The organism is Streptomyces purpureus (assembly GCF_014648195.1).
GTDB lineage: Bacteria > Actinomycetota > Actinomycetes > Streptomycetales > Streptomycetaceae > Streptomyces > Streptomyces purpureus.
In genome coordinates, this window is sequence record NZ_BMQQ01000013.1 from 1,454 (window position 1) to 57,335 (window position 55,882).

Below are 55,882 nucleotides of genomic sequence, written 5' to 3' on the forward strand. Positions count from 1 at the left end.
GGAGCCGAGCGAGTGCCGTGCAGGACCACGGCCGCGGCGGTGCCATCGAGGTCGTCGGCGTCGCGGACGGCGGGGTCGAGGTCCTCCATGAGCATGCCGAGCCAGCCGTCCAGGACCGCGGAGGCGTAGACCTGCGGGACGGGAACACCGAGCGTGCGCGCCAGACGGAGAGCTTGATCCTCGCTGTCGAAGGGCCGCTTCGCGTACTTGAAGATCGCGGTAGTGGCGTCGGGGAAGGCCAGGCGCTCGACACCGGACATGGACCACACGCGCACCTCCTCGCGCACAGCGGTGGTGCGGCCGGCCATGGTGAGCAGGTTGTCGAGGAGTTCGGCGCTGAGGTTCGCGGTCACGTGGGGGCTCCAAGGAGGTTGACGGCCTCCGGGGCGGGCGAGGGGTGACGGCCCGCCCCGGAGCCTGGTGTGCGGTGTTACGCGGCAGGGCTCACGCGGTGGGCGTAGACCTGCTCGATCCATCCGGCCTTGAAGGCCGCAAGGTCGTTGCGGAAGGCGGCCATCGAGGCACCGTAGGGGGCGACGACGCCGCCGGTCTGGTCCGGCACGGATTGGCAGCCGTGCACGAGTCGGCCACCGAGGGCGGCGTGGGCCTTGATGGACTCGATCCGGCGGTGCTCGTTGAACCAGCCGCCGTGGTAGACCTCGTCGAGCATCCCGCCCATCTCGTCGCTCAGGTCGAAGACGACGGAGGTGGCGGCCGGGAAGAACCAACACGGGCCGACGTTGGAGATGTGTCCGTCCAGTTCCACCTTGTTCAGCGCCATCAGCGTGGCTGCCTCGCGCAGCATCCGCAGGTGCTCGGCGGTGATCTGCGGCAGACCGAGGCCGGCGAGGTGCTCGTCGCGGAACAGGTACGTGTACACCTCGTAGGCGGTGGACAGCACCCGGGCGGAGTCCGAGGTGGACTCGGCGTGAGTCTTGATGAAGTCCAGCGCGAGCTGCTCGACCGCGCTCTCGGTGGTCTCCTGCACCTCCAGGAGCTGGGACTTGACCAGCTTCCAGTCGGCGACGAGCCAGGAGCTGGACTCGAAGCGGAAGAAGTACTCGGCCGGGTCGATGGTGATGCGCCAGCCGTCGACCCGGATGCCGGGCAGGCGGCTCCAGCGCTCGTCGAACGCCTCGGGCAGCTCGACCGTGATGGCCGCGGTGTTGATGGTGGTCACCGTGTCTCCGTCTCTGATCGGCCGGGTTCGGGCACAGGAATGCCCGAACCCGGTGTAGGCGTACGGAACTTCGGGGGCCGCCCGGCCGAAGCGGGGAGCCTGGTCGCGGTGTCGGACCAGGGCCGGGCGGCTGATGATTAGTGAACCCTCGGTCACGCACAGTGGGTACGGTGAGAGGCAGTTGAAGCGGTATACGCGGTTTACAGCTCCGGAGCGGAGGCGATCGTGGCAGCAGCGCCGAGAGGCCCCAACTCCCGCCTGCGTGACGTCATCGAGGCAATCGGCTGCACCTACGAGGCTCTGGCGAAGGACATCCGGCGTATCGCGGCCGAGAACGGCGAGGTCCTCCAGACCAACAAGTCGGCCGTCTCGCACTGGGCGAACGGCACACGCCAGCCGGCCGGGCGGACCGGCCAGTACCTCGCTGAGGCGCTGTCCCGCCGAGCAGGCCGCACCATCACCTTGGTCGAGATTGGCCTGCGAGCACCCGAAGCTGCGGTGTCGGAAGAGCCTGATCCTGTTGTGGCCGCCACCGATCTGGGCCGTGCCGACGTCGAGCGCCGCAGTTTCCTTGCCGTGGCTGCTTTCACCACGGCCGGCGTGGCCATGCCGCTTGTGTACGACCACGAGGCCACAGCACGCATGCTGCAGGCCCGCACCGGCAGCTCCCTGGTCGGGATCGAGGACGTGGATGTCGTACGGCAGATCACCGCAGCCTTCAGCGCGGCCGACGAACGCCTCGGCGGCGGCCATGGCCTGACCACCGTCACCGCCTACCTCGCCGACACCGCTGCCCCCATGCTCCGCGGACGCTTCCCGAACGAAGCTTTACGGCAGGCCGCCTTCGGCGCCGTTGCCGAACTCGCTTACCTCGCTGGATGGAAGCACCACGACCTCGGCCAAGAAGGCGCCGCCCAGCGTTACTACCAGGTCGGCTACCAACTCGCCTGCGAGGCCGACCCGCGCGGTCACGCCGCCTGGATGATGCGCGCCCTCGCCCACCAAGCCCTCAGCCTCAAACAGCCCCACCACTGCGTCGACCTCGTCGAAGGCGCTCTCACCCGCGGCCTGGGCCACGTCGACGGCCAGACCGAGGCGCTACTGCACATCACCCACGCCCGCGCCTACGCCGCGGTCGGCGAGAAGCCCGCGGCGGCCCGCGCCCTGCTCGCCGCCGAAGACGCCCTCCTGCGCGACGACGACCCCCAGCCCGGCTACTCCCGCGTCAGCGGCCCAGCCGCCGGCACCGTCGCCAGCCACACCGCCCGCACCCTGACCGACCTCGCCGACCACGTCGGCACCGAACAACAACACCGCGACGCCCTGATGCGCTGGGACCCCGAGAAGTACAAGCGCGTCCACGCCCTCACCTACGCCGACCTCGGCGACAGCCTCGCCGCCCAGGCCCGCGCCGACGAGGCCGTCGCCGCCTGGTCCCAGGCCCTGACCCTCATGGAAGGCATGACCTCCGACCGCACCCGAAAGGCCATCACCTCGCTCCGCTCCACCCTCGCTGTCTACCAGCGCCGCAAAGTGCCCGGAGCCGCCGAACTCGCCCGCCGCGCACGCGAAGCACTGGCCTAAGCTGCCACCATCCGGCCGACGAAGGGACACAAGCCGTGGCTCAGCGGACTACCGACGACCAGCCCAAAGCTCTGCCGCCCGCCCTCGAATCCATGACCCTGCTGGTCGCCGCCGTCATCGTCCACGACAAGGCCACCAATCGCGTCGTCCTCCTCCAGCGCAGCCAGCACGCCAAGTTCGCCCAGGGCATGTGGGATCTCCCTGTCGGTAAGAGCGAACCCGGCGAGCCCATCACAGAGACGGCTGTGCGGGAGCTGTACGAGGAGACCGGTCTGACCGTGAAGCCGGAAGCCCTGAAGGTCGCCCACATCATCCACGGCGCCTGGGGCGTTGAGGCCCCCAACGGCTTCCTCACCGTCGTCTTCACCACCCACGAATGGACTGGCGAACCCGAAAACCGCGAACCGCGCAAACACTCCCAGGTCTGCTGGGTCGATGCCGACGCCATTCCCGCGGAGTTCGTGGACAGCACCGCCAGCGCCCTCCACCGCTACCTCGCGGGCGGTCCGGAAGTCTCCCTCGACGGCTGGCAGTAGAAACGCCGATGCCCCTCATAGACTAAAGGGGCCGGTGTTATCGAGGTGCGGGTGGGATACCCGCACCTCGCCGACCTCGTAGCCGGCGACACACATACGGCCGACCATCACTCACACCCAAAGACTCCAGCGCAAACCCGTGCAGCGACACGGCATTCACCTCTCCCAATCCTTCACGATGGGCTCGAAGTGAACGTGATGCCACGGACGGGCCCACTCTCGCAGGTACATTACATCGCTGGATGATGGGGGCGGATAAGCATCTTCCAGTCGCACACGCGAAGGCATTACAGCCGCATCTCCGATAAGGAGGGCCTCCCCGGCAGAAAGCATCGGAAGGGACTCAGTAAGCGGCCCCAGGGAATCTGGAATGAGCCGCTTAACGTAGTTCTGATCCTCTGGGTTCGTGAGACGCATCGCCAGAAAGTTGTTGCACTGCGAGAAGATGGTCTCAGAAATTTCCGCTGGCCTCTGACTTACGATAGCCGCCGTGATGCCATACTTACGCCCCTCCTTCGCAATGCGCTCAATTGCATTACGAGAAGCGCTGTACTTTGCCAGACCGCTCTTTGGGACATATTTATGCGCTTCCTCATAGACGACCAGCAGGGGAGTCTCGCTGCGGCCGTCGGCGCTCTGCTTCTTAAAATAGTAGGAATAGTCAAAGAGGAGCCTAGAGACCAACGAAACCGTAAGGCTTAGAACCTCGAAGGGAACACCACTGAGGTCAATGACCGTGACATTCGCCTGGGCGCCTTCGACATATCCAGTAAACTGGCGAAGCACGTCCTCCAATCGGACCCTTTTCACGCGGTCACCAAGAAGGAAGTCAAGGCGACGGTCGTTGCGGCGATTCTCTAGGCGGGTAATGAAATTATCCAACTTGCCAAACAGAGGGCCCGCCTTATCGGATTTCTTGGTAGCAGTGGAGGTGTCGATCCTCTCTTCATTCTTTGCTTTGATTTCCGCAAGGACCGCGTCGATATCGAAAAGCAGGGGCGAGTCGTAGTGAATCAATTCGCGCTGACTATCGGGGCCAGTAAAGTTTAACCTCTTCCCCTCGGTGATACTCCTCTTCAAGATCGCGATTTGATTGTGCGACTGCTCTTCATTGCTTTCAATGAAGAGGTCTTGGAGTTCCTCCGAGTTGAGTAGCCAATACGGCAGCACGAGAGATTCAACACCTAGGTGATTGGCGCGAGGAAAGGCAGCCCGATATTCCGCGTGCAGATCAAAAACGATCACATGGGTGTTGTTGAGTGAATACTCTTCACTCTTATGGTCGCCGCCTAGTTCCGTCGCCCTCTGAATAATTCTCGCCATGGCATGAGACTTACCGGAGCCAGTAGACCCTACGACGGCGATGTGACGGCTGAAAAATTTGTTCCCGTCTACAGGGACGTCCACTTCTTCATCTTGGGCCAACTGCGCAAAGTGAAATCTATTGCGAGGATCCACCGTATTGTAGATCTTTTGCACTTCGCCCTTGACGGCCACCGATACGGCCTTGGGAGGGATGGCAATTCCGCCGCCGCCTCGCTCAAAGTGGCCCTCGCGATCGACAATTCCCAGAGGCACAGCCTCGATCATGTAGACGCGTTCAAGACCACCGTCCTTGGAAGGGCGCAGCTCGATCGAGTAATTCTCGATAATTGCAATTATTGCACTCTCGGTAGTGTCGGACACCTTCAGGTAGGAGCCGACCTCAACTGGTTCGTTTCCAGCCAACTCTGCGATGTCGTTAACCGCGATCCTGACTCGGTTTGGATAGACAGCCACAACCTCGGCACTCGACATTCCGAGCCAACCTCTCTACAGTACTTGCAATAGGTCTTCGAAGGAGCGCACAAAAACGTGAGACGCGTTGGCTGCTTTATGCGGAGTGTCGAAGATTTCGGAGACATAGAAGTCATGAAATTCCTTGATTCGCACAGCCTCCATCAATGAGGCGAGATTCGCACCATCGACAATCTTGATTGTCAGGTCGCTTGCCGGCGGGCTAACCAGTTCATCCATGCGGAAAATGCCACCGTGATATCCGGTGCCATCGTTGAAGCGTGCGCCAGCATCCCAGAAAGACTTCTTGATCTCCAGCATGTCGAACTCTCCCCTGAACGTGAGATACGGAGGAGGGTCTCCCGGCCTGGCGCAGTATTTCTCCCGCAGAGTCAGAGCCACTTCGGCCAATATATCTAGATCCATTGCGGCATCGCATTCAAAGCAAAATACACGCTCTGCAGCCAAATTTACATTGCGCAGAGTGTAACGTTTCCTTACCGCTCGAAGATACCTCTCATATCCGCATTGCTCGGCATAAGCAGATTCGAAAATTGCAGTGCGCGCAGACGAAACTGCCGCGCGCAGCTTTCGGAAAGCCACCCCTCGACTCCCGATTGGGTTCGTGAGGATGGCATCCTTGAGATACCCATGGAGGATCGCGTGATAATAGGTCGCCTCCACGTCATCTCGCGCATTCAGCCGCTCCCTGATGAGCCGAACTACCTGGCCGAATTGCTCTTGATAGTTTTCATGAAAGCTGATTTTGAAGGCGCTCAGGAACTTACTGCATGTCGACTGATCGAAGTCTTCAGGGAAGTCCGACAATGCCCTATCGAGTTCCTGCTGCGTGAGCTCCCTCTCAATCCCTGGCTCTTGATCCGAGAAATGGCAATGTAGAATATACTGCGCACTGCTGTCGCGCTGAAACTGGCGAAACATTTGCTGAATTGGTGACGCGATAGCCGAAATCGAGAATTTGCCAGACCGATGCTTTACTTGAATGTGGTAGTTATTGACGCTTAGATCCTGCTTGCCTTCGAGTTCCACCATTGTGCTGGGGTTATCAAATATACGCAGTAGCGATGCATCGAACTGGTAAGCGAAGCCTTTGATGGCGTGATAGCCGCCATCTTTCTCGTTCTTGCTGGGGCTACTCACAGATCTGGCTCCGACAACGAATCGATCATGCACGGCACGCGTCACCCATGAGGCCAGAAATGCCGAAGTGACAGGTGACGACTAATGCTAGGCGTCTTCGTCCTCCTTTGGAGGAGGTTCCACAGATGTGAGCCAAGAAGCAGGGCCCGTCCGGCCTCAGTGGTCCGCATAGCCGGTGTCGGAGGTCCTGGTCTATCTGTTTGCCGGCCAGGGGGCAGGCCGCGCTGCAGTCCAAGGGCCTGGCGAAGCTGTCCAGCTCCTTGAAGATGCCGCTGGACCATCTGTCATCTGGGCGGGAGCCCAGGGAAGCGGTCGTAGTCGGCGTCGCCGGGAGACACGATGGACTCAATTCGGTGGGCCGGGATGGACGCCCGGTAAAAGACGTCGGCATCCGCCGGCCCGTACCCCAGGGCCTTGCCGACGAGGACATGAACCATCGAAGGGAAGATCAGGTGGCGGCTTGCGGCGGGGGTGGCGAGGTCAAGTAGAGCGGTCACGATCACCGGAGTGCCGAGGCTCTGGAGCTTCGGGGCTAGGTCGCGGTCGTTGTCGCAGTGGTTCCAGTAGATTGCCTCGCCACCCCAGTAAGACAACAGCCGATAGCCACCGTGGCTGTTGTGAGCCATGGCAGCCGTGGACAGGGTCAAGCACACCTGGTCCTCGCGTCTCCCCATACCTCGGTGTCCGGGCACTGTGCAGTTGTTGACGCGTAGGCTCTCGTGTTCCGCATCCGACAGATAGCCGAGCCGATGGGCTTGGTCCAGACGGTCGTTCACGAGGTCAGCCGTCAGCAGACGCAGCCCTTGGGCACGGATCGCCCCTTCTTCGTGGTCTAGGAGCCGAGTGGCGTGCCGGGCGCGCACAAGCCTCCCGTCGAGACACCGAAGCACGGTCTCCTCATGCTCGTGGAGAGGGAGATCCTGATAGACCTCGGGATCGTGACCAGCCTCGCGCGCGTCATCGGCGAGGCCCTGAACGAGGTCGCCGAGCAGTTGCGGCCAGGTGCTGGAGTCGTCGACATCGACGACGGGCGGGGCACCGAGATCCAAAGTCATGCCAGACAGTCTCAGCCGAGCACCGTGTCAAGACCAAGTCGCAGGCAGGGCACCCGCTCGCTCCCTCCGCCTGTTCTGCTGCTTCGAGTCGGGGGGTACGGGTCACCGGGCGATGGCGTCGATGAGTTTGGCGAGGTTTCGCACGGCCCGGTCGGAGGCACCACGAGCGGCCATAGCGCCGAGGATGATGTCGCCGTCCAGCGCTCCGACGTCACGTAGATTCCTCAGGATGTTCTGGGCCTGCTGCTTGCCGAAACGATCCCCGAAGCCGTTGTTCCCGTAAAAGTCCAGCCGGTCAATGGCCTCAGCCAGCCGGGGCGGAATTTGTGCTGGCTCATCGTCGGGACGTGTCAGGTCGACGGCGCCTAGCTGTTGTGCCCAGCCCCGCAGCGGGAACTGGGAGCCTTCGACGACCGCGATGGAGGAGCCGCGAGCCAGGCTCATCGCAAAGTCCAAGGTCTTCTCGGTGGGGACGTAGGCGAGAACCGAACCGATACCCCGGCCAACACGGCTTCGGTCGGCACGTGGCGTTGTGCAGGAATGCCGGGCACGAAAGCGCCGCAGTGCAGGGCTGTGGTCTTCGACGCCGAAAGCGTTAAGTACCAGTACGCCAGCGGCGCCCTGCTCATCGCACTCCCGCTGGGTCCAGGCCACCGCCAGCTCCGAAGCCAACTCCCAGTCCCGCTCAGGGTCGTCGTCCGGCACCCACGCGGCTCGATCTACGTTGCCCACTCCTGCCATGAAACACCCCACCGCTCAGGGCCCAGCCGCACTCTCGCGGCAGGCCGCTTCCAACAGCCACGCTAGTCCCAGGGCCTGACATCGCTAGATCCGGCGAGTGTCGACGGTGACGCCATTTCCGCGAGCCCGGCACCACGCGTCCTGCAACAAGGTCTGGACACGGCAGCCTGGGCACAGGCTGGTGATCGAGCCGTCGATGTCGTCCTCGACAGGCGACTGCGGCAGACGCGGGCTCACTCGTACCCCGCCACGCAGCCAGTCCGCACACAGTCCGCAAGACACCCGCTCAAGACCGTCGCACCCCATCGCCACCAATCGCCAAAAGACCAGGTCAGTGACCCGTAGGAATGATCCCCGCAGGTCACCGACCCGGGCCATTACTAGGAGACCAAGAAGGCCTGACCTTCGACGAAAGGGCGGCGCGCCCCGGCCTCCACGCCGGCCGCGCCGCCCTTTGTCGTACCCCGCCCGCCCGCTCACCCCACCCGCAGCGTGTAGCGGAGCTTCTCCTTCGGTTCGGCGCCCAGGCGGGCGTAGAAGCGGATCGCGCCCTCGTTCCAGGACGGGGTCTGCCACTGGATTTCCTTGAGGCCCAGCGTCCTGGCCTCCGACTCGACCGCGGTCATCAGGAGTGGGCCGAGGCCCAGGCCCCGGTGGGCGGCGGAGAGGTAGAGGCAGTCCATGTGGAGGTACTCGCCCTCCCAGGTGGAGATCTCCGGGGCGCAGGTGGCGTAGCCGGCCAGGGTGCCGTCGGGGAGTTCGGCGACCAGGCAGCGCAGGCGCGGGGTTGGCGTGGTGAAGAGGAGGGCGTCAAGGCGGTCGGGGAGGCCGGGGCTCGGGGGTGCGGCCTTTTCGTAGGCGGCGTGTTCGGCGGCCAGTTCGGCGACGCGGGGCAGGTCCTCGGGGCGGGCGTGGCGGACCCTGGGCGCGGTCAGGGGGGCCTCGTGGGACCAGGTGGCCAGGGTGTAGACGCGGCCCTTGTTCTCGACCGGCACCGGGGCCGTGTCGGTGCGGCGGAAGCCGGCGGCGGTCGCGACGGCCACGCTGGCCGTGTTGTCCGGGTCTATCTCCAGGATGACGTAGGGCAGTCCGAGGGTGGTGTGCGCGTACGCGGTGAGGAGGCGGGTCGCCCGGGCGGCCAGGCCCTGGCCGCGGTGGGCGGCGCCCACGCCGTAGCCGATGGCGCGGCTCGCGATGCTGATGAGGACCTCGCCGAGCGGCTCCCCGCCGTCCTCGGTGATCGCGAGATGCAGCCGGGTGTTCCCCTCCCTCGCTCGCTGGACGGCGTCGAGGTACGTCTCGGCGGCGGCCCGGTCGAAGGGTGAGGCGAGCGGGGTGCGGTAGGCGATCTCCGGGTCGTCGAAGAGCCGGACCATGGCCGGGAGATCCGCCTCGGTCCACTCCCGCAGGACGATCCCCTCCCCCGCGATGCGCGTCGTCACTGTGCGCCCCTCCCTTTCGCCGTCGGCAGCAGGGCGGACCGGTCACGCCGCCCTGAGCAGCGGACTCCCGTTCCGCAGCAGCCACTGACGGTACGCGGCCGCGCGCAGCGCCGCCTCCCGGTATGCCGAGGCCAGTTCGGTGTAGAGCTCGTCGATGGGAGTGCCGGGGCGGGCGTGCAGCAGGAGCCGTACGGCCAGGGGGTCGTCGCGCAGGGGACGGATCGCCATGTCCTCGCGCGGGCCCGAGGTCGGCTGGCAGGGTGCGACGGCCTCGCCGAGGACGATCAGGGAGGCCGCTGTGTGGTAGTCGGCGTGCAGGACGGGCGGGTCGATGCCGGCCTCGGCGAGGACACGCCGTAAGCCGTCCCATTCGCCGTCGACGGTCGGATCGACCATCCAGCGGTCGGCGGCCAGGTCCGTGAGGTCCACCACCGGTTCCGCGGCGGCCGGATGGTCCCGGGCCATGGAGATGAACTGCGGTTCGCGGTCGACCAGAACCCGGCGTACGAGCCCGTCCGGGACGCGCAGCGGACACCCCTCGACCTCGTGGACGAAGGCCACGTCGAGCTGGCCGGCGGCGACCATCCGCAGCAGCGCGTTGGCGGAGACGTCCATGTGGAGGGCGAGGTCGGTGCCGGGGAGCCGGTGGCGCAGCCGGCGCAGCCAGCCCGGCAGGGCCCGGCTGGCGGTGGAGCCGACCCGCAGCCGGGGGCCGTCGGCGCGGGCGGCGGCGGCCCGGGTCTCGGTGACGAGGGTGGCCATCTGGGAGACGAGGGGCCGGGCCCGGCTCAGTACGGAGCGGCCCAGCGGCGTCGGGCGGCAGCCGGTGCGTTCGCGGGCGAAGAGTTCCGCGCCGAGCGCGTTCTCGATCCGACGCAGCTGGGTCGTCAGCGAGGGCTGACTCATGCCCAGCTGGCGTGCCGCCTTGTGCAGACTGCCCGTGTCCGCGATGGCGCAGAGCACGCGCAGATGTCTCACCTCCAGCTCCATGTCCTGAGCGTAGGCGGGGCCCCCAGCTCGCACCAGATGTTCAATCCGGTCCAATTACCTGCGAATCCCTGGCCAGTTGGGGCGGGTGATGCCGTGGTGTTATCGCCGTTTGGCATCATCCGCCCGGCCCCGGCGCTCGTCGACACTCTGACCGACCGATTCAACCGGACGCGCCCACCCAGCGCGTGACGGACGAGCAGGAGCCCCCCATGAGACACCGTATGTCCGCCGTGGCCACCGCACTCGGGCTGGCCATGGCCGCCCTCGGAGCCGTACCCGCCACCGCCGCCCCCGCGCCGGCCCCGGCCGCCACCACCGTGGCCGCGTACGCCGGTTCGGCCGAGAACGCGCAGGCGAACAAGGCCTTCTTCGAGGCCGTGATGAAGTCCGTCGCCGAGAAGCGCGCCGCCAACCCGCGCGCCCTCGCGGTGACCGTCGTCTACTCGGCGGCGAACGCGCCCAGCTTCCGTACGCAGATAGCCCGCAGCACCCAGATCTGGAACAGCTCCGTGTCCAACGTGAAGCTCCAGGAAGGCAGCAACCCCGACTTCCGGTACTACGAGGGCAACGACTCCCGCGGCTCGTACGCGAGCACCGACGGGCACGGCCGTGGCTACATCTTCCTCGACTACCGGCAGAACCAGCAGTACAACTCGACCCGGGTGACCGCCCACGAGACGGGCCATGTGCTCGGCCTGCCGGACCACTACAGCGGTCCGTGCAGCGAGCTGATGTCGGGCGGCGGCCCTGGCACCTCCTGCCAGAACGCCCAGCCCAACGCGGCCGAGCGGTCCCGCGTCGACTACCTGTGGCGCAACGGTCTGGCGGCAGCGGCGGCGAAGGTCTCCTGACCCGCTGACACCCGGGGCGCCCCGCCAGAGCCGGCGGGGCGCCCTCCCGTGTCTTGCGCCGACAGCGGAAGCCCCTGGCGGAGGTGCTCTCGGGCCCTGCCGGTTTCACCGCCGAACTGGGCGGCCATCAGGCCCTGATCCGCGCCCACTTGGGACGGCGAGCCGGGACCGACCCCTCGGTGGGGTGGCAGGGGCTGGCCTGAGGTCCCCGGGGGGCGTGCCGTCAGGCGTTCTCCAGGAGGCGGCGGCCGAACTCCGCTCCCGGGGGCAGCTGGCGGGCGATCCGGGCGAGGGCCTCGTCGAAGCCGCCCCCGGCGATGCCCGATTCGTACGCCGTTCCGCCGCAGTGCAGAGTCAGGTTCAGGTCCACCCGGTCACTCACCGTCAGCAGGCAGCTGAGAGTGGCTGGTTGGGCCGTCCCGCCGGTCACGACGGGCAGCGGAAGGTCCCATTCGAGGACGCATCCGTTCAGGGCCGTGCCGTCGGCGGCCCTCAGTGCGGCGAAATCCGCGCCCTCATATTCGATCCCCCTGATGCGGGTGGCCACCCGCCGCCCGCCCGCCGTGATGACGATCGCTTCCGCACCCCGGCGGTCCCGGTACCAGCCGGTCCACACTTCCGTCGACTCCGATGACATGCGCGGACTGTAGCGGTATGACTGGTCCGGCCGCGCGGCCGGTCACCCCGGAGCCTGACTTCTGCCGGTCTCGACGTCCTTGCCGGTCTCGTCCTGGCCCCCGGGCTCCTCGGGACGGACCTCGGCCTCCTCCGGCCGGTCGCCGCCGGGCTGTTCCGTCGCCGCACCGTGGGGCTTGTGGCCGAACAGCTTGCAGTCGGGATTGTGGCAAGGCTGGGGCTCCCAGACGGGAACCCACGCCCCCAGACTCTTGTGTCGCTTGATGACCGTGCCGACAGGCTGCCCGCAGGCCGGGCACACCGGCTCGCTCTGCGGCCCTCGGACGGTCCCTCGCCCTTCGCTGCCCATACCCCCCAGGGTAGACAGTCGTACGAGTCACCGCTTCCTGGTGTACGACCGTACGAGAACGCCGTTGTCGAAGGCGCGCACGGAGCCCAGCTCGAAGTCCCGGGCGGCGAAGTCGGTGCCGAACATCGGCATTCCGGCGCCGAAGACCTGCGGATAGGTCTTGATGACCAGCTCGTCGATCTCGTCGATGAGCTCGCCGGCGATCGTGGAGCCGCCGCAGAGCCAGATGTCCAGGGGGCTGTCCTCGGCCTTGAGCGCGCGGACCCGGCCGACCAGGTCGTCGGCGATGAGCTCGACGTTCGGGTCCGGGGACTTCGCGAGCGAGCGGGTGGCGACGTACTCCCGCATCTGGGCGTACGGGCTGGTCACGCCGATGTCGAGACCCAGCTGGTACGAGTGCATGCCCTGGATCACGGTGTCGAAGTGACGGTTCTTCGTCCCCGGCTCAAGGCCCAGCACCGGCCAGGCGTGGGCCGCGACGGTCTCGGGGTACTCGGCCTTGAGGTACTCCAGGAACTCGCCGGCCACGTAGCTGTAGGTGGAGCTGCCGTCGCCGGTGGGGTCGCCGATGAAGCCGTCGATGGAGCATGCGATGAAGTAGGTGAGCTTGCGCAAACCGATCCTTTGGTCAGTGGAGTGGCCGCCATTGCGACCACGACGGATATAGTGCTTCACCTGTAGTGGTTGCGCAAGATCTTTTCGAGAGAAGAAACGGAGACCGAGCCTCCGCATGGCGAAGAACCCAGAACGCAGGACGGCCCTGCTCAACGCCGCCATCGAGGTGCTGGCGGCGGAAGGCGCCCGCGGGCTCACCTTCCGGGCCGTGGACTCCCGGGCCGGTGTGCCCACGGGCACCTCGTCCAACTACTTCACCGACCGCGACCAGCTGCTCTCCCAGGTCGGCGATCAGGTGTTCGTACGCTTCGTCCCGGACCAGGAGACGTTCGACGCGGCGCTGCGGCCCGAGCCCGACCGGAGACTCGTCGTCGAGCTGATGCACGACCTGGTCCGGCGCATGACCGAGGAGCGCACCACCTACCTGGCGCTCCTCGAACTCCGCCTCGAAGCCACCCGCCGCCCCGAGCTGCGCGACCGCCTCACCCAGGTGCTCCGCGCCGACCTCGCCCACAACATCGGCTTCCACCTGGCCGCGGGCCTGCCCGGCGACGCCGACACCGTACGGCTGCTGTACTTCGCGCTCACCGGTCTGCTGATGGACCACTTCACCGTGCCAGGGCTCCTCGCCGACCTGGACCTGGACGCGCTGGTGGAGACGGTCGTGACCCGGATCGTGCCGGAGTCCTGACCCCGGTCAGCGGCTGCGGCGGGTGACGAACTCCGCCAGAGCGAGCAGGTCCCCGGCCGCCGACAGATCCGGCACCGCCCGCGACAGCTGCTGCACCGCCCGGGCCATCCGGTCGGCCGCCTGGGTCTGCGCCCAGTCCCGGCCGCCGGCGCGCTCGACGGCGTCCGTGGCCCGCTGTACCGCCTCCTCGTCCAGGACGGGCCGCCGGTACAGCTCGGCCAGCTCGGCGCCGGCCGCCGTGTCCGAGCCCAGCGCGGCCACCACCGGCAGCGACTTCTTGTGCGCGGCGAGATCGGCGCCGGCCGGCTTGCCCGTACGCCCCGGGTCCCCCCAGATCCCGATCAGGTCGTCGATCAGCTGGAAGGCGAGCCCCGCCTCCCGGCCGAACGCGTCCATCGCCGCGACCTCCTCCTCGCCCGCGCCCGCGTACAGCGCGCCGAGCGCGCAGGCGCAGCCGAGCAGGGCCCCGGTCTTCGCCGTCGCCATGGCCACGCACTCGTCCAGCGAGACCTCGTACGGATCGCGCCGCTCGAAGGCGCAGTCCGCCTGCTGGCCCGCGCAGAGCTCGATCACGCAGGCCGCCAGGCGCGCGGAGGCGGCCGAGGAGGCTCGGTGGTCGTCCTCGGCGAGCAGCCGCAGCGCGAGCGCCAGCATGGCGTCGCCCGCGACCAGCGCGTCCGGGATGCCGAAGACGGTCCAGGCGGTGGGGCGGTGCCGCCGGGTGGGGTCCTCGTCGACGATGTCGTCGTGGAGCAAGGTGAAGTTGTGCGCCAGCTCCACGGCCGCCGCGGCCCGGACGGCCTGCGCCGGGTCTCCGCCCAGGGCCTCGGCCGCCGCGAGCACCAGCGCCGGCCGGATGGCCTTGCCGGCCTGGCCGGTGTCCGGGGTGCCGTCGGCCCGCTCCCAGCCGAGGTGGTACATCGCCACGCGCCTTATTGAGCCGGGCAGCGACTCGACGGTGGAGCGCAGGTGGGGGTTGACGACGGTACGGGTGTGGTCGAGGAGCGCCACGGCGCCCCGTCCGTCGGTGCCGGTCATGGTCACGGTCACGTCCTTCGCGCGCGGTGGGTGGGTACGGGCGGGGTGCCGACCGCGGCACCCCGCCGTCACCGGGGCGGTCAGCGCCAGCGGCTGACCTCCACGTTCTCCAGCACCCCCAGCGCGTCCGGGACGAGCACCGCGGCCGAGTAGTACGCCGTGACCAGGTAGGAGATGATCGCCTGCTCGTCGATGCCCATGAAGCGGACCGAGAGGCTGGGCTCGATCTCGTCCGGGATGCCGGTCTGGTGCAGACCGATCACGCCCTGGTCGGCCTCGCCCGTACGCATGCAGATGATCGAGGTGGTCCGGTCGTCGGAGACCGGGATCTTGTTGCACGGGAAGATCGGCACGCCGCGCCAGGTCGGGATGCGGTTGCCGTTGATCTCGATGGACTCCGGGACCAGTCCGCGCTTGTTGCACTCACGGCCGAAGGCGGCGATGGCGCGCGGGTGGGCGAGGAAGAGCTTGGAGCCCCGGCGGCGGGAGAGCAGCTCGTCCATGTCGTCCGGGCTGGGCACACCGTCGTGCGGCTGGAGCCGCTGCCCGTAGTCGCAGTTGGAGAGCAGCCCGAACTCCTTGTTGTTGACGAGTTCGTGCTCCTGGCGCTCGCGCAGCGCCTCGACCGTGAGCCGCAACTGCTGCTCGGTCTGGTTCATGGGCTGGTTGTAGAGGTCGGCGACCCGGCTGTGGACCTTCAGCACGGTCTGGGCGACGCTCAGTTCGTACTCGCGCGGTGAGGCGTCGTAGTCGACGTACGTGTGCGGGACGACGGCTTCGCCGACGTGGCCGGCGGACAGGTCGATGGCCGCCTCGCCGTACTTGTTGGTGCGCTGGTGGGGCAGGGAGGCCAGGCCCGCCAGATGCGTGGCCAGGGACGTGGCCCGGTCCGCGAGGTTGCGTACGTCGGCGCGGGTGAGCTCCAGGACGGTGCAGGCGGTCGCGGCGCGGGCCGTGTGGTCCCAGGTGGCCTCGCCGTCGGTGAGCGCGCCGTCGCCGAAGTAGGCGCCGTCGGCGAGCACGTCGAGGACCGCCTCGTCGCCGTACGGCCCCTCGCCGACCTGCTCGACGCGGCCGTGCGCGAGCAGGAAGACCCGGTCCTTGGCCTCGCCGCGGGTGGCGATGACGTCGCCGGGGGCGAACTCCCGCTGGGTGCAGCGCTGCGCCAGCTCGTTGAGCGCGCCGTCGTCCGAGTAGCCGCGCAGGGCGGGCAGCTCCCCGAGCTCGGCGGGGATGACCGCCACCCGCTCCCCGGTCTGTACGAAGGACACCCTTCCGTCGCCGACGGCGTAGCTGAGCCTGCGGTTCACGCGATACGTACCGCCCTGCACCTGCACCCACGGCAGCATCCGCAGCAGCCACCGTGAGGTGATCTCCTGCATCTGCGGGGCCGACTTGGTGGTGGTCGCCAGGTTACGCGCGGCGGCCGTACCGAGACTCTGCTGCGCGGCCACCTGCTCCGCGCTCGTCTCGTCGCCGACCGTGCCAACCGAACCAACCGACATGGATCTCCCTCTCGCTGATGGCTGTGCTGCCCATCGAGCCTTTCAGCACGGAGAGTTGGTCCGCCATTACACAAATGAGTGGGACTGAATGTTCGCCGGCCGGGCAGGAAACACGTTTTTCCTGCGCCCTGGCACGGCTTTCCGGCCCTGGTGGCGAGTGTCCTGATCGGCTCGCACACCGTCCGAACAGGATGGCCGTCGCCCTCTCGGCTCCGGTACAAGCGGTACGAGCGAAAGGAGGCGGTCATGGCCCCACCCATGTCCGCGAGCAGGTTCATCCGCGTACTGCGCGACGAAGGCCTCAGAGTCGTCGAGGTCGGAGACTGGCAGCACCACAACCGCAACCACAAGGGCCCCTGGGGCCCCTGTCCACGGCGTCATGATCCACCACACGGTCACCCGGGGCACCGCCGAGACCGTCCGTATCTGCCGCGACGGCGACGCGAACCTGCCCGGTCCGCTCTGCCACGGTGTCATCGCCAAGGACGGCACCGTCCATCTGGTCGGCTACGGGCGCGCCAACCACGCCGGGGCCGGTGACGACGACGTCCTGAGGGCGGTGATCCAGGAGAAGGGCCTGCCCCCGGACAACGAGCGCAACACGGACGGCAACCGCCACTTCTACGGCTTCGAGTGCGAGAACCTCGGTGACGGCAAGGATCCATGGCCGCCGGCCCAGCTGGAGGCGATCGAGAAGGCGGCGGCCGTGTGCCGCGCGCACGGCTGGTCCGCCCGGTCGGTCATCGGGCACCTGGAGTGGCAGCCCGGCAAGGTCGACCCGAAGGGCTTCACGATGGCGTCGATGCGGGAGCGGATCGCGGCCCGTCTGAAGGGCGCCGAGGCCGCAGACCCCGCCTCCGACGGGTCCTGAGAGGCTGACCCCCGCAGCCCTTCCGGCGGCCCGCCTGAAGGGCTGACCTGGAAGAGCCGACAATGGACGGGTGAACGCGCCCGACCTCTCCCGCCTGCGGCCCCGGCTCCCGTCCCCTCTGGAGCCGCTGGAGGACGAGCGCTTCACCCGTCACGGGGTGCGCCTGCTGCTCAAGCGCGACGATCTGATCCACACCGACCTGCCCGGCAACAAGTGGCGCAAGCTCGCGCCGAACCTGCGCGCCGCCGCCGGCCGGCCGGTCCTCACCTTCGGCGGCGCCTTCTCCAACCATCTGCGCGCCACGGCCGCCGCCGGGCGCCTCCTCGGCTTCCCCACGGTCGGGATCGTCCGCGGCGACGAGCTGGCCGGCCGCCCCCTCAACCCCTCGCTCGCGCGGTGCTCGGCGGACGGGATGCGGCTGGTGTTCGTGGACCGGACCACCTACCGCGCCAAGCGGGACCCGGAGGTGCTGGCCCGGATCCTGCGCGAGGCCGGGGCGGAGGAGGACGTCCATGTCGTGCCCGAGGGCGGCAGCAACGCCCTGGCCGCACAGGGGTGCGCCGATCTCGGCCGGGAGCTGGCCGGGGCCGCCGACGTCGTCGCCGTGGCCGTCGGGACCGGCGGCACCCTCGCCGGGCTCGCGGCCGGGCTCGCCAGGACGGGAGCGAGAGCGCTCGGCATACCGGTCCTCAAGGGCGGTTTCCTCGGCGAGGAGATAAGGACCCTCCAGGAGCTGGCCTTCGGCGGCCCGGCCGGTGACTGGAGCCTGGACGAGCGCTTCCACGCCGGGGGCTACGCCCGTACGACCCCCGAGCTCGATGCGTTCGCTCAGGATTTCGAGGACCGGCACGGATTGGCCGTGGAGCGTCACTATGTCGCCAAGTTGCTCCATGGACTCGTCCGTCTGACCGCCGAGGGTGCGTTCGAGCCGGGCTCTACGGTCGCCGCCGTGATCACCGGTCAGCCGGCGTCCTTCTCGCGGTAGGCCGCCGCCTCCTCCAGGTCCAGCCGCCGCAGCAGCGTCCGCATCATCTCGTCGTCGATGCGCCGCTCGTCCCGCAGCTGGACGAAGACCTGCCGCTCGACCGCGATGACCTCCCGGGACAGCCGCCGGTAGGTGTCGTCCGCCGTCTCGCCGGTGATCTCGTTCACCGCGCCGAGCCGCTCCCACACCGCGTTGCGCCGCCGCTCCAGGACGGTGCGCAGCCGGTCCGCGAGCGGCTGCGGCAGGGTGTTGCGCTCGTCGGCGAGCAGCTCGTCGAGGCGCTGTTCGGCCGCCCGGGATGCCTCGCTCTGCGCCTGGGCCTCGGCGAGGGTCTCGGCATGGGCGTCGCGGCCGGGAAGTTTCAGGGCGCGGATCAGCGGCGGCAGCGTGAGCCCCTGGACGACGAGGGTGCCGATCACGGTGGTGAAGGTGAGGAAGAGGACGAGATTGCGGGCCGGGAACGGCTCGCCGTCGGTGACATGCGGGATGGAGAAGGCGATGGCGAGGGAGACCACCCCGCGCATCCCGGCCCAGCCGACGATCAGCGGCGCCGTCCAGTTCACCCCCGGCTCGCGCTCCCGGATCCGTACGGACAGGGCCCGTGGCAGGAAGGTCGCCGGGTAGACCCAGACGAACCGGACCACGACGACGGCGGCGAAGACCCCGGCCGCGTACCAGGCCGCCTCCCCGATGCCGTACTGGCCGAGGCCCTGCACGACGTACGGCAACTGGAGCCCGATCAGGGCGAAGACGGCCGATTCCAGGACGAAGGCGACCATCTTCCACACGGCCGCCTCCTGGAGACGGGTGGCGAAGTCCACCTGCCAGTTGCGGTGGCCGAGATAGAGGGCGACCACGACGACCGCGAGCACACCCGACGCCCCGACCTCCTCGGCCGCCGCGTAGGCGACGAAGGGGATGAGAAGGGAGAGGGTGTTCTGCAACAGCGCCTCGCGCAGGCGGGTGCGCAGCCAGTGGAGGGGGGCCATCAGTACGAGGCCCACGCCGATGCCACCGAGCGCGGCCAGGGCGAACTCGCCGATGCCGCCGGCCCAGCTCACGCCCTCGCCGACGGCCGCGGCGAGGGCGACCTTGTAGGCGGTGATCGCGGTGGCGTCGTTCACCAGGGACTCGCCCTGCAGGATCGTGGTGATCCGGTTCGGCAGCCCCAGTTTGCGGGCGATGGCCGTGGCCGCGACCGCGTCCGGCGGGGCCACCACCGCGCCGAGCACCAGCGCGGCGGTCAGCGGCAGGTCCGGCACGAGGAGGTAGGCGAGCCAGCCGACGGCGAGGGTCGCGAAGAGGACGTAGCCGACCGAGAGCAGGGCGACGGGCCTGATGTTGGCCCGCAGGTCGAGATAGGAGGAGTCGACCGCGGCGGTGTAGAGGAGCGGCGGCAGGATCAGCGGGAGCACGATGTGCGGGTCGAGGGTGTAGTCGGGGATTCCCGGGAGGTACGAGGCGGCGAGCCCGGCCGCCACCAGCAGCAGGGGCGCCGGTACGCGCGTCCTGCGGGCCGCCCCGGCGATCGCGGCACTCGCCGCGACCAGCGCCACCAACGGCAAAGCTTCCATCTCGTTCCCCGTCCCGCGCTCAACGTAACCTGGCAATCATGAGCGAGTGTGTCCACGTTGCCGAACTGCCGCGCCCCGAGCCCGATCCGCTGAGCGAGACCTGCCGGGAGTGCGCCGCGGACGGGACGCACCCCGTGCAACTGCGGCTCTGCCTGGCCTGTGGGCACGTCGGCTGCTGCGACTCCTCGGTGGGCCGGCACGCCACGGGGCACTTCCGCAGCACCGGACACGCGGTGATGCGGAGTTTCGAGCGGGGGGAGAGCTGGCGCTGGTGCTTCGCTGACGGTTCGATCGTCTGACGGCTGGGTACGGTCTGACGGCTGGGTGCGGCAGCCCCGGTCAAATGACAGCCGGTTCCTCTCAATTGGGCGGCGCAGACCTCTAGCCACTGTCCGTACTCATGGCCTTACCATGAGTGACAGTCGCTGTTCCGCTCACCGCGGACCCCCGGCGACACGGCACCATGGATCGCGATAGCGTCACGGCGGACTACGCGCCACTGCGTACCCGCCCGGCTCGGGGAGACCATCTCTCCCCCGGGCCCCAATGAGAGCTTGTGCAAAGAGCTTGTGCCACCTTGGAGGTGAGGGTGTCCCAGATCGCAGGCGAGCCCGGGACCCAGGACTTCGTGGAAGTCCGGCTGCCCGCTGCGGGTGCCTACCTGTCCGTGCTGCGTACGGCCACGGCCGGCCTGGCAGCACGATTGGACTTCACCCTCGACGAGATCGAGGACCTGCGCATCGCCGTCGACGAGGCCTGCGCGATCCTGCTCCAGCAGGCCGTGCCGGGCTCCGTCCTCAGCTGCGTCTTCCGGCTGGTCGACGACTCGCTCGACGTGACCGTGTCGGCCCCCACGACCGACGGCCGGGCGCCGGAGCGTGACACCTTCGCCTGGACGGTGCTCTCCGCACTGGCCGGCAAGGTCGAGTCCTCCGTCGCCGACGACCGTACGGTCTCGATCAGCCTGTACAAACAGCGCGGCGCGGGACCAGGGCCGGCGTGAGGGACGGGGACGGTCCGGTGCGTGACGAGGTGCAGAACGCGGCGGCTGGCATCCCGGAGCAGCAGGCGCGACCGCATCCGGCGGACGTGTTCGAGGGACCCAACGGGCTTGACGGCCTTTCGGCCGCGACGGAGCAGGCGCAGGCAGAGCGGGCGGCCCATATGAGCGAGCAGCAGCAAGAGCGGGAACACGACCACGATCACCACGATCCACACGACCGCAGCGGGGCGCGGGCGATGTTCATCGAGCTGCGGAAGCTGCCCGACGGCTCGCCGGAGAAGGCCGAGCTGCGCAATCAGCTGGTACGGATGCACCTGCCGCTCGTCGAGCACCTGGCCCGGCGGTTCCGCAACCGCGGCGAGCCGCTGGACGATCTGACCCAGGTGGCGACGATCGGCCTGATCAAGTCGGTGGACCGGTTCGACCCGGAGCGCGGCGTGGAGTTCTCCACGTACGCGACCCCGACCGTGGTCGGCGAGATCAAGCGCCACTTCCGGGACAAGGGCTGGGCGGTGCGGGTGCCACGGCGCCTGCAGGAGCTGCGGCTGTCGCTGACCACGGCGACGGCGGAACTGTCCCAGCAGCACGGCCGCTCCCCCACGGTCCACGAGCTGGCCGAGCGGCTGGGCATCTCGGAGGAGGAGGTCCTGGAGGGGCTCGAGTCGGCCAACGCCTACTCGACACTGTCCCTGGACGTCCCCGACACCGACGACGAGTCCCCGGCGGTCGCCGACACCCTGGGCGCCGAGGACGAGGCGCTGGAGGGGGTCGAGTACCGGGAGTCGCTCAAGCCGCTGCTGGAGGACCTGCCGCCCCGGGAGAAGCGGATCCTGCTGCTGCGCTTCTTCGGCAACATGACCCAGTCGCAGATCGCGCAGGAGGTCGGCATCTCCCAGATGCACGTCTCGCGTCTGCTGGCCAGGACCCTGGCGCAGCTGCGGGAGAAGCTCCTGGTCGAGGAGTAGGGGCCAGGAGCGGGAAGCGAGGGGAGAGGGTCTAGGCGTCCGCGCCCGGACCCTTGATCCCCAGCGCCTGGGTGGTGGCCGGGTTCACCAGCAGCACCAGACCGGTCACCGCGATCACGGCGAGGGCGATGCCCGCCGGGATCATCACGCTGGTGGCCTGGAGGAGCTGCCAGGCCACGGGCAGCGCGAGGATCTGGGTGATGATCGCCGGGCCGCGCGCCCAGCTGCGGGCCTTCAGCAGCCCGCGGGCGGCGGCGAGCGGGATCAGGCCGAGCGCGATCAGGGTCGCGCCGCCGGTCACCGCCTGCGTCAGGCCGTCGGGAGTGCCCGTGAGCGCGGTCACCAGGATGTAGACGCCACCGGCGAACAGGGCCAGCGCCTCCAGGCCCGTCACGGCCGCCGCGGCGGTCAGCCGGGCGGGGCGGGGGGCGGTTTCGGGGGTGTTCTGCTGCGTGCTGCTCACCCCAGCAGGGTAGCCGCCGTGGGCCGCCCACGTTCCGGACCGGGCTGGGCTCGGGTACCGCTCGGTAGGTACCCTGGCCGCCATGCGCGCACTTCTTGTGGTCAATCCGGCAGCAACCACCACCAGTGCCCGCACTCGTGACGTACTGATCCACGCGCTCGCCAGCGAGATGAAGCTGGAGGCCGTGACGACGGAGTACCGCGGCCATGCCCGGGACCTCGCCCGGCGGGCCGTCGAGGCCAAGGACGTGGAGATGGTCGTCGCCCTCGGCGGCGACGGCACGGTCAACGAGGTCGTGAACGGTCTGCTGCACCACGGGCCGGATCCCGAGCGGCTGCCGCTGCTCGCGGTGGTCCCCGGCGGTTCGACCAATGTGTTCGCCCGCGCGCTGGGGCTGCCCAACGACGCGGTGGAGGCGACCGGCGCGATCCTGGACGCGCTGCGTGAGCGGCGCGAGCGGACCGTGGGCCTCGGGCTCGCGGCCGGCACGCCGGGCACCGAGGACGAGGGCGTCCCGTCCCGGTGGTTCACGTTCTGTGCCGGGCTCGGTTTCGACGCGGGCGTCATCGGCCGGGTCGAACAGCAGCGGGAACGCGGCAAGAGATCGACGCACGCGCTGTACGTCCGGCAGATGCTCCGCCATTTCCTTGAGGAGCCGCACCGCCGGCACGGCACGATCACGCTGAAGCGCCCGGAAGAGGACCCGGTCGAGGATCTTGTGGTGTCCATAGTCTGCAACACCGCCCCCTGGACCTACCTGGGCAATCGTCCGGTGTACGCCTCACCGGAGGCGTCCTTCGACACGGCCCTGGACGTGCTCGGACTGAAGCGGCTGTCGACCCCCGCGGTGGCCCGTTACGCCACCCAGCTGCTCACCTCGACGCCGGAGCGCGGACCGCACGGGAAGCATGCGGTCACTCTGCACGATCTGACGGACTTCACCTTGCATTCGAAGGTGCCCCTCCCGTTCCAGATGGACGGAGACCACCTCGGGCTGCGTACCAGCGTGACGTTCACAGGCGTTCGCCGTGCACTGCGTGTGATTGTGTGAGTGGAAGGGCCGAAAGTCCTTCCACTCGAACGTTTAGGCTGCCATCCACCCCATAGAAGTACGGCTGTGACCTAGCCGACACCGAGGAATCAAAAAAAACTTCTCGGAAGGGGTTGTATCCGCAGCCGAGGTTTGCGAATCTCTACATGGCGATCGGGACGGCCCGCAAGACCGGCCTCCACTGAGAGCCAGAACCCCTCCTCTTCAAGGACCACACCAGTCCAACTGGCAGTCGGCCCTTCCCTTGCGGGGGGATTCGTGAAAGCGTTCACATTCACAAGCAACCTGCACGTAATACCAAGGAGAGGTAGCAGCCATGGACTGGCGTCACAACGCCGTTTGTCGTGAGGAAGACCCCGAGCTGTTCTTCCCCATCGGCAACACCGGTCCTGCGCTGCTGCAGATCGAGGAAGCCAAGGCCGTCTGCCGCCGCTGCCCCGTCATGGAGCAGTGCCTGCAGTGGGCGCTCGAGTCCGGCCAGGACTCCGGCGTCTGGGGTGGCCTCAGCGAGGACGAGCGCCGTGCCATGAAGCGCCGCGCCGCTCGCAACCGGGCGCGCAACGCCAGCGCCTGACGCCCCCCGTTACGAGCCTGAGCCCGCGGCGCCGCGTACACAGCGTACGCATTCACCGCCCCCCGAGCCGCAGCGCGCAGTAGTAACCCAAAGCGTTCGAGCCCCGGACCGTGATCTCACGGTCCGGGGCTCGCTGCTGTTCAGCTGCTACTTCTGGGGCAGGACGGGGATGTCGAGGACGACCCGGGTGCCCCGCTCCGGGCCAGGCTGCATGTCGAACGCGCCGCCCAACTCCCCTTCCACCAGCGTCCGTACGATCTGCAGACCGAGGTTCCCGGCGCGCTGCGGGTCGAAGCCCTCGGGCAGGCCGCGGCCGTCGTCCTGGACGGTGATGAGCAGCCGGGCGTCGGTGCGGAGTTCGCCGCGGACCGCCGTGACCTCGACCGTGCCCTCGTCGCCGGGGGCGAAGGCGTGCTCCAGGGCGTTCTGCAGGATCTCGGTGAGGACCATCGAGAGCGGGGTGGCGACCTCGGCGTCGAGGATGCCGAAGCGGCCGTTGCGCCGGCAGGCCACCTTCCCCGGCGAGATCTCGGCGACCATCGAGATGACGCGGTCCGCGATCTCGTCGAACTCGACCCGCTCGTCGAGGTTCTGGGAGAGCGTCTCGTGCACGATCGCGATCGAACCCACGCGCCTGACCGCCTCGTTGAGCGCCTCGCGGCCGCGGTCGGAGTCCATCCGGCGGGCCTGCAGGCGCAGCAGCGCGGCCACCGTCTGGAGGTTGTTCTTGACCCGGTGGTGGATCTCCCGGATGGTGGCGTCCTTGGTGATCAACTCCCGCTCGCGCCGCCGGAGTTCCGTGACGTCCCGGAGCAGCACGAGCGATCCGATGCGGGTGCCCTTGGGCTTGAGCGGGATGGCGCGCAGCTGGATGACCCCGCCGTTGCCCTCGACTTCGGTCTCCCGGGGGGCGTAACCGCTGGCCAGCTTGACCAGGGCCTCGTCGACCGGGCCGCGGGAGGGGGCCAGTTCGGCCGTGATCTGGCCGAGGTGCTGGCCGACGAGATCGGCGGCGAGGCCGAGGCGGTGGTACGCGGAGAGCGCGTTGGGCGAGGCGTACTGCACGACCCCGTCGGCGTCCAGCCGGATCAGGCCGTCGCCGGCGCGCGGGGACGCGTCCATGTCGACCTGCTGGCCGGGGAAGGGGAAGGCGCCGGCCGCGATCATCTGGGCGAGGTCGGAGGCGGACTGGAGATAGGTGAGCTCCAGGCGCGAGGGTGTACGGACAGTGAGCAGGTTGGTGTTGCGCGCGATCACGCCCAGTACCCGGCCCTCGCGGCGTACGGGGATGGACTCGACCCGTACGGGCACCTCCTCGCGCCACTCCGGGTCGCCCTCGCGCACGATCCGGCCCTCGTCGAGCGCGGCGTCGAGCAACGGACGGCGGCCGCGTGGAACGAGATGGCCCACCATGTCGTCCTGATAGGAGGTGGGGCCGGTGTTGGGCCGCATCTGCGCGACCGAGACGTAGCGGGTGCCGTCGAGGGTGGGCACCCACAGGACCAGGTCGGCGAAGGAGAGGTCGGAGAGCAGCTGCCACTCCGAGACCAGCAGATGGAGCCACTCGAGGTCGGACTCACTCAGAGCGGTGTGCTGGCGGACGAGGTCGTTCATGGAGGGCACGTGTGCGAGCGTACCTCCAGGAATTCAGGGTCGGTGAACCTGGATCTCAGGCCCTTCGTGTTGGAGGATGGGCCGGGAACCACCGTGTTCCGATGGATGGACAGACAAGAATGGTCTAGTCCACAATGAAATAGTCAAGCTTCCACCCTCCCCGCACAGGAGGGTGGAACGAGGTACCCGGCGCTCTCTGCCCTGACTGCGTCGAGACCTCCCACACGGCCGAGGGACCGCACACCCCCGGCCTGCTGCTCCGGGCTGCGGTGCCGGACGGGTTGAGGGTCCCGTCCTGGCGCCGCGGCCCGCGGGTGTTTCAGGGGGCCGTGTCAGCTGCCGGCCGGGGTGCTCTCCGGCCAGGCCCGCATCGCGGTCTCCGCGAGCATCTCCAGCTCCTCCCTGGTGGCGCCGTCCCGCGCCTGCTGGGACATGCCCTGCATCACACCGCCGCTGAAGCGGGCGAGCGCGCGGGCGTCGGTGGACGGCGGCAGGAGGCCCGCCGCGATGTCGGCACGGATACGGGACTCGAAGGCGTCGAGCGTGGCCTGGCGCCGCTCGCGCAGCGCCTGCTCGACCTCGGGGGTGCCGCAGTTGATCGCCGCGGCGATCATGAGGCAGCCGAAGGGGTGTGCGGGGTCGGTGAACTCGGCGGCGGACTCGCGCAGCAGCCGGGCCATGCCGGCACGGGCGGTGGGCTCCTCGGCCAGGGCGCGGGCGCCGAAGGATCCGTACCGCTCGGCGTAGGCCTCGACCACCTCGCCGAACAGCGCCTTCTTGTCGCCGAAGGCGGCATAGAGGCTGGGCGCGCCGATGCCGATCGCGCGGGTGAGGTCGGCGACGGAGGTGGTCTCGTAGCCGTGTTCCCAGAAGACCAGCGTCGCCTTTTCGAGGGCCGCGTCGCGGTCGAAGGAGCGGGGCCGGCCGCGCTGTCTGGTCGCCATGCCCGCCATTTTATAGCGCCCGCTAGAGAAAATCGGGCGGCGCGGGCTCCCGGTGGCTGGGCCCGTCCGCACGGCCGACCATGGAGGTGCGCGCACCCGTCGGCGGAGCCCCGCGGCGCCGGTCCGGGGTTCGAACGAGCACCCGCCCGGCGGGCCCCATTCTGCTAGATTGGTCTATACCACCGAGACCCCTTTCAGATCGGCAGGCCCAGCGTGGAAGTTGTCATCGTTCCGGACGCCAAGGCAGGCGGCGAGCTCATCGCTGAGGGCATCGCCGGCCTTCTGCGCCGCAAGCCCGACGCCCTGCTCGGCGTGGCCACCGGCTCGACTCCGCTGCCCATCTACGACGCCCTGATCTCCCAGGTCCGCTCCGGCGCGGTGGACGCCTCCCGTGCCCGGATCGCCCAGCTCGACGAGTACGTGGGGCTGCCGGCCGGCCACCCAGAGTCCTACCGCTCGACCGTGCTGCGCCAGGTCGTCCAGCCCCTCGGGCTGCCCGAGTCCTCCTTCATGGGCCCGGACGGCTCCGCCGAGGACGTCCAGGCCGCCTGCGAGGCGTACGACCGTCAGCTGGCCGAGGCCGGCGGCGTGGACCTGCAGATCCTGGGCATCGGCACCGACGGGCACATCGGTTTCAACGAGCCGTACTCCTCGCTCGCCTCGCGCACCCGGATCAAGACGCTGACCGAGCAGACCCGGATCGACAACGCGCGCTTCTTCGACAACGACATCGAGCAGGTGCCGCACCACGTCATCACCCAGGGCATCGGCACCATCCTGGAGGCCCGCCACCTGGTGCTGCTTGCCACCGGCGAGGGCAAGGCGGAGGCCGTGGCGCAGACCGTCGAGGGCCCGGTCGCCGCGATCGTGCCGGCCTCCGCGCTCCAGCTGCACCCGCACGCCACGGTCGTGGTGGACGAGGCCGCGGCCGCCAAGCTCAAGCACGCCGACTACTTCCGGCACACCTACGCGAACAAGCCCGCCTGGCAGGGCATCTAGCACCCGGCGAGGACGAACGTACGGCGAAGGGCCGGCACCCCTGGGGGGTGCCGGCCCTTCGCCGTGGCGGGCGGATGCCGTCAGGCGCCCGCGATGACCTCGGCGGCGGCGATCCCGCAGACGCGGGCCGCGCCCCGGGTGGCGATGTGCAGGGCGCCGCGGGGCGCGGCCCGGTCGATGCCCATCTCGACGACGACGGTGCCGGGGCGGGCGGCGATCAGGGCGTCCAGGGCGCGCTCCATCCAGGGGTGGCGGTGGGCGTCCCGGACGACGGCCACGATCCGGCGCTCCCCCGCCGCCGCGAGCACATCCTCGGCCGTGGCGTCCTCGCCGTACGTGCCGCCGGCCGTGCCGGGCAGCAGCCTTGCCAGCTCGGCCGCGACGCCCCAGGGGGTCTCGTCGCCGACGGCGATGTTGGGGACGGGCGTGAAGGAGGCCACGTACGGGGCCGAGGTGAGGGGCTCGTACGGCAGGGTCGCGGCCGTCACCTTCACCGCGCGGCGGGCGGCCACCAGACCGATGTCGGTGCCGGGCGCGGTCCCCTCCTGCGTTGCCGCGCCCGGCTCCGGAACAGCCCCCCTGGCCCGGTGCGCCTGGGTCCAGGACGCGAGGGCGCGTACCCGCGCCGCCGCGTCGGCCAGCCGCTCCTCGGACAGTTCGCCGGTCCTCACCGCCTGGACCAGCGCGTCGCGCAGCCGCAGAACGATGTCCTCGTCGGCCAGGCCGCCGCCGACGCAGATGGCGTCGGCACCCGCGGCGATCGCGAGGACGGAGCCGCGCTCGATGCCGTACACCGCCGAGATGGCCTGCATCTCCATGCCGTCGGTGACGATGAGTCCGTCGAAGCCCAGTTCCTGGCGGAGCAGACCGGTGAGGATCTGCGGGCTCAGGGTGGCCGGGCGGTCGGGGTCGAGCGCGGGGAGCAGGATATGCGCGCTCATCACCGCTTTGGAACCCGCCGCGACAGCCGCGCGGAAAGGCACCAGCTCACGGGCGTGCAGTGTGTCGAGGTCCACATCGATCCGGGGCATCGCGAGGTGCGAGTCGACATTGGTGTCGCCATGCCCGGGGAAGTGCTTGGTGCAGGCGGCGACACCGGCGGCCTGGAGTCCTTCGACGTACGCGACCGTGTGACGGGCCGCCAGATCGGTGCCGGGGCCGAAGGATCGCACCCCGATGACCGGATTGTCAGGGTTCGAGTTGACATCGGCGGAAGGTGCCCAGTTGAGGTCGACCCCGCAGGCGGCGAGGCGGCGGCCCATCTCATGGGCGACGGCCCGGGTCAGCTCCACGTCGTCGACCGAGCCGAGCGCGTAGTTGCCCGGGAAGGAGGAGCCGTCCCGCACCTCCAGGCGGGTGACGTCACCGCCCTCCTCGTCGATGGCGACCAGGACGTCGTCCCGCTCCGACCGCAGCCGGGCGGTGAGCGCGGCGAGCTGCTCGGGCGTGGCGATGTTGCGGCCGAAGAGTCCGACCGAGGAGAGGCCTTCACCGATGCGGCGCAGCAGCCAGTCCGGCGCGGTGGTGCCGACGAAACCGGGCTGCAGGACGGTCAGGGCGTCCCGGGTGAGGGTGCTGGTGCCGGATACGAGCGTCGTCATGGGGCGCGTTATCCCTTCACGGCGCCGGCGGTCATACCGCCGACGGCCCGGCGCTGGAGGAAGACGAAGACGATGAGCACGGGGAGGGCGAAGAGGGTGGAGGCGGCCATGGTGGCGCCCCAGTCGCTGCCGAAGGCGGTCTGGAACTGGGTGAGCCAGAGCGTCAGGGTCTGCGCCTCCTTGTCCTTGTTCAGGACCAGGACCATCGCGAACTCGTTCCAGGCGGTGATGAAGCCGAAGAGCGAGGTGGACATCAGACCGGGCGCGAGCAGCGGGAAGATCACCTTGCGGAAGGCCTGGCCGCGGGTGCAACCGTCGATCTGCGCGGCCTCCTCCAGCTCGACCGGCACGGCGGCGATGAAGCCGCGCAGGGTCCAGATGGTGAAGGGCAGCACCATCACGAAGTAGATGAGGGTGAGCAGCGGGATGCTGTTCAGCATGTCGCCGTCGCGGGCGATCATGTACATCGCGATGACCATGACCTCCCAGGGGGCCATCTGCGCCATCATCACGGTCAGTACGAGGCCCTTGCGGCCCTTGAACCTCATCCGGGCGATGGCGAAGCTGGCGGCCAGGGCGACGACCAGGGCGAGGAGCACCGCGCCGACGGTGACCAGCAGGCTGTTGGTCACATAGGTCCAGAAGAGGTCGACGCCGGTCGCCGTGGTGTAGTTCTCCGTCGTCGGGGAGAAGAGGAAGACCGGGTCCTTGGTCAGGATCTCGCTCTGCGGCTTCAGCGAGGACGAGAACATCCAGTAGACCGGGAAGACGAAGACCAGGGCGAGGACGATGGCCGTGACGTTCTTGGCGACGGCTCCGACGCGCAGGGGCTTCTTCGTACGCAGCGTCTGGGCGGGCCGCGGCGTGCGGGTGAGGGTGCTCAACTCTCATCCTCCTGCTTCAGGATCAGACGGAAGTAGAAGGACATGGCCGCGATCAGCATCAGGATGGTGAGGATGGAGATCGCCGCGGCGAGGCCGTAGTGCTGCTGCCCGAGGCCCTCGATGTAGGCGTAGACGGGGAGCGTCTCGGAGCCGCGGTCGGGGCCGCCGAGGTTCATGGCGTACACCTGCGCGAACGCCTTGAAGATCCAGATGACTTCGAGGAACGTGGTGATCATGAAGAACGGCTTGAGGTTGGGGAAGACCACGGACCAGAAGGTCCGCCAGCCGCTCGCGCCGTCCATCCGGGCGGCCTCGTAGAGCTCGGTGCCGACCGTGGTCAGGCCCGCGTACATGTTCAGGGCGACGAACGGGATGGAGCCCCAGACGAGCAGGATCATCACGATGACCAGCGTGGAGAAGCCGGTCTCGAACCAGTTGTGCTGCTCGTAGCCGGCGAAGCCGAGCGTGCGCATCAGCCAGTTGACGACACCGAACTGCTCGTCGAAGAGCCACCTGAAGACGGTGACGGAGGCGACGATCGGCATCGCCCAGGCGAACATCAGCGCCAGGGACAGGACCAGCCGCATCTTCTTGCCGAGCCGGTTGAGGAGCAGGCCGATCAGGGTGCCGAGAAGCATGATGAGGGCGACGTTCGCGGCCGTGAAGCCGACGCTGCGGACGACCACGCCCCAGAAGTCGGCGTCACCCAGCAGCTTGGTGTAGTTCTCGAAGCCGATCCAGACGGTCTCGCGCGTGATCATCTCGCGCTTGTTGACCTGCTGGAAGGAGAGGACCACATTGCGGATCAGCGGGTAGAGCAGCAGCACCGCCATGGAGAGCAGGGCGGGCGCGACGAGCAGGTACGGCAGCAGCCCGCCGGGCAGGGAGCGTCTGCCGCGCGGGGGCTGAAGGACTTCCTTCGGGCCGGAAGGGGGTGGCGGAGTCTTCGACTTCCCTGCCGCCCTCCCGGGCGCGTCCACAGGAGCGGCCGTCGCCGTTCCCTGGGAGTCCACGGTCATGGTCTTATTCCTCGCGGTTCTGGGGCTCCCGCGCCCACCGGGGCGCGGCCCGCGGGGGAGCGGGCCGCTGTTCACTGCGGTGGCCCGGGGGCGCGGCCGGAACTCCGGCCGCGCCCCCGGGCGTCTCCTGCTACTGCTGGTTGACGCGCTCGGTGATGACCTTGTCGGCGGCCTCGCCGGCCTTCTTCGGGTCCTCCCCCTTCAGGACCTTGGTCATGTAGTCCTTGATCGGGTTGGGGGCGGTCTCGACGTTCGCCCAGCCCGGGGTGACCGGAGTGATCTTGCCGACGGAGGAGGCCTTGGCCATTGCCTCGGCGAAGGAGCCCGCGGCGGGCTTGAACTGCGCGGCGTCGGTGTTCGGGAGCAGACCGCCCTCGGTGGCCTTGGCGTACGCCGTCATCTGCTGCTTGCCGGCGGCAAGGGCCAGCCACTCCTTGGCGAGGTCCTTGTTCTTGGAGCGCTCGGCGATGGCGAGGTTGGAGCCGCCGAAGAAGACGGAGCCGGGCTTGTCGGCGGTCTTGCCCGGGATCGGGAAGTAGCCGAAGTCGGCGGTCTTGCCTGCCTTCTTCATGGCGTCGATCGCGCCGCCGGCCTCCCAGCCGAGACCGACCCAGGACGCCACGCCGCCCTTGGGGACGATGTCGGTGGACTGCTGCGGGGTGGCCTCGTCCTTGTCCTTCGGAGCGGTCGAGTAGGACTGCAGCTCCTTGTAGAAGTTCATCGCGGCCGCGGCCTGGGGGGAGGACAGGTTGCCCTTCCACTTGTCGCCGTCCTTGACGGCGAGGTCGCTGCCCTCGTCCCAGACGAAGCCGGCGTAGACGTACCAGCTCTGACCGGGCAGGTAGATCGGCTGGGTCTTCGGGTCCGAGGCCTTGAGCTTCTTGAGGCCGTCGATCCACTCCTGGCGGGTCTTGGGCGGCGTGACACCGGCCTTCTTGAAGGCGGTCTTGTCGTAGACGACGACACGGCTGGCGGCGTACCAGGGGGCGGAGTAGAGCTTGCCGTCCAGCTCGTTGGAGGCGAGCATGCCCTTGTTCCAGCCGTCGTGGCCGAGCTTGGCCTTGTCGCCGGTGAGGTCGGCGAGGCCGCCGGTGGCGGCGTAGCCCGCGGTCTGGGTGTTGCCGAGCTCAAGGACGTCCGGCGGGGTGTCCTCGGAGAGGGCCGTGGTGACCCGCTCCTGGATGCCGTTCCACTGCTGCTTCTCGACCTTGACCTTGACGCCCTTGTGCTTGGCCTCGAACTCCTTGTTGACCTCGGCCATCCACGCGTCCGGGGCCGAGCCGTCCATGACCCAGACGGTCAGGGTCTTGTTGCCCGACGCGTCCGTCCCGCCCTTGCCGTCCTCGGAGCCGCACGCGGCAATGCCGACCATCATGCCCGCGACGCCGATCGCCGCGATGAGCTTGCGCTTCACGCCACCCTCCTCAGGGATGCCTGCAACCCCTGCCCACCGCGCGAAGTCATACGCCTCGTCATGCTCGTTGGGGCTGGGACCTGGTCTTTAATGGTTTAGACCAGTACCGGGAGCTTGGCCTAGACCTTTAGGGGTGTCAAGGGTGTATAAGAAGGGCAGTCGCGTCCGTTATCGGACCGACACCTGAGGAGGGGCGACGACCTGTGACCGGTCCGTGCCACCATGTGAGCCGCAGCAGACGGAGGAGCCGGTGACGGCAACAGCACAGGAGTCGGGAAGGCAGGCCATGGCCACGGACGGGGGCAGTACGGACAACGAGGGCGGGGCCACCACCCGTACCGCGCGCGTGCCGAAGTACTACCGGCTCAAGAGGCATTTGCTCGACATGACGGAGACGCTCCCGCCCGGCACCCCGGTGCCACCGGAGCGCACCCTCGCGGCCGAGTTCGACACCTCGCGCACCACCGTGCGCCAGGCCCTCCAGGAGCTGGTCGTCGAGGGCCGCCTGGAGCGCATCCAGGGCAAGGGCACGTTCGTCGCCAAGCCGAAGGTCTCCCAGGCGCTCCAGCTCACCTCGTACACCGAGGACATGCGGGCCCAGGGCCTGGAACCGACCTCCCAGCTGCTGGACATCGGGTACGTCACGGCCGACGACACGCTCGCCGGGCTGCTCGACATCAGCGCGGGCGGGCGGGTGCTGCGCATCGAGCGGCTGCGGCTCGCCAGCGGCGAACCGATGGCGATCGAGACGACCCATCTGTCCGCCAAGCGCTTCCCGGCCCTGCGCCGGTCGCTGGTGAAGTACACCTCTCTCTACACCGCGCTGGCGGAGGTGTACGACGTCCGCCTCGCCGAGGCCGAGGAGACGATCGAGACCTCGCTCGCCACCCCGCGCGAGGCGGGTCTGCTCGGCACGGACGTCGGCCTGCCGATGCTGATGCTCTCCCGCCATTCGCGGGACGAGAACGGCGAGCCGGTGGAGTGGGTGCGCTCGGTCTACCGCGGCGACCGCTACAAGTTCGTGGCCCGCCTGCAGCGGCCGAACGGCTGACCCGAACGGCTGAGAAAAGCCTGGTAATTCGGTGAACCGGTGCCCCGGCACATCCGTGAGGATGGCCGGGGCACCGGCATGTCCAGGCGTCGGCGGCCGATCGACACCCGTCCGTTATTCGGACGGGGGTTCCATAGACCGAAACAGTCCCCTAGATTTCCTGCGCATTACGCAGGTGATCAGTGGAGGGGACGGTATCGCCGTATGTCGGAAGAGACGCAAGCAAAACCGCCGACCATCACGCCTTTGCGCGTCGTGGTGGCGCTCTGCCTCATCGCACCGTTCGTGGCCATGCTCTGGGTGAGCTCCTACGCGAAGACCGAGCCGGCCTTCATCGGCATGCCGTTCTTCTACTGGTACCAGATGGCCTGGGTCCTGATCTCGACCGCGCTGACGATGGTCGCGTACAAGCTGTGGCAGCGTGACCAGCGCGCCCGCAAGGAAGGTGCGTCGAAGTGAAGGACGGCGTGAACGGCGTCGCACTCGCCGTCTTCATCTTCTTCTTCCTGGCCGTCACGGTCATGGGATTCCTCGCCTCGCGCTGGCGCCGGGCGGAGAACGAGAACAGCCTCGACGAATGGGGCCTCGGCGGCCGCTCGTTCGGCACCTGGGTGACCTGGTTCCTGCTCGGCGGCGACCTCTACACCGCGTACACCTTCGTCGCCGTCCCGGCGGCGATCTACGCGGCGGGCGCGGCGGGCTTCTTCGCCGTCCCGTACACGATCCTGGTGTACCCGCTGATCTTCACCTTCCTGCCCCGGCTCTGGTCGGTGTCGCACAAGCACGGGTACGTCACCACCTCCGACTTCGTCCGCGGCCGCTTCGGCTCCAAGGGCCTGTCGCTGGCGGTCGCCCTCACCGGCCTCCTCGCCACCATGCCGTACATCGCCCTCCAGCTCGTCGGCATCCAGGCCGTCCTGGACGTGATGGGCGTGGGCGGCGGCGAGACCACGCACTGGTTCATCAAGGACCTGCCGCTGCTGATCGCCTTCGGTGTGCTCGCGGCCTACACCTACTCCTCCGGCCTGCGGGCCCCCGCGCTGATCGCCTTCGTCAAGGACACGCTGATCTACATCGTCATCGCGGTGGCGATCATCTACATCCCGATCAAGCTCGGCGGCTTCGACGAGATCTTCGCCAAGGCAGGTGAGGCGTACGCGCAGATCAACCCGGCGACCGACAAGCCGCGCGGGTCGCTCGTGCCCGGGGAGATGGGCCAGTGGGGCTACGCCACCCTGGCGCTGGGCTCCGCGCTCGCCCTCTTCATGTACCCGCACTCGATCACGGCGACGCTCTCCTCGCGCAGCCGTGACGTCATCCGCCGCAACACCACGATCCTGCCGCTCTACTCGCTGATGCTGGGGCTGCTGGCGCTGCTCGGCTTCATGGCGATCGCCGCGGGTGTGAAGGTGAAGAACGGTCAGCTGGCCATCCCGCAGCTCTTCGAGAACATGTTCCCGGACTGGTTCGCGGGTGTCGCCTTCGCCGCCATCGGCATCGGCGCGCTGGTCCCGGCGGCGATCATGTCGATCGCGGCCGCGAACCTCTTCACCCGCAACATCTACAAGGACTTCATCAAGCCGGACGCGACGCCCGAGCAGGAGACCCGGGTCTCCAAGCTGGTGTCGCTGCTGGTGAAGGTGGGCGCGCTGGCCTTCGTCCTCACCATGGACAAGACCGTCGCCATCAACTTCCAGCTCCTCGGCGGCATCTGGATCCTGCAGACCTTCCCCGCGCTGGTGGGCGGCCTGTTCACCCGCTGGTGCCACCGCTGGGCGCTGCTGGCCGGCTGGGCGGTCGGCATGGTCTACGGCACCGCGGCGGCGTACGGGGTCGCGAGCCCGACGCAGAAGCACTTCGGCGGCTCGTCGGCCGAGATCCCCGGCATCGGCGAGATCGGCTACATCGGTCTGACCGCCTTCGTCCTGAACGTCATCGTGACGGTCGTGCTCACCTTCGTGCTGCGGGCGGCCAAGGCGCCCGAGGGCGTCGACGAGACCTCCCCGTCCGACTACACGGCGGACGCGGGCGACCCGGGCGTGAAGACGGAGCTGCCGCCGGCGACGGCCGGCTCGGCGCACTGACGTCCCGGCCTTCCGAGGGCCGCCGGGTGTTCCTCACGGAACGCCCGGCGGCCCTCGTCGCGTGTGCGCGGCAATTCGGTGGGCGCCGGCGGCCCCGCCGGGTCACACTCACGCCATGGACATAGCCATTCGTACGGCACTGCCGGCCGAGTACGAGGCGCTCGGCGAACTCACCGCCCAGGCCTACCTGGACGACGGCCACCTCGATCTCAACGAGGACGACGACTACCTGAACGTCCTGCGGGACGTGGCGCGCCGGGCCGCCGAGGCGGAGGTGCTGGTCGCCGTGGACCCCCGGGGACACCTCCTCGGCGGCGTGACCTTCGTCGCTTCAGGGGCGCGGCCGTGGGCCGATGTCGCCCGGGCGGACGAGGCCGAGTTCCGGATGCTGGCGGTCTCCAGGGAGGCGCGGGGACGGGGAGCGGGCGAGGCGCTCGTACGGGCCTGTGTGGAGCGGGCGCGGGCCACGGAGGGGTGCGTACGGATGATGCTGTCGACCCAGCCGTCGATGCGGTCGGCGCACCGGATCTACGAGCGGATGGGGTTCGTACGGACCCCGGAGCGGGACTGGGAGCCTTTTCCCGGTCTCAGGCTGCTCACCTACGGGTTGGAGCTCTGACGAGGAGTCCGGACACTCGACACACAACATGTGGGGGGTGCCGCATCCGGCGCCCCCCACATGTATGCTCATCCTCGCTGTCGTCGCAGGGGAATCCGGTGGAAATCCGGAACTGTCCCGCAACGGTGTGTTTGGTGTACTTGTGCACCCGATGAGTCCGAGGACCTGCCGACAGCGCGCCCGGTCCGTCCGTTCCGGGTGATGACGTCCGGGCCTCGCGGAATGGGCCGGTGGACGCCGCGCATCCGCCGTCACCGGTGTCTGCCCGCGCGCCCCGACTCCTGCCGCCGGCCCCGAGCCGAGCGAGGGAGAGCCCCCACGTGACCATCGCGCCCGCCGATCCGGCCTCAGCGATTGAGAACGACGGACCCGGGACCGTACTCCTGCGGACCCTGACCGACCTCACCGCCGATCTGCCCGACACCGACCCGGGACGGGTGGCGGCCGCCGCACTGCGCGGCCGGCACGCCGGTTCGGACGAGGCGGAGCTGCGGGAGCTGGCCACCGAGGCGGCCGCCGGGCTGATCTCCGAGGACCCCGCCTACTCCCGGCTCGCCGCCCGGCTGCTCACCCGCACCATCGCCGACGAGGCGGCCGGCCAGGGCGCCGTGTCGTTCTCGGCGTCGGTCGCGGTCGGCCACCGGGAGGGCCTGATCGCGGACCGTACGGCCGACTTCGTGGCGCTGCACGCGGCCCGGATGGACGCGCTGATCGACCTCGACGCCGACGACCGCTTCGGCTACTTCGGCCTGCGCACGCTCTACTCGCGCTATCTGCTGCGCCACCCCCTGACCCGCAAGGTGATCGAGACCCCGCAGCACTTCATGCTGCGCGTGGCCGCCGGTCTCGCCGAGGACGACTCCGAGCGCGCCCTGGACGAGGTCGCCGCGCTTTACCGGCTGATGAGCCGGCTGGACTACCTGCCCTCCTCCCCCACGCTCTTCAACTCCGGCACCCGCCACCCGCAGATGTCCTCCTGCTATCTGCTGGACTCGCCGCTGGACGAGCTGGACTCGATCTACGACCGCTACCACCAGGTCGCGCGTCTTTCGAAGCACGCGGGCGGCATCGGCCTGTCGTACTCCCGTATCCGCGCCCGCGGTTCGCTGATCCGCGGCACCAACGGCCACTCCAACGGCATCGTGCCGTTCCTGAAGACGCTGGACGCCTCCGTCGCCGCGGTGAACCAGGGCGGCCGCCGCAAGGGCGCGGCCGCGGTCTACCTGGAGACCTGGCACGCGGACATCGAGGAGTTCCTGGAGCTGCGCGACAACACCGGTGAGGACGCCCGGCGTACGCACAACCTGAACCTCGCGCACTGGGTCCCGGACGAGTTCATGCGCCGGGTCGGCGCGGACGGCGAGTGGTCGCTGTTCTCCCCGGCGGACGTGCCGGAGCTGGTGGACCTGTACGGCGAGGAGTTCGACGAGGCCTACCGCAAGGCCGAGGCGGCGGGCCTGGCCAAGAAGACCATGCCGGCCCGCGACCTGTACGGCCGCATGATGCGTACGCTCGCGCAGACCGGCCAGGGCTGGATGACGTTCAAGGACGCCTCCAACCGGACCGCGAACCAGACGGCCCTGCCGGGCACGGTGGTGCACTCCTCGAACCTCTGCACCGAGATCATCGAGGTCACCAACGACGACGAGACCGCGGTCTGCAACCTCGGCTCGGTCAACCTGGGCGCGTTCGTGCTGCCCGGGACGGGCGAGCTGGACTGGGAGCGCCTGGACGAGACGGTCCGTACGGCCGTGACGTTCCTCGACCGGGTCGTGGACATCAACTTCTACCCGACCGAGCAGGCGGGCCGGTCCAACGCCAAGTGGCGCCCGGTGGGCCTGGGCGCGATGGGCCTCCAGGACGTCTTCTTCAAGCTGCGGATGCCCTTCGACTCCGCCGAGGCGAAGGCGCTGTCCACGAAGATCGCCGAGCGGATCATGCTGGCGGCGTACGAGGCCTCGGCCGACCTCGCCGAGCGCAACGGCCCGGTCCCGGCCTGGGCCGAGACCCGTACCGCCCAGGGCGTGCTCCACCCCGACCACTACGGCGTGGAGAAGGCCTGGCCGGAGCGGTGGGAGGCGCTGCGGGCGCGGATCGCGAAGACCGGTATGCGCAACTCGCTGCTGCTCGCCATCGCGCCGACGGCGACGATCGCCTCGATCGCCGGTGTGTACGAGTGCATCGAGCCGCAGGTCTCCAACCTGTTCAAGCGCGAGACGCTCTCGGGCGAGTTCCTCCAGGTCAACTCCTACCTGGTGGAGGAGCTGAAGGAGCTCGGCGTGTGGGACGCGCAGACCCGTGAGGCGCTGCGCGAGGCCAACGGCTCGGTGGCGGGCTTCACCTGGGTGCCGGCCGAGGTGCGCGAGCTGTACCGCACGGCGTGGGAGATCCCGCAGCGCGGTCTGATCGACATGGCGGCGGCCCGTACCCCGTTCCTGGACCAGTCGCAGTCGCTGAACCTGTTCATGGAGACGCCGACGATCGGCAAACTGTCGTCGATGTACGCGTACGCCTGGAAGCAGGGACTGAAGACCACGTACTACCTGCGCTCCCGCCCGGCGACGAAGATCGCCCGCGCGGCCCGGGCCGCCACCACCGTCCCCGCCCAGCAGACGGCCGCCGACGCCGACGCGATCGCCTGCTCCCTTGAGAACCCCGAGTCCTGCGAAGCCTGCCAGTAATTCCCTCCCGCCACCCGACCACCACCCCTGGAGGACGGCGCTTCGCGCCGGCTGTTATGACTGACAAGAACCTGCTCGATCCGGGCTTCGAGCTGACTCTCCGTCCGATGCGCTACCCGGACTTCTACGAGCGCTACCGGGACGCCATCAAGAACACGTGGACCGTGGAGGAGGTCGACCTCCACTCCGACGTGGCCGACCTCGCCAAGCTCAGCCCGGGTGAGCAGCACATGATCGGCCGTCTGGTGGCGTTCTTCGCGACCGGCGACTCGATCGTGGCGAACAACCTCGTGCTGACGCTGTACAAGCACATCAACTCCCCGGAGGCGCGGCTGTATCTGTCGCGTCAGCTCTTCGAGGAGGCCGTGCACGTCCAGTTCTATCTGACGCTGCTCGACACCTACCTGCCCGACCCGGACGACCGCGCCGCCGCGTTCGCCGCCGTCGAGAACATCCCCTCGATCCGCGAGAAGGCGCAGTTCTGCTTCAAGTGGATGGACTCGGTCGAGAAGATCGACCGCCTGGAGACCCAGGCCGACCGCCGCCGCTTCCTGCTGAACCTGATCTGCTTCGCGGCGTGCATCGAGGGCCTGTTCTTCTACGGCGCGTTCGCCTACGTGTACTGGTTCCGGTCCCGGGGCCTGCTGCACGGTCTGGCGACCGGCACCAACTGGGTGTTCAGGGACGAGACGATGCACATGAACTTCGCGTTCGAGGTCGTCGACACCGTCCGCAAGGAGGAGCCGGAGCTCTTCGACGACACGCTCCAGCAGCAGGTCACGGACATGCTGAAGGAGGCCGTGGAGGCGGAGCTGCAGTTCGGCCGCGACCTGTGCGGCGACGGTCTGCCGGGCATGAACACCGAGTCGATGCGTGAGTACCTCCAGTGCGTCGCCGACCAGCGGCTCCAGCGGCTGGGCTTCGCGCCGGTGTACGGCTCGGAGAACCCGTTCGCGTTCATGGAGCTCCAGGGCGTCCAGGAGCTGACGAACTTCTTCGAGCGCCGGCCGTCGGCCTACCAGGTCGCGGTCGAGGGCACCGTGGATCTGGACGAGGACTTCTAGGTCCAACGCCGTTCAGTTAGGCGTGGAGGCTGTTCGTCAAGACCGGTGAACGAGGCAGCGGAGCTGCTGTAGAAGAGGGTTGTCCTCCAAGACATCCTCACCACAGGAGCTCCGCTGTTGGAACAGGCTGCCATATCGAGGTCGGGTGGGGTAGCGGCCGGGGTGTTCGCGCCGGGTCATATCGGTGAGCTGACCCGGATCGTGCCGTTCGAGATGGTCGACGAGGTGCTGGCTCGGACTGGTGCGGTGCAGCGCAGGGTTCGGCTGGTGCCGGCACGGGTGACGGTCTACCTGCTGCTGGCCGGAGCGCTGTTCACCGGGCTGGGCTACCGGCAGATCTTCGACCGGCTGTGTGCGGGGTTGGCGGGCCTTGCGCTGGCCCGGCCCAGCGGCAGCGCGTTACGACAGGCCCGCCAGCGGCTGGGACCGGCACCGATGAAAGCCCTGTTCGACCTGGTCAGGGGCCCTGCGGCCACGGCCGCGACGGCCGGGTGGTGGCGGGGTTTGCGGGTCGTGGCGGTCGACGGCACCTTGCTGTCGGTCCCGGACTGTGAGGCCAATCTCGCGGTGTTCACCCGGCAGCGGCTCGGCAACGGGATCTCGGGCTACCCGCAACTGCGGCTGGCCGCTCTGGTGGCCTGCGGGACCCGGTCGGTGATCGGTGCCGTGTTCGGTCCGGCTGCCACCGGTGAGCTGGAGTACGCCCGCCGCCTGGCGGTGGATCTACGGGCCGGGATGCTGCTGCTGGCCGACCGGAACTTCGCTGCCGCCGCACTGCTGAACCACTTCGCCGCCACCGGCGCGGACCTGCTGGTGCGCTGCAAGTCCGGCCGGAACCTGCCACCGGTGGCCCGCTGCCGGGACGGCTCGACACTGGCCCGCCTCGGAGCGCTGACCGTACGCGTGATCGACGCCGAGATCAGCATCCGCACCGCCCAGGGCACCCGCACCGGCCACTACCGGCTGCTGACCACCCTCACCGACCCGTCCACGCACCCGGCCGGCGAACTCCTCCGGCTCTACCACGAGCGCTGGGAGATCGAGACGGCCTACGCGGAGCTGAAGTCCACGATCCTGGGCGGACACGTCCTGCGGGCCCGCACCCCGGCCGGCATCGAGCAGGAGGTCTGGGCCCTGCTGACCGCCTACCAGGCCCTACGCACCGCAATGACGGATGCCACCGACAGCGTCCTGGGCACCGACCCGGACCGGGCCGGCTTCACCACCGCCCTCGCCGCCGCACGCGACCAGCTCGTCCTAGCCGCCGGCATCACCGCCGACACCGAGATCGACCTCGTCGGAGCCATCGGCCGCAACGTGCTGGCCCACCTCCTGCCCACCCGGCGGATCCGCACCAAAGACCGCATCGTCAAACGCGCGATCTCCAAATACAACGCACGCGGACCCGCCATCGACCGCACCACCTACAAAGCCACCATCAGCATCACCATGCTCACAAGCAGCCCTTGACGCCCCACACCCGCCCTTAACTGAACGGCGTTGCTTCTAGGTCCCGCCAAGAAGTGCACGAAGGGGCCCCGCTCGCACTGCGAGCGGGGCCCCTTTTCGTACGTACGTCAGTCGTTGGGGACGGTCTCGTACCGCGGGGTCCCCTCGGCCATCTGCTTCAGCGCGTCCTTGCGGTCGCGCTTGGAGAGCCGGTCGATGTACAGGTAGCCGTACAGGTGGTCCGTCTCGTGCTGGAGGCAGCGGGCGAAGTAGCCCGTGCCGCGCACCTTGATCGGGTTGCCCTGGGCGTCCTGGCCGTGGACCTCGGCGTAGTCCGGGCGGGCCAGCGAGGCGTACGCCGTCGGGACCGAGAGGCAGCCCTCGTTGGAGTCGTCCAGGATCCGGCGCTCGGCCGGCAGCTCCTGGAGCACGGGGTTGACCACGACACCGGTGTGCCGCACGCCCTCGTCGTCGGGGCAGTCGTAGACGAAGACCTTGAGGTCCACGCCGATCTGGTTGGCGGCAAGCCCCACACCCTCCGCCGCCTTCTGGCTGGCGAACATGTCGTCGATCAGCGCCGCGAGCTTGTCGTCGAACTCCGTGACGTCCTTGCACTCCTTGTGCAGGACCGGGTTGCCCACGACCGTGATCGGCCGCGCCGTACCGCGCTCGCGGTACGCGAGCTCACGCGCCTCGCAGTCCTCCGTGTCGACGACGAAGCCGTCGTTCACCTGCTCGTCCGTCTCCTGCTGCGCCATTGGGCCGCACGCCTTCCTCAAACACCCCAGTCAGTGGTCCCGTACAGCCTACGGCCAGCGGTCAGCAGACTTCTTCGAGATCCCGCCACTCACGACTGTCGGGGCTGTCCGCGACCCATCCGTCGAGCAGCCCGCGCACCAGACCGGCCGGCGCCGCGATGCCGCACTCGCGCTCGGGCACCCACAGCTCGCCCGGGGAGCGGTGGCCGAGCGGCCCCGGGTGGCCCGGTTCGCTGTGGTCGTGCGGGTCGAGGTGCTCGCCCTCGCCTTCGGCACTGGGCATGGTCGACTCCGAGCAGGCCCGGCACAGCAGCCGCACCGAGGAGGACCAGTCCTCCGCGGCGAACCCGGCGTCCGCGGCCAGCTGCTCAAGGGCGTCCCGGTCGGCCTCGGTCGCGGCCTCCAGGAGGACCACCCAGGTCGGCACGGGCGAGGGCGCCCACAGCTCGATCTCGTCGAAGACGGGGTACGAAGGCCCGGCGGAGGTGGTGCGCTCGCCGTGCGGGACACCGTCGTGCAGCACGACCTCGCCCCAGCGGCGGCCCGAGGACGGCAGCGGGATGGAGAGGACCTCCATCCGGGCCGGGTCGAGACGGCGGCCCCACACGACCTCGGCCTCACCCTCCGGGGAGAGCCGCACGGCCGCGCTGCCCAGGTCCATCCCGGCCGGCTCACCGGTGCCGGCGGAGGCTCCGGGGACCTTCAGGCCGTACGCCTGCCAGGCGCGGCGGGCCAGCGGCCAGTCCTGCAGGGCGGTGGCGGCGATCCCCACGTTCCACCAGTCGGGGGCGCCGGTCTCCTTGTCGAGCAGGGCGACCGCGCGCAGCCCCGCCGCGCGGGCCTGCTCCCAGTCGTGCCGGAACTTGTGCAGCAGCGCCAGGTTGAACCAGGACTCGGAGAGCCAGGGCTCCAGGTCCGCCGCACGCGTCAGCAGCGCGCCCGCGTCCTCGTACCGGCCGTCGCCGATCAGCGTGAACGCGCGGTCGGTGGCCTGCCGCCACGAGGCGGAGGGCCGATGCCGTACCTTCCCGAAGATCCTCACGATTCCCGCCTGCCGGTCGCTCGGGTTCAGGCCCGAGGGAACCCTCGACAACTCTGTCACCCTCTTGTTCGCATCCAACCATGCCCGGTCGGACGCCCGCTCATTACCCATGGGTTACCCAGGTCGACCGGGGGCGACGCCGCCCCGGGCCAGCACTCTGGCGAGGGACTCGACGACCTCGGGCTGGTAGTCCCGGGCGGTGCCGAGCCTGAGCCGTTCGAGTGCCTTCAGAGCGCCCGCCGCGGTGTCCCCCGCAAGATCGTCGTACGCGTTGACGGCGCGGACGATCCGGGCGGGCAGGGGCTGTTCTCGGTACGGGTCGGCCTGGCGTTCCACGACGACGGCGACGGCCGCGGGCACGCCGGTCTGGCGGACGACGGCCCCGCCCAGCAGCGCTATCCGCCGCTGCTCGGGGACCGGCAGGAGGGCGGTGGCACCCTCCGGAACGGGGTCGACGAGCGAGAGCTGACCGATGTCGTGCATCAGGGCCGCGTACTCCAGCACGGTCAGCTCGGCTCCGGACAGGCCCATCTCCCGGCCGACCGCCCCGCTGAGAGCCGCCACACGCCGGGCATGCCCCGCCGGGGTGTACCCGGCGATCTCGGTGGCGCGGGCGAGCGAGGCGATGGTCTGGCCGTTGACCTCGCGGACGGCGGCGTACCGGCGGAAGGCGAGCTGGGTGAGGAGGAGCGGTACGCAGAAGACGGGCAGCGCCCACAGTCCGGCGGCGGCGACCCCGAGGGCCATCACCGCGCCGGTGGCGCAGACCGCGGAGCCGATGCCGAGGAGGGCGCGCAGCTGGTCGCGGAGGAGCGGGCCGTAGGGGTAGCCGGTGCGGGCGCGCTGGATCACGGCGGCGAGGACGGCGTCGCACAGGGCGGTCAGCACCAGCAGGACCAGCAGGAAGAGGGCGTAGAGGGGGCCGTGGCCGATGTGCTGGGTGACGAGGCCGGTGTTGTAGAGCGGCTGGAAGCAGACGGCGGCGAAGCCGACGGTCAGCACCCGGCGGGCGACATGGTCGAGGGCGGGTTCGCGGCCCCGTGCGACATGGAGGACGTTCCCCGCGAGGGCCCCGGCCACGACCACCGAGACGACCTGGAGCACGCCGTGGGTGGTGGGCTCCCCCGCGCTCTCGCCGAGCAGGGCGTACGCGAGCGCCCCGGCGGCCCCGAGCGGTGCGGGCTCCTTTCCGCCCAGCTCGCCGGGGAGGGGCGCGGAGCCCCAGCGGGCGAGCTCGCCGACGGCGATGAGCACCCCGAAGGCGAGAGCGGTGCCCCGCTGGTCGACCCCGCACCACAGGGTGTGGCCGAGCCCGCCGGCGGTGAGGAGGGCGGCGGCTCCGTACACCACGGCAACCGGGGCCGCCACGCGCGCGTAGCGAGGGGTCATGGCCGGGCCCCGGGGTGCGGGGCGGGCAGCGGGGCGGGGGCAGAGGCGGGGGCGGCCGGCTTCGCGGTGGGCCGGGGTGGCGGAACGTTCCCGCTCGGTTCGTCGGCGGTGACGTCCGACTGCCAGCCGTGCCGGTCGAGGGCGCGGACCAGCGCGCGGACCATCCGGGGGTCGAAGTGGCTGCCCGCGCACCGCCGGAGCTCGGCGATCGCCGTGCCGACCGGCCGGGCCCGGGAGTAGCAGCGGGTGGAGGTCATCGCGTCGAAGGCGTCCGCGACGGCGACCACGCGCGCGAACTCGGGGATCTGGGTCCCGCTCAGCCCGTACGGGTAGCCGCTGCCGTCCATCCGCTCGTGGTGGTGGAGGATCGCCGAACGCGCCTCGCCGAGGAAGCCGATGCCCCGCACGATCTCGTGCCCGTACTCCGGGTGCAGCTGGATGATCCGCCGCTCCTCGGGCGTCAGCGGCCCGTCCTTGCGCAGCACCCGGGTGGGCACGCCCAGCTTGCCGACGTCGTGCAGGATCCCGGCGAAGCGCAGGACCTCCAGGCGTCCCTCGTCCATGCCCAGTTCGCGGGCGATGAGGACGGACGCCCGGCCGACCCGTTCGCTGTGGCCCCGGGTGTAGCGGTCCTTGAGGTCGACGGCCTGCACGAGCGCCCGGATGGTGGCCTGGTGCGCGGCCCATTCGCGGTGGTACTGCGCGAAGACCCAGCAGGTGATGTACATCGGCAGCAGCACGAACAGCGCGGCGACCGGCCCGTGGGCGCTGCGCCAGAGCACGGCCATCATCAGCCCGGCAAGGCCGTGCACGGCGTGCGGGGCGAGCGAGGGCCACAGCAGCCCCTGCCAGGCGGTGCGTACCGGCCGCCGCTCCGCCGTGACGCGGATGCCGCCGTCGAGCACCGCGAGGACGAGGCTGAAGGTGCACGCCGAGACCGCGGCGGGCAGCAGGACGTACGGGAAGTCCGGGGCGCCCGAGCCGCCGCCGAGGGCGGCCGGACCGCCGAGGAGCGCCGCGGCCTGCGCGGCGGCCCAGGCGGCGAGGGCGAGACGGCCGGCCCGCCAGATCCGGCGCGGCAGGGCCGGGCGCTGGTCGACCCGGGCAAGCAGCGCTCCGGGCAGGGCGACGGCCGCGGCCCCGGCGGGCGGCAGGAGCAGCGCGGCGGCGAGGAGTACGGGGAAGAAGGAGCCGGTACCGGCCGGCACCGACCCGACCTGGGTCCGGCCGAGGAACGGGCATCGGGCGGGCAGCTCGCAGGCGGCGTACAGCCCGGCCAGCAGGGCGACGGCTCCCCAGGAGCCGCGCGCGTCGGGCCCGAGGACGGGCAGCGCGCAGACCACGGCGCCGGCCACGACGCACCCGATGTACGCGCGGGCGGCTCCAGGAATCCCCATCACCCGCGTCACGCTAGCGACTTGGGCACAGCATCACGGCGGGTAACAGCCGATTAGCACCATCGGGTGATGGGGGCTGCTATGGCGCGGGGCCGGGGCCCGCGCGCCGCGCGCTCAGGTCTCCTGAGGCGTCGGTGCCGACACGTCGTGGTCGGGAACGATCTGCCCGGAGCGGATGAGGTCGATCCGGCCCATGACCTTGGCCCTGAGGTCGGTCGGCACGTCGTCCTGACCGCAGCACCGCTTGACCAGTTTCTTCACGGCCTGCTCGAGCCCGTACTTCTCCAGGCACGGGGAGCACTCCTCGAAGTGCGACTCGAACTTGGTGCAGTCGCTGTCGGGCATCTCATGGTCGAGGAACTCGTAGAGATGGTCGAGTACCTCACTGCAATCCGTCTCGTGCGGCTCTCCGCAGCTCATGAGCCCGAGCCTTTCAGATCGTTCGACGACTCTCCGGCGCCCGCGGGCACGAGCCCGCGGTCGCGGGCGTAGTCCTCGAGCATGCCGCGCAGCTGGCGGCGGCCCCGGTGCAGTCGGGACATCACCGTACCGATGGGTGTACCCATGATGTCCGCGATCTCCTTGTACGCAAAGCCCTCGACATCCGCCAGATAGACGGCGATGCGGAACTCCTCGGGGATCGCCTGCAGCGCTTCCTTCACGTCGGAGTCGGGCAGGTGGTCGAGAGCCTGCGACTCCGCCGACCGCAGACCCGTCGACATGTGGGACTCGGCCCGGGCGAGCTGCCAGTCCTCGATCTCCTCGGCGGCGCTGCGCTGCGGCTCGCGCTGCTTCTTGCGGTACGAGTTGATGAAGGTGTTGGTCAGGATCCGGTACAGCCACGCCTTGAGGTTCGTACCCTCACGGAACTGGTGGAAGGAGCCGTACGCCTTGGCGTAGGTCTCCTGCACCAGATCTTCCGCGTCGGCGGGATTGCGCGTCATGCGCAGCGCCGCGGAGTACATCTGGTCGAGGTATCCGAGAGCGTCCCGTTCGAAACGCGCATTGCGCTCGGCGGCCGTCTCCTCGGGGCCGTTGTCGGTCCCTGTGTCGGTCCCAGTGACCGGACCCACCTCCTCCAACGATGTGGCGGATCCGAATGCGGACCCACTCGATTCGGAGGATAGACGAGGAACCGCTCCGCCCGCCGCCCGAATAGGGGCGGTCTTGGCCGCGGGCAGCACCGTCCAGTCCAGGTCAGCGGTGCGCGAGCGGCTCGGGCAGATGGTCGAACTCATGCGACGGGCTCCCTCTCCAAAGCTCTTTCTTCCGATGCACCCGTTGCAACAGAAGGGCCGCTCGCATCATTCCCGGAGAGTTCCGATCCATTTCCGAACGCCTTCGGTGATCACACCGAGTGCGTCGTCCTGGGTGAGCGGGGCGCGCTTGGGCACGGCGAACGAGTGGTCGCCGAATGGAACCTCGACAAAGGTGTAGGTCCCATCGGGAAACTCCCCGGGCTTGCCGAAGGGGTCGTTTCCGCCCTGGACGACGAGCGTCGGCAGACCGGCGCCGAGGAGCTCCCCGGCGCGGGAGCTCTCCGGCCGGCCCGGCGGGTGCAGCGGGAAGCTGAGCGCGAGGACGGCCCGGGCCCCGAGCTCGGCCGCGGTGCGGCAGGCGACCCGCGCCCCGGCGCTGCGCCCGCCTGCCACGACCGGGACCGCGCCCTTCGCCAGGGCCGGCCACACCTCGCGCCATCCGGCGTCCAGGGTCTTGGGCGCGGGCGCCACCTTCTTCCCGGCCACCCGCCAGGGCATCTCGACGAGGGCGACGCTCACCCCGTCCGCGGGCAGCTCGGCGGCGAGGGCCTGGAGGTCGCGGGCCTCGGTCCCGCCACCGGCGCCATGGCCGAGGGCCAGCACGAGGCGCGGCTTCCGGGCGGGGTGCCAGGTGATGCGCGCGTCTCCGGTGCCGGTCGAAACGATCTCGCTCTTGGTCACGCCTCCATACTGCCGCGTGCCCGGCGGGCCGGGCCGGAGCTCAGAACAGCGTGCCCACCTCGGGGCCCTCCAGCTCCGTCAGGAGCTCCGGTCCGTTGTTGCGGACGTTGCTCACGGCGGTCGCGACCGGATACGCCCTCATCAGGCCCCCCGGGGGTGCCTGGAGCAGGTCGCGCAGCTCCTCGGGTTCGGTGCGCGAGGGGTCCAGCCACGCCGACCAGCGGTCCGGGGTCAGCATCAGCGGCATCCGCGGGTGGATGTCGGCGAGGGAGCCGGGGCCCTCCGCGGGGGCCACCCCGAGCGGCCCCTTCTCCGCCTCGGTGGTGATGACCGAGCAGGTCACCCACCACGCCGAGGGATGGTCGTCCGGCAGGGTCCGGTCGCGCCAGAACTCGTACAGACCGGCCATCGCGAAGACCGAGCCGTCCGCCGGGGTCACGAAATACGGCTGCTTGCGCGGCCGCTTCTTCCTGCCCTCGACCTCCAGCTCCCGCTCCTGGACGCCGGTCACCCACTCGTAGTAGCCGTCCGCGGGCAGAATGCAGCGCCGGGCGGAGAAGGCTCGCTTGAAGGAGGGTTTCTCGGTCAGCGTCTCGGCCCGCGCGTTGATCATGCGGGCCGCGCCCTCCGGGTTCTTCGACCAGGAAGGGACGAGGCCCCATTTCAGCACCCGCATCTGGCGAACCGGACGAGGTGAATCCGCGTCTTTCAGAGGGCGCTCCAGGATCGCGTAGACCTCTTTGGTCGGGGCCACGTTCCAGTCGGGTGCCAAAGTCTCCTCCGGCTCCCACTTCTCGACCTCGAAGAGCCCCACCAGATCCTCGGGCCGACGACTCGCTGAATACCGTCCGCACATACGTGCCACACTGCCACGATCCGCGCCGAGCCCAGGAGCCCGTCCAGCAAATGTCCGACGTCTTCGGCATCCAGCCCGCCCCCGAGCAGTGGCTCGTCCTCGCCACTGCGGCCGCCGCCCTGCTCGCGGTCGTGCCGCGCGCGATATGGCGGCTCTCCCGTAACGCGATAACCATCGCCCACGAGGGCGGCCACGGCCTGATCGCCCTGGTCACCGGGCGCCGGCTGGACGGCATCCGGCTGCACTCCGACACCAGCGGGCTCACCGTCAGCCGCGGCCGCCCCACCGGCCTCGGCATGATCCTCACGGCCGCCGCCGGCTACACCGCCCCGCCGCTCCTGGGCCTCGGCGGCGCGTGGCTGCTCTCAGCCCACAGGATCACGCTGCTGCTGTGGCTGGCCACCGCCCTCCTGCTCGCCATGCTGGTGATGATCCGCAACGCGTACGGGGCGCTGAGCGTCATCCTCACGGGTGCCGCCTTCCTCCTGGTCTCCTGGCTCACCGAGCCGGACGTGCAGTCCGGGTTCGCCTACACCGCCGTGTGGTTCCTGCTCCTCGGCGGGGTCCGGCCGACCTTCGAGCTCCAGGCCAAACGCCGCCACGGCGGCGCCCCCGACTCCGACGCCGACCAGCTCGCCCGGCTCACCCACGTACCGCCCTTGCTGTGGCTGTTCCTCTTCCACGCGGTGTCGCTCTGCTCGCTGATCGGCGGCGGGCGCTGGCTGCTGGGACTGTAGTGCGTGTGCCCCCCACTAAAGTGAGGGCATGACCGAGAGTTCCGTGCACCCCGACCTCTGGCCCGCCCCGTCCGCGAGCGGAGCCGTCACAGCGACCGTCACCGCGCCCGGGTCCAAGTCGGTCACCAACCGCGCCCTGGTCCTCGCCGCCCTCGCTGCGGAGCCCGGCTGGCTGCGCCGGCCGCTGCGTTCCCGGGACACGCTCCTGATGGCGGAGGCCCTGCGCACGCTGGGCGTCGGCATCGAGGAGGGCGTGGGCCCGGACGGCACCGGCGAGGCGTGGCGGATCATCCCCGCCCGGCTGCACGGCCCCGCCACGGTCGACGTCGGCAACGCCGGTACGGTGATGCGCTTCCTGCCGCCGGTCGCCGCGCTCGCCGACGGGCCGGTCCGGTTCGACGGCGACCGCCGCGCGTACGAGCGCCCGCTGAACGGTGTCATCGACGCGCTGCGCACGCTGGGCGCCCGGATCGACGACGACGACCGCGGCTGCCTGCCGATGACGGTGCACGGCGGCGGCGTCCTGGACGGCGGCCCGGTGGAGATCGACGCCTCTTCGTCCTCCCAGTTCGTCAGCGCCCTGCTGCTCTCCGCGCCCCGCTTCAACCAGGGGGTGGAGGTGCGCCACACCGGCGCCCGGCTGCCCTCGATGCCGCACATCCGGATGACCGTCGACATGCTCCGCAGCGTCGGCGCGCAGGTCGACGAGCCGGAGACCGGTGGCGAGCCCAACGTCTGGCGGGTCGCCCCGTCCGCGCTGCTCGGCCGCGATCTGACGGTCGAGCCCGATCTCTCCAACGCCCAGCCGTTCCTGGCCGCGGCGCTGGTCACCGGCGGCCGGGTGACCATCCCGGACTGGCCCGAGCGGACCACCCAGCCCGGTGACGCGCTGCGCGAGATCTTCACCGAGATGGGTGGCTCCTGCGAGCTCACCGACCTCGGCCTGACCTTCACCGGTACGGGCCGGATCCACGGCATCGACGTCGACCTGAGCGAGGTCGGCGAGCTCACCCCGGGCATCGCCGCGGTCGCCGCCCTCGCCGACTCCCCCTCCACACTGCGTGGTGTGGCCCATCTGCGCCTGCACGAGACGGACCGGCTGGCCGCGCTCACCAAGGAGATCAACGAACTCGGCGGCGACGTCACCGAGACCGCGGACGGCCTGCACATCCGCCCGCGCCCGCTGCACGGCGGGGTGTTCCACACGTACGACGACCACCGCATGGCGACCGCCGGCTCGATCATCGGACTCGCCGTGGACGGCGTCCGGATCGAGAATGTGGGGACCACCGCGAAGACCCTGCCGGACTTCCCGCAGATGTGGACCGGAATGCTCGAGGCCTGACGACATGCGCCGCTACGGCAAGCACACCGACGAGGACGACATCCGCCAGCGCCCCAACCCCAAGGGCAACCGGCCTCGTACCTCCATCCGCCCCAAGCACGAGGACGCCGCCGAGGGCATGGTCCTCACCGTGGACCGGGGACGGCTCACCTGCCTGGTCGACGACCGCGTCGTGATGGCCATGAAGGCCCGTGAGCTGGGCCGCAAGGCCGCCGTCGTCGGCGACCGGGTCGAACTCGTCGGTGACCTGTCCGGCAAGAAGGACACCCTCGCCCGGATCGTCCGCATCGGTGAGCGCACCTCGGTGCTGCGCCGTACGGCCGACGACGACGATCCCTTCGAGCGGGTGGTCGTCGCCAACGCCGACCAGCTCGCCATCGTCACCGCGCTCGCCGACCCGGAGCCGCGGCCCCGGCTGATCGACCGCTGCCTGGTCGCCGCGTACGACGGCGGTCTCGAGCCGCTGCTGGTGCTGACCAAGTCGGACCTGGCTCCGCCGGACCAGCTGCTGGAGATGTACGGCGCGCTGGGCGTCCCGTACGTGGTGACGACCCACGACGAGTTTGTGGACGGTGTGGCCGCCGACCGGGTACACGAGCACCTGAAGGGCCGTACCACCGCCTTCGTCGGGCACTCCGGCGTCGGCAAGACGACGCTGGTCAACGCGCTGGTGCCGAAGGACCGGCGACGGCTGACGGGCGTGGTGAACGCCGTCACGGGCCGCGGCCGCCACACCACCACCTCGGCCCTCGCCCTCCCGCTGAGCAGTGGGGGCTGGGTCATCGACACCCCGGGTGTGCGCTCGTTCGGGCTGAACCACGTCGAGCCGTCCCGGGTGATCCTCGCCTTCCCCGATCTCGTCGCGGGCACCGAGAACTGTCCGCGGGCCTGCAGCCACGACGAGCCGGACTGCGGTCTGGACGCCTGGGTGGAGGAGGGCCACGCCGATCCGGCCCGGCTGTACTCACTGCGGCGGCTGCTCGCGACCCGCGAACGACGCGAGGGCGACTGACTCGCGCACGTTTGCGGTTACCTCCCCTTGGTAAGTGCATACTCGCACCAACTGATCCAAGCGAGCCAAGCGAGACGAAGCAGTCACCGAGAGCGTGGGAGGACTTGAGATGGCGTGGCTGCTGGTGGTGGTCGCCGGTCTCCTGGAGACCGGCTTCGCGATCTGTCTGAAGCTCTCCCACGGTTTCACCCGCCTCTGGCCCACCATCGCGTTCGCCTGTTTCGCCATCGGCAGCTTCGGTCTGCTGACGCTGGCCCTGAGGCGGCTCGACGTCGGTCCGGCGTACGCGGTCTGGACCGGCATCGGGGCGGCGGGGACGGCGATCTACGGAATGGTCTTCCTCGGCGATCTGGTCTCCACCTTGAAGATCGTCTCGATCACGCTGGTGATCGTCGGTGTCATTGGCCTTCAGCTGTCGGGCTCGTCCCACTGACCCCAGGGTTCCCCCGATCGGCGGTCGCCCGGACGGCGGTACGGACGAGCTGACCGACCCCGTCCGCGCCGGGCGCGAGGACGTACGACAGCGCGAGGCGGACGGCCAGCTCGCAGCGGTACGCGTCGGCGGAGCCGTGCAACGCGGCCAGGGACCGGTCCCGTACCGCCTCGGCCAGCTCGGCCGGTGCGGGGGTGCCCGCGTCGGCACGGCGCTGGGCCGGGACGGCGACCGCGAAGGTGGCCCGGCGGGCCGGGCGGGGGGTGGGGAGACGTTCCTCCCAGCAGCCGGTGAGCAGGGCGCGCAGCAGTGGCCGGGTGTGCGCCTGGCCGACGATCCATTCGGCGACGTCGGCGAGGCGGTCGGCGGCCTCGGCCCGGTCTTCCGCGAGAACCCGGTCCACGCCGTACAGATAGGCGTCCGCCTCGCGCCGTACGAGGGCGCGGGCGAGCCCTTCCTTGCTGCCGAACTCGTTGTAGAGGGTCTGGCGCGAGACCCCGGCCCGCGCGGCCACGTCGACCATGCGGACGCCGGACCAGGGCAGGGTGGCCAGGGCCGCGAGAGCGGCGTTCAGCAGTGCCTCACGCGCTGTGGGCATCGTCGCCTCCCGACCGTGCTGCTGGACGCACGGTGTGTCTGCGCACAGAGTTGACGGACGGACACGGACTGTCAATAGCCCCCGGGAGTCGTCGTACCGCAGCGGGATAGGCTGCCGCCATGGCCGATTACCACGACGATCTCCGGCTGGCCCATGTCCTCGCGGACGCCGCCGACGCCGCCACGATGGACCGGTTCAAGGCGCTCGACCTGAAGGTCGAGACCAAGCCCGACATGACACCGGTGAGCGAGGCCGACAAGGCCGCCGAGGAGCTGATCCGCGGTCAGCTCCAGCGGGCCCGGCCCCGTGACGCGATCCTCGGCGAGGAGTACGGCATCGAGGGCACCGGTCCGCGCCGCTGGGTGATCGACCCGATCGACGGGACGAAGAACTACGTACGCGGGGTGCCCGTCTGGGCGACCCTGATCGCGCTGATGGAGGCCGGCGAGGGCGGCTACCAGCCGGTCGTCGGTGTGGTGTCGGCGCCCGCGCTGGGCCGCCGCTGGTGGGCGGCGAAAGGGCTCGGCGCGTACACGGGCCGCAGCCTGTCCGCAGCGACCCGGATCGGGGTCTCGAAGGTCGCCGAGCTGTCGGACGCTTCGTTCGCGTACTCCTCGCTGAGCGGCTGGGAGGACCGCGGCCGCCTCGACGGCTTCCTCGACCTCACGCGCGCGTGCTGGCGGACCCGGGCGTACGGCGACTTCTGGCCGTACATGATGGTGGCCGAGGGCTCGGTGGACATCTGCGCCGAGCCGGAGCTGTCGCTGTGGGACATGGCGGCGACCGCGATCGTGGTCCAGGAGGCGGGCGGCACCTTCACCGGCCTCGACGGCCGGCACGGCCCGCACAGCGGCAACGCGGCGGCCTCGAACGGCCTGCTCCACGGCGAGCTGCTGAGCTACCTGGGCGGCTGACCTTCAGCTGAGGCGGGCCGCCAAACGGCGCCCGGAGGCGCGACGAGCCACCGGGCGCCCGGATCCCGAGCCCCTCCACCGGCCCGCGCTCCCCAGGCGCATCCGGCGACGCACCCGGCGCCGCCGGGGACTCGCACGCCCTCTTGTTCAACCCGCGCGGCGCTGCCACTGTGAGAGTCCCCCCACTTGTGAACTTGTGAATCCGTTCTCTTGGGGGACGGTTCACCAAGGAGGTGGCTCCATTCATGCTCGTCCGTGACGCCATGAGCACGGTGGTCCTCACCATCGGACCCGCCCATACCCTCCGGCAGGCAGCCAGGCTGATGGCGGCGCGCCGCATCGGCGCGGCCGTCGTCCTCGACACCGACACCAGCGGGCTCGGGATTCTCACCGAGCGCGACATCCTCAACGCGATCGGCGCCGGCCAGGACCCCGACATCGAAACGGCCGGCAGTCACACCACCACCGACGTCGTCTTCGCGGCGCCCGGCTGGACCCTGCAAGAGGCCGCGGAAGCCATGGCACACGGCGGTTTCCGGCATCTGATCGTGCTCGACGGGGACGGCCCCGTCGGCATCGTCTCCGTACGCGACATCATCCGCTGCTGGACCCCAGCGCGGCGGCGCCCCGCCGCGCTGGCCGGATAGGCCGAGAGGGCCGGCCTCCCCCACAGGGGAGTCCGGCCCTCTCCTTCAACGGCAGGCGACCTCAGCCACGCAGGGCCTGGACCGCGGCCTCGAGCCGCTTGCCGAAGTCTCCGTCGGCCTGACGGAAGTTGTTGATCGCGCGCTCGACGATGTCGTCACGCGAGACCTTGGCGATGAAGCCCGACAGGTTCTCGACCAGGCGGCCCTTCTCGTCCTCCGACATCAGCCGGTAGAGGTTGCCCGCCTGGACGAAGTCGTCGTCCTCGGCGTGCACCGGGGCGGCGTGGTTGCCCGTGCCGCCGGTGACCGGGACCGGCTGCCACAGCGGACGGCCGGTCTGGTGCGGGCCGCCGAAGCTGTTGGGCTCGTAGTTCTTCGCGCCCTTGTGGCGGCCGTCGTAGAGGAAGCCGTCACGGGAGTTGGTGCGCGCCTCGGTGGCGTGCGGGCGGTTCACCGGCAGGTGGTCGGCGTTGATGCCGACGCGGTAGCGGTGGGCGTCGCCGTAGGCGAAGAGACGGCCCTGGAGCATCTTGTCCGGGGAGGGACCGATGCCGGGCACGAAGTGCGCCGGGCTGAAGATGGACTGCTCGACCTCGGCGAAGATGTTCTCCGGGTTGCGGTTGAGCTCCAGCTTGCCGATCTCGATCGGCGGGTAGTCCTCGTGCGGCCACACCTTGGTGAGGTCGAACGGGTTGAAGCGGTAGGTCGCCGCGTCGGCCGCGGGCATGATCTGAACCTGCACGGTCCAGGTCGGGAAGTCACCGCGCTCGATCGCCTCGCGCAGGTCGCGCTGGTGGGAGTCGGGGTCCTCACCGGCGAGCCGGTTGGCCTCGGCCTGGGTGAGGTTCTTGATGCCCTGGTCGGTCTTGAAGTGGTACTTGACCCAGAAGACCTCGCCGGCCTCGTTGTTCCACTGGTAGGTGTGCGAGCCGTAGCCGTTCATGTGGCGGTACGACGCGGGGATGCCGCGGTCGCCGAAGAGCCAGGTGACCTGGTGGGTCGACTCCGGGGACAGGCCCCAGAAGTCCCACACGTTGTCGGCCTCCTGCGAACCGGTGTACGGGTCGCGCTTCTGGGTGTGGATGAAGTCCGGGAACTTGATGGCGTCCTTGATGAAGAACACCGGGGTGTTGTTGCCGACGAGGTCGTAGTTGCCCTCTTCGGTGTAGAACTTCAGCGCCCAGCCGCGCGGGTCGCGCACGGCGTCGGCCGCGCCGAGGTTGCCCGCGACGGTGGAGAAGCGCAGGAACGTCTCGGTCTGCTTGCCGACCTCGGAGAGGAACTTCGCCCGGGTCCACTGCGAGACGTCGCGGGTCAGCGTGAAGGTGCCGTAGGCGCCCGCACCGCGCGCGTGGACGACACGCTCCGGGATGCGCTCCCGGTTGAAGTGCGCGAGCTTCTCGAGCAGCAGCTGGTCCTGGACCAGGACCGGACCGCCGACGCCCGCCGTCTCGCTGTTCTGGTTGTCGGCGACCGGCGCCCCGGCCTCCGTGGTGAGCGGTCCCTGCGTCACGTGCGCCTCCTGGTCATGTCCTGCAAGTCCTGTCCCTTGGCTAATGCCGTAGCCGATCGTACAATAGACATTGTCTAAGTCAAGTGAGCTTCCAAAGTCACACCTGTTCGGGACCTAGGTCCCTTGGCTGTTAGGCTGGTTCTCATGAGCGACCTGTTGGAACGACTGCGCGGACGCGGATGGCGGATGACCGCGCAGCGGCGCGTCGTGGCCGAGGTCCTCGACGGTGACCATGTGCACCT

55 protein-coding genes, 3 pseudogenes and 1 riboswitch (1 of these 59 only partly in view) are annotated in these 55,882 nt (G+C 69.6%); of the genes and pseudogenes, 26 read left to right on the forward strand and 32 right to left on the reverse strand.

Going from position 1 to position 55,882, the window contains the following annotated elements; genetic code table 11:
- Both IEZ01_RS17760 and IEZ01_RS17765 read right to left on the reverse strand, forming a co-directional pair.
- Positions 1–353, reverse strand: a pseudogene (locus IEZ01_RS17760) (aminoglycoside phosphotransferase family protein); the annotation flags it as partial.
- Between the two features lie 77 nt (positions 354–430).
- Positions 431–1,180 (reverse strand): hypothetical protein, encoded by a 750-nt coding sequence (locus IEZ01_RS17765; protein ID WP_189202547.1) that lies wholly within the window; start codon positions 1,178–1,180, stop codon positions 431–433.
- 225 nt (positions 1,181–1,405) lie between these two features.
- Here IEZ01_RS17765 and IEZ01_RS17770 point away from each other — a divergent pair, with 225 nt between their 5' ends.
- Together IEZ01_RS17770 and IEZ01_RS17775 are read left to right on the forward strand one after the other, a co-directional pair.
- A complete protein-coding gene (locus IEZ01_RS17770; RefSeq protein ID WP_189202549.1) occupies positions 1,406–2,764 on the forward strand; it encodes an NsdA family TPR-like regulatory protein in 1,359 nt (452 codons plus the stop codon).
- A gap of 35 nt (positions 2,765–2,799) precedes the next feature.
- Entirely contained in the window at positions 2,800–3,300 is a 501-nt protein-coding gene (locus IEZ01_RS17775) for an NUDIX domain-containing protein (RefSeq protein WP_189202551.1), read from the forward strand.
- A gap of 156 nt (positions 3,301–3,456) precedes the next feature.
- On the opposite strand, the gene IEZ01_RS17780 is transcribed toward IEZ01_RS17775, so the two are convergent.
- The 7 genes and pseudogenes from IEZ01_RS17780 to IEZ01_RS17805 all read right to left on the reverse strand — a co-directional run bounded on the left by IEZ01_RS17780 (position 3,457) and on the right by IEZ01_RS17805 (position 10,465).
- Complete coding sequence (locus IEZ01_RS17780) at positions 3,457–5,097, reverse strand: ATP-binding protein (protein WP_189202554.1); 1,641 nt, start codon at positions 5,095–5,097, stop codon at positions 3,457–3,459.
- A 15-nt stretch (positions 5,098–5,112) separates the two neighbouring features.
- On the reverse strand, positions 5,113–6,237 hold the full coding sequence (locus IEZ01_RS17785; RefSeq protein WP_189202556.1) for a hypothetical protein: 1,125 nt from the start codon (positions 6,235–6,237) through the stop codon (positions 5,113–5,115).
- A 284-nt stretch (positions 6,238–6,521) separates the two neighbouring features.
- Positions 6,522–7,292 carry a hypothetical protein gene (locus IEZ01_RS17790; protein WP_189202559.1) on the reverse strand — a complete coding sequence of 257 codons (771 nt, stop codon included), beginning with the start codon at positions 7,290–7,292 and terminating at the stop codon, positions 6,522–6,524.
- 102 nt (positions 7,293–7,394) lie between these two features.
- Complete coding sequence (locus IEZ01_RS17795) at positions 7,395–7,997, reverse strand: hypothetical protein (protein WP_189202561.1); 603 nt, start codon at positions 7,995–7,997, stop codon at positions 7,395–7,397.
- Positions 7,998–8,509: 512 nt separating this feature from the next.
- Positions 8,510–8,968 carry a GNAT family N-acetyltransferase gene (locus IEZ01_RS35025; protein ID WP_028798362.1) on the reverse strand — a complete coding sequence of 153 codons (459 nt, stop codon included), beginning with the start codon at positions 8,966–8,968 and terminating at the stop codon, positions 8,510–8,512.
- 138 nt (positions 8,969–9,106) lie between these two features.
- Positions 9,107–9,409 (reverse strand): annotated as a pseudogene (locus IEZ01_RS35030) (GNAT family N-acetyltransferase); the annotation flags it as partial.
- 108 nt (positions 9,410–9,517) lie between these two features.
- Complete coding sequence (locus IEZ01_RS17805; RefSeq protein ID WP_019889347.1) at positions 9,518–10,465, reverse strand: LysR family transcriptional regulator; 948 nt, start codon at positions 10,463–10,465, stop codon at positions 9,518–9,520.
- A 209-nt stretch (positions 10,466–10,674) separates the two neighbouring features.
- Here IEZ01_RS17805 and snpA point away from each other — a divergent pair, with 209 nt between their 5' ends.
- Entirely contained in the window at positions 10,675–11,316 is a 642-nt protein-coding gene (gene snpA, locus IEZ01_RS17810) for a snapalysin (RefSeq protein WP_028797964.1), read from the forward strand.
- A 223-nt stretch (positions 11,317–11,539) separates the two neighbouring features.
- Here the strand turns inward: snpA and IEZ01_RS17815 are convergent, their stop codons facing one another.
- From IEZ01_RS17815 to IEZ01_RS17825, 3 genes are read right to left on the reverse strand one after another with little or no spacing between them, the layout of a single operon-like run.
- A complete protein-coding gene (locus IEZ01_RS17815) occupies positions 11,540–11,953 on the reverse strand; it encodes a DUF6304 family protein (protein ID WP_189202563.1) in 414 nt (137 codons plus the stop codon).
- Between the two features lie 42 nt (positions 11,954–11,995).
- Positions 11,996–12,301, reverse strand: coding sequence for a hypothetical protein (locus IEZ01_RS17820; protein WP_019889344.1), 306 nt, complete (start codon positions 12,299–12,301; stop codon positions 11,996–11,998).
- A 27-nt stretch (positions 12,302–12,328) separates the two neighbouring features.
- Positions 12,329–12,916: a dihydrofolate reductase family protein gene (locus IEZ01_RS17825; protein ID WP_019889343.1), complete on the reverse strand. Its 588-nt coding sequence runs from the start codon at positions 12,914–12,916 to the stop codon at positions 12,329–12,331.
- 115 nt (positions 12,917–13,031) lie between these two features.
- On the opposite strand from IEZ01_RS17825, the gene IEZ01_RS17830 reads away from it, so the two are divergent.
- Entirely contained in the window at positions 13,032–13,607 is a 576-nt protein-coding gene (locus IEZ01_RS17830; protein WP_019889342.1) for a TetR/AcrR family transcriptional regulator, read from the forward strand.
- A 6-nt stretch (positions 13,608–13,613) separates the two neighbouring features.
- Here IEZ01_RS17830 and IEZ01_RS17835 read toward each other — a convergent pair whose 3' ends face one another.
- The gene (locus IEZ01_RS17835) at positions 13,614–14,645 is read right to left on the reverse strand and encodes a family 2 encapsulin nanocompartment cargo protein polyprenyl transferase (RefSeq protein WP_189202565.1); all 1,032 of its coding nucleotides are present in this window, start codon (positions 14,643–14,645) and stop codon (positions 13,614–13,616) included.
- Between the two features lie 80 nt (positions 14,646–14,725).
- Complete coding sequence (locus IEZ01_RS17840; RefSeq protein WP_019889340.1) at positions 14,726–16,150, reverse strand: family 2B encapsulin nanocompartment shell protein; 1,425 nt, start codon at positions 16,148–16,150, stop codon at positions 14,726–14,728.
- Between the two features lie 246 nt (positions 16,151–16,396).
- Here IEZ01_RS17840 and IEZ01_RS17845 point away from each other — a divergent pair.
- Together IEZ01_RS17845 and IEZ01_RS17850 are read left to right on the forward strand one after the other, a co-directional pair.
- Positions 16,397–17,021, forward strand: a pseudogene (locus IEZ01_RS17845) (N-acetylmuramoyl-L-alanine amidase).
- Between the two features lie 70 nt (positions 17,022–17,091).
- Entirely contained in the window at positions 17,092–18,006 is a 915-nt protein-coding gene (locus tag IEZ01_RS17850) for a 1-aminocyclopropane-1-carboxylate deaminase/D-cysteine desulfhydrase (protein ID WP_189202567.1), read from the forward strand.
- Here the strand turns inward: IEZ01_RS17850 and IEZ01_RS17855 are convergent.
- Positions 17,982–19,580 (reverse strand): Na+/H+ antiporter, encoded by a 1,599-nt coding sequence (locus tag IEZ01_RS17855; RefSeq protein WP_189202569.1) that lies wholly within the window; start codon positions 19,578–19,580, stop codon positions 17,982–17,984. The genes IEZ01_RS17850 and IEZ01_RS17855 overlap by 25 nt on opposite strands.
- Before the next feature lie 38 nt (positions 19,581–19,618).
- On the opposite strand from IEZ01_RS17855, the gene IEZ01_RS17860 reads away from it, so the two are divergent.
- The 3 genes from IEZ01_RS17860 (at position 19,619) to IEZ01_RS17870 (ending at position 21,548) form a co-directional block, all read left to right on the forward strand.
- Positions 19,619–19,879, forward strand: a complete 261-nt coding sequence (locus IEZ01_RS17860; RefSeq protein WP_019889335.1) for a UBP-type zinc finger domain-containing protein — start codon at positions 19,619–19,621, stop codon at positions 19,877–19,879.
- Positions 19,880–20,169: 290 nt separating this feature from the next.
- On the forward strand, positions 20,170–20,583 hold the full coding sequence (locus IEZ01_RS17865) for an ATP-binding protein (RefSeq protein ID WP_019889334.1): 414 nt from the start codon (positions 20,170–20,172) through the stop codon (positions 20,581–20,583).
- A gap of 17 nt (positions 20,584–20,600) precedes the next feature.
- Positions 20,601–21,548, forward strand: a complete 948-nt coding sequence (locus tag IEZ01_RS17870; protein WP_019889333.1) for an RNA polymerase sigma factor SigF — start codon at positions 20,601–20,603, stop codon at positions 21,546–21,548.
- A 31-nt stretch (positions 21,549–21,579) separates the two neighbouring features.
- On the opposite strand, the gene IEZ01_RS17875 is transcribed toward IEZ01_RS17870, so the two are convergent.
- Complete coding sequence (locus IEZ01_RS17875) at positions 21,580–22,011, reverse strand: hypothetical protein (RefSeq protein ID WP_019889332.1); 432 nt, start codon at positions 22,009–22,011, stop codon at positions 21,580–21,582.
- A gap of 82 nt (positions 22,012–22,093) precedes the next feature.
- On the opposite strand from IEZ01_RS17875, the gene IEZ01_RS17880 reads away from it, so the two are divergent.
- Together IEZ01_RS17880 and IEZ01_RS17885 are read left to right on the forward strand one after the other, a co-directional pair.
- Positions 22,094–23,062 carry a diacylglycerol/lipid kinase family protein gene (locus IEZ01_RS17880; RefSeq protein WP_028797962.1) on the forward strand — a complete coding sequence of 323 codons (969 nt, stop codon included), beginning with the start codon at positions 22,094–22,096 and terminating at the stop codon, positions 23,060–23,062.
- A gap of 316 nt (positions 23,063–23,378) precedes the next feature.
- Complete coding sequence (locus IEZ01_RS17885) at positions 23,379–23,636, forward strand: WhiB family transcriptional regulator (protein WP_003953983.1); 258 nt, start codon at positions 23,379–23,381, stop codon at positions 23,634–23,636.
- Between the two features lie 147 nt (positions 23,637–23,783).
- Here IEZ01_RS17885 and IEZ01_RS17890 read toward each other — a convergent pair whose 3' ends face one another.
- On the reverse strand, positions 23,784–25,250 hold the full coding sequence (locus IEZ01_RS17890; RefSeq protein ID WP_189202667.1) for a sensor histidine kinase: 1,467 nt from the start codon (positions 25,248–25,250) through the stop codon (positions 23,784–23,786).
- A 332-nt stretch (positions 25,251–25,582) separates the two neighbouring features.
- Positions 25,583–26,194, reverse strand: coding sequence for a TetR/AcrR family transcriptional regulator (locus tag IEZ01_RS17895; RefSeq protein ID WP_019889328.1), 612 nt, complete (start codon positions 26,192–26,194; stop codon positions 25,583–25,585).
- 213 nt (positions 26,195–26,407) lie between these two features.
- On the opposite strand from IEZ01_RS17895, the gene nagB reads away from it, so the two are divergent.
- A complete protein-coding gene (gene nagB / locus IEZ01_RS17900) occupies positions 26,408–27,193 on the forward strand; it encodes a glucosamine-6-phosphate deaminase (RefSeq protein ID WP_019889326.1) in 786 nt (261 codons plus the stop codon).
- Positions 27,194–27,273: 80 nt separating this feature from the next.
- Here nagB and IEZ01_RS17905 read toward each other — a convergent pair whose 3' ends face one another.
- The 4 genes from IEZ01_RS17905 to IEZ01_RS17920 form a co-directional block, all read right to left on the reverse strand.
- Positions 27,274–28,794 carry a glycoside hydrolase family 3 protein gene (locus IEZ01_RS17905; protein WP_189202571.1) on the reverse strand — a complete coding sequence of 507 codons (1,521 nt, stop codon included), beginning with the start codon at positions 28,792–28,794 and terminating at the stop codon, positions 27,274–27,276.
- A gap of 8 nt (positions 28,795–28,802) precedes the next feature.
- Complete coding sequence (locus IEZ01_RS17910) at positions 28,803–29,639, reverse strand: carbohydrate ABC transporter permease (protein WP_189202669.1); 837 nt, start codon at positions 29,637–29,639, stop codon at positions 28,803–28,805.
- 35 nt (positions 29,640–29,674) lie between these two features.
- On the reverse strand, positions 29,675–30,697 hold the full coding sequence (locus IEZ01_RS17915) for a carbohydrate ABC transporter permease (RefSeq protein WP_019889321.1): 1,023 nt from the start codon (positions 30,695–30,697) through the stop codon (positions 29,675–29,677).
- 130 nt (positions 30,698–30,827) lie between these two features.
- Complete coding sequence (locus IEZ01_RS17920; RefSeq protein ID WP_189202573.1) at positions 30,828–32,111, reverse strand: extracellular solute-binding protein; 1,284 nt, start codon at positions 32,109–32,111, stop codon at positions 30,828–30,830.
- Positions 32,112–32,397: 286 nt separating this feature from the next.
- Between IEZ01_RS17920 and IEZ01_RS17925 the strand changes: the two genes are divergently transcribed.
- The 7 genes from IEZ01_RS17925 to IEZ01_RS17955 all read left to right on the forward strand — a co-directional run bounded on the left by IEZ01_RS17925 (position 32,398) and on the right by IEZ01_RS17955 (position 41,080).
- Positions 32,398–33,162 (forward strand): GntR family transcriptional regulator, encoded by a 765-nt coding sequence (locus IEZ01_RS17925; RefSeq protein ID WP_019889319.1) that lies wholly within the window; start codon positions 32,398–32,400, stop codon positions 33,160–33,162.
- Positions 33,163–33,366: 204 nt separating this feature from the next.
- Positions 33,367–33,621, forward strand: a complete 255-nt coding sequence (locus tag IEZ01_RS17930; RefSeq protein ID WP_052185685.1) for a DUF3311 domain-containing protein — start codon at positions 33,367–33,369, stop codon at positions 33,619–33,621.
- Positions 33,618–35,246: a monocarboxylate uptake permease MctP gene (mctP, locus tag IEZ01_RS17935; protein ID WP_019889317.1), complete on the forward strand. Its 1,629-nt coding sequence runs from the start codon at positions 33,618–33,620 to the stop codon at positions 35,244–35,246. The genes IEZ01_RS17930 and mctP overlap by 4 nt, the downstream gene beginning before the upstream one ends.
- Before the next feature lie 115 nt (positions 35,247–35,361).
- Complete coding sequence (locus tag IEZ01_RS17940; protein ID WP_189202575.1) at positions 35,362–35,865, forward strand: GNAT family N-acetyltransferase; 504 nt, start codon at positions 35,362–35,364, stop codon at positions 35,863–35,865.
- 77 nt (positions 35,866–35,942) lie between these two features.
- A riboswitch (adenosylcobalamin-variant (AdoCbl-variant) riboswitch) is annotated at positions 35,943–36,040 on the forward strand.
- Between the two features lie 145 nt (positions 36,041–36,185).
- A complete protein-coding gene (locus tag IEZ01_RS17945; protein WP_189202577.1) occupies positions 36,186–38,546 on the forward strand; it encodes a ribonucleoside-diphosphate reductase subunit alpha in 2,361 nt (786 codons plus the stop codon).
- 56 nt (positions 38,547–38,602) lie between these two features.
- A complete protein-coding gene (locus IEZ01_RS17950; RefSeq protein ID WP_019889312.1) occupies positions 38,603–39,610 on the forward strand; it encodes a ribonucleotide-diphosphate reductase subunit beta in 1,008 nt (335 codons plus the stop codon).
- A gap of 117 nt (positions 39,611–39,727) precedes the next feature.
- On the forward strand, positions 39,728–41,080 hold the full coding sequence (locus IEZ01_RS17955) for an IS4 family transposase (RefSeq protein ID WP_052185656.1): 1,353 nt from the start codon (positions 39,728–39,730) through the stop codon (positions 41,078–41,080).
- Between the two features lie 107 nt (positions 41,081–41,187).
- Here IEZ01_RS17955 and def read toward each other — a convergent pair whose 3' ends face one another.
- The 8 genes from def to IEZ01_RS17995 all read right to left on the reverse strand — a co-directional run bounded on the left by def (position 41,188) and on the right by IEZ01_RS17995 (position 48,441).
- A complete protein-coding gene (gene def, locus IEZ01_RS17960) occupies positions 41,188–41,817 on the reverse strand; it encodes a peptide deformylase (protein WP_019889311.1) in 630 nt (209 codons plus the stop codon).
- Positions 41,818–41,878: 61 nt separating this feature from the next.
- Positions 41,879–42,859: a tetratricopeptide repeat protein gene (locus IEZ01_RS17965; RefSeq protein WP_019889310.1), complete on the reverse strand. Its 981-nt coding sequence runs from the start codon at positions 42,857–42,859 to the stop codon at positions 41,879–41,881.
- Positions 42,860–42,973: 114 nt separating this feature from the next.
- Complete coding sequence (locus IEZ01_RS17970) at positions 42,974–44,248, reverse strand: HD-GYP domain-containing protein (protein WP_189202579.1); 1,275 nt, start codon at positions 44,246–44,248, stop codon at positions 42,974–42,976.
- Positions 44,245–45,648 (reverse strand): HD-GYP domain-containing protein, encoded by a 1,404-nt coding sequence (locus IEZ01_RS17975; RefSeq protein WP_373287633.1) that lies wholly within the window; start codon positions 45,646–45,648, stop codon positions 44,245–44,247. The genes IEZ01_RS17970 and IEZ01_RS17975 overlap by 4 nt, the downstream gene beginning before the upstream one ends.
- Before the next feature lie 111 nt (positions 45,649–45,759).
- Positions 45,760–46,065 carry a mycothiol system anti-sigma-R factor gene (gene rsrA / locus IEZ01_RS17980; protein WP_019889307.1) on the reverse strand — a complete coding sequence of 102 codons (306 nt, stop codon included), beginning with the start codon at positions 46,063–46,065 and terminating at the stop codon, positions 45,760–45,762.
- The gene (locus IEZ01_RS17985) at positions 46,062–46,718 is read right to left on the reverse strand and encodes a sigma-70 family RNA polymerase sigma factor (protein WP_019889306.1); all 657 of its coding nucleotides are present in this window, start codon (positions 46,716–46,718) and stop codon (positions 46,062–46,064) included. Before IEZ01_RS17985 ends, rsrA begins: the two co-directional genes overlap by 4 nt.
- Positions 46,719–46,949: 231 nt before the next feature.
- A complete protein-coding gene (locus tag IEZ01_RS17990) occupies positions 46,950–47,585 on the reverse strand; it encodes an alpha/beta hydrolase family protein (protein WP_189202581.1) in 636 nt (211 codons plus the stop codon).
- A gap of 40 nt (positions 47,586–47,625) precedes the next feature.
- Positions 47,626–48,441 (reverse strand): SOS response-associated peptidase, encoded by an 816-nt coding sequence (locus IEZ01_RS17995; protein ID WP_189202583.1) that lies wholly within the window; start codon positions 48,439–48,441, stop codon positions 47,626–47,628.
- Between the two features lie 50 nt (positions 48,442–48,491).
- On the opposite strand from IEZ01_RS17995, the gene IEZ01_RS18000 reads away from it, so the two are divergent.
- The 4 genes from IEZ01_RS18000 (at position 48,492) to IEZ01_RS18015 (ending at position 51,968) form a co-directional block, all read left to right on the forward strand.
- A complete protein-coding gene (locus IEZ01_RS18000; protein ID WP_189202585.1) occupies positions 48,492–49,178 on the forward strand; it encodes a M50 family metallopeptidase in 687 nt (228 codons plus the stop codon).
- A 28-nt stretch (positions 49,179–49,206) separates the two neighbouring features.
- Positions 49,207–50,523, forward strand: a complete 1,317-nt coding sequence (aroA, locus tag IEZ01_RS18005) for a 3-phosphoshikimate 1-carboxyvinyltransferase (protein ID WP_189202587.1) — start codon at positions 49,207–49,209, stop codon at positions 50,521–50,523.
- A gap of 4 nt (positions 50,524–50,527) precedes the next feature.
- Positions 50,528–51,535, forward strand: a complete 1,008-nt coding sequence (gene rsgA / locus IEZ01_RS18010; protein WP_019889300.1) for a ribosome small subunit-dependent GTPase A — start codon at positions 50,528–50,530, stop codon at positions 51,533–51,535.
- 109 nt (positions 51,536–51,644) lie between these two features.
- On the forward strand, positions 51,645–51,968 hold the full coding sequence (locus IEZ01_RS18015) for a DMT family transporter (RefSeq protein WP_019889299.1): 324 nt from the start codon (positions 51,645–51,647) through the stop codon (positions 51,966–51,968).
- Here IEZ01_RS18015 and IEZ01_RS18020 read toward each other — a convergent pair.
- Positions 51,934–52,566 carry a TetR/AcrR family transcriptional regulator gene (locus IEZ01_RS18020; protein ID WP_189202589.1) on the reverse strand — a complete coding sequence of 211 codons (633 nt, stop codon included), beginning with the start codon at positions 52,564–52,566 and terminating at the stop codon, positions 51,934–51,936. The two genes, IEZ01_RS18015 and IEZ01_RS18020, sit on opposite strands and share 35 nt — an antisense overlap.
- Positions 52,567–52,685: 119 nt before the next feature.
- On the opposite strand from IEZ01_RS18020, the gene hisN reads away from it, so the two are divergent.
- Both hisN and IEZ01_RS18030 read left to right on the forward strand, forming a co-directional pair.
- On the forward strand, positions 52,686–53,480 hold the full coding sequence (hisN, locus tag IEZ01_RS18025; RefSeq protein WP_019889295.1) for a histidinol-phosphatase: 795 nt from the start codon (positions 52,686–52,688) through the stop codon (positions 53,478–53,480).
- Positions 53,481–53,725: 245 nt separating this feature from the next.
- Positions 53,726–54,127 (forward strand): CBS domain-containing protein, encoded by a 402-nt coding sequence (locus IEZ01_RS18030; RefSeq protein ID WP_019889294.1) that lies wholly within the window; start codon positions 53,726–53,728, stop codon positions 54,125–54,127.
- Between the two features lie 61 nt (positions 54,128–54,188).
- Here the strand turns inward: IEZ01_RS18030 and IEZ01_RS18035 are convergent, their stop codons facing one another.
- On the reverse strand, positions 54,189–55,640 hold the full coding sequence (locus tag IEZ01_RS18035; protein WP_019889292.1) for a catalase: 1,452 nt from the start codon (positions 55,638–55,640) through the stop codon (positions 54,189–54,191).
- A gap of 144 nt (positions 55,641–55,784) precedes the next feature.
- Here IEZ01_RS18035 and IEZ01_RS18040 point away from each other — a divergent pair, with 144 nt between their 5' ends.
- A protein-coding gene (locus IEZ01_RS18040; RefSeq protein ID WP_028797954.1) for a Fur family transcriptional regulator crosses the window boundary here: on the forward strand, positions 55,785–55,882 show its start. Its footprint extends 319 nt past the window's final position; 98 of the gene's 417 nt are visible here — the first part of the coding sequence; the start codon lies at positions 55,785–55,787; the stop codon falls past the right edge of the window.

What these genes read in the sequence shown, in the direction of transcription:
- IEZ01_RS17780 (WP_189202554.1), bottom strand. Translation starts at nt 5,097, where the DNA reads ATGTCGAGTGCCGAGGTTGTGGCTGTCTATCCAAACCGAGTCAGGATC.
- IEZ01_RS17790 (WP_189202559.1), bottom strand. Translation starts at nt 7,292, where the DNA reads ATGACTTTGGATCTCGGTGCCCCGCCCGTCGTCGATGTCGACGACTCC.
- IEZ01_RS17805 (WP_019889347.1), bottom strand. Translation starts at nt 10,465, where the DNA reads ATGGAGCTGGAGGTGAGACATCTGCGCGTGCTCTGCGCCATCGCGGAC.
- snpA (WP_028797964.1), top strand. Translation starts at nt 10,675, where the DNA reads ATGAGACACCGTATGTCCGCCGTGGCCACCGCACTCGGGCTGGCCATG.
- IEZ01_RS17815 (WP_189202563.1), bottom strand. Translation starts at nt 11,953, where the DNA reads ATGTCATCGGAGTCGACGGAAGTGTGGACCGGCTGGTACCGGGACCGC.
- IEZ01_RS17820 (WP_019889344.1), bottom strand. Translation starts at nt 12,301, where the DNA reads ATGGGCAGCGAAGGGCGAGGGACCGTCCGAGGGCCGCAGAGCGAGCCG.
- IEZ01_RS17830 (WP_019889342.1), top strand. Translation starts at nt 13,032, where the DNA reads ATGGCGAAGAACCCAGAACGCAGGACGGCCCTGCTCAACGCCGCCATC.
- IEZ01_RS17835 (WP_189202565.1), bottom strand. Translation starts at nt 14,645, where the DNA reads ATGACCGGCACCGACGGACGGGGCGCCGTGGCGCTCCTCGACCACACC.
- IEZ01_RS17840 (WP_019889340.1), bottom strand. Translation starts at nt 16,150, where the DNA reads ATGTCGGTTGGTTCGGTTGGCACGGTCGGCGACGAGACGAGCGCGGAG.
- IEZ01_RS17855 (WP_189202569.1), bottom strand. Translation starts at nt 19,580, where the DNA reads ATGGAAGCTTTGCCGTTGGTGGCGCTGGTCGCGGCGAGTGCCGCGATC.
- IEZ01_RS17860 (WP_019889335.1), top strand. Translation starts at nt 19,619, where the DNA reads ATGAGCGAGTGTGTCCACGTTGCCGAACTGCCGCGCCCCGAGCCCGAT.
- IEZ01_RS17880 (WP_028797962.1), top strand. Translation starts at nt 22,094, where the DNA reads ATGCGCGCACTTCTTGTGGTCAATCCGGCAGCAACCACCACCAGTGCC.
- IEZ01_RS17885 (WP_003953983.1), top strand. Translation starts at nt 23,379, where the DNA reads ATGGACTGGCGTCACAACGCCGTTTGTCGTGAGGAAGACCCCGAGCTG.
- IEZ01_RS17890 (WP_189202667.1), bottom strand. Translation starts at nt 25,250, where the DNA reads ATGAACGACCTCGTCCGCCAGCACACCGCTCTGAGTGAGTCCGACCTC.
- IEZ01_RS17895 (WP_019889328.1), bottom strand. Translation starts at nt 26,194, where the DNA reads ATGGCGACCAGACAGCGCGGCCGGCCCCGCTCCTTCGACCGCGACGCG.
- IEZ01_RS17905 (WP_189202571.1), bottom strand. Translation starts at nt 28,794, where the DNA reads ATGACGACGCTCGTATCCGGCACCAGCACCCTCACCCGGGACGCCCTG.
- IEZ01_RS17915 (WP_019889321.1), bottom strand. Translation starts at nt 30,697, where the DNA reads ATGACCGTGGACTCCCAGGGAACGGCGACGGCCGCTCCTGTGGACGCG.
- IEZ01_RS17925 (WP_019889319.1), top strand. Translation starts at nt 32,398, where the DNA reads ATGGCCACGGACGGGGGCAGTACGGACAACGAGGGCGGGGCCACCACC.
- IEZ01_RS17930 (WP_052185685.1), top strand. Translation starts at nt 33,367, where the DNA reads ATGTCGGAAGAGACGCAAGCAAAACCGCCGACCATCACGCCTTTGCGC.
- IEZ01_RS17940 (WP_189202575.1), top strand. Translation starts at nt 35,362, where the DNA reads ATGGACATAGCCATTCGTACGGCACTGCCGGCCGAGTACGAGGCGCTC.
- IEZ01_RS17950 (WP_019889312.1), top strand. Translation starts at nt 38,603, where the DNA reads ATGACTGACAAGAACCTGCTCGATCCGGGCTTCGAGCTGACTCTCCGT.
- def (WP_019889311.1), bottom strand. Translation starts at nt 41,817, where the DNA reads ATGGCGCAGCAGGAGACGGACGAGCAGGTGAACGACGGCTTCGTCGTC.
- IEZ01_RS17970 (WP_189202579.1), bottom strand. Translation starts at nt 44,248, where the DNA reads ATGACCCCTCGCTACGCGCGCGTGGCGGCCCCGGTTGCCGTGGTGTAC.
- rsrA (WP_019889307.1), bottom strand. Translation starts at nt 46,065, where the DNA reads ATGAGCTGCGGAGAGCCGCACGAGACGGATTGCAGTGAGGTACTCGAC.
- IEZ01_RS17995 (WP_189202583.1), bottom strand. Translation starts at nt 48,441, where the DNA reads ATGTGCGGACGGTATTCAGCGAGTCGTCGGCCCGAGGATCTGGTGGGG.
- IEZ01_RS18000 (WP_189202585.1), top strand. Translation starts at nt 48,492, where the DNA reads ATGTCCGACGTCTTCGGCATCCAGCCCGCCCCCGAGCAGTGGCTCGTC.
- aroA (WP_189202587.1), top strand. Translation starts at nt 49,207, where the DNA reads ATGACCGAGAGTTCCGTGCACCCCGACCTCTGGCCCGCCCCGTCCGCG.
- rsgA (WP_019889300.1), top strand. Translation starts at nt 50,528, where the DNA reads ATGCGCCGCTACGGCAAGCACACCGACGAGGACGACATCCGCCAGCGC.
- IEZ01_RS18015 (WP_019889299.1), top strand. Translation starts at nt 51,645, where the DNA reads ATGGCGTGGCTGCTGGTGGTGGTCGCCGGTCTCCTGGAGACCGGCTTC.
- IEZ01_RS18020 (WP_189202589.1), bottom strand. Translation starts at nt 52,566, where the DNA reads ATGCCCACAGCGCGTGAGGCACTGCTGAACGCCGCTCTCGCGGCCCTG.
- hisN (WP_019889295.1), top strand. Translation starts at nt 52,686, where the DNA reads ATGGCCGATTACCACGACGATCTCCGGCTGGCCCATGTCCTCGCGGAC.
- IEZ01_RS18030 (WP_019889294.1), top strand. Translation starts at nt 53,726, where the DNA reads ATGCTCGTCCGTGACGCCATGAGCACGGTGGTCCTCACCATCGGACCC.